The 57,127-nt window shown below is 73.4% G+C and carries 50 protein-coding genes and 2 pseudogenes (2 of these 52 only partly in view); 25 read left to right on the plus strand and 27 right to left on the minus strand.

Translation table 11 applies throughout. The annotated features are described in order from the left end of the window. The 4 genes from QSK00_RS04870 to QSK00_RS04885 form a co-directional block, all read left to right on the plus strand. Positions 1-1,028, plus strand: the 3' portion of a protein-coding gene (locus QSK00_RS04870) for an FAD-dependent monooxygenase (RefSeq protein ID WP_285588158.1). Its footprint begins 580 nt before the window's first position; the window shows 1,028 of its 1,608 coding nt (coding positions 581-1,608); its start codon lies off the left edge, out of view; it ends in the stop codon at positions 1,026-1,028. Continuing rightward, a complete protein-coding gene (locus QSK00_RS04875) occupies positions 1,025-2,596 on the plus strand; it encodes a (2,3-dihydroxybenzoyl)adenylate synthase (RefSeq protein WP_285588161.1) in 1,572 nt (523 codons plus the stop codon). Before QSK00_RS04870 ends, QSK00_RS04875 begins: the two co-directional genes overlap by 4 nt. After that, a complete protein-coding gene (locus QSK00_RS04880) occupies positions 2,593-3,351 on the plus strand; it encodes a maleate cis-trans isomerase family protein (RefSeq protein WP_285588164.1) in 759 nt (252 codons plus the stop codon). The genes QSK00_RS04875 and QSK00_RS04880 overlap by 4 nt, the downstream gene beginning before the upstream one ends. A gap of 111 nt (positions 3,352-3,462) precedes the next feature. Continuing rightward, positions 3,463-4,176 (plus strand): DUF4253 domain-containing protein, encoded by a 714-nt coding sequence (locus tag QSK00_RS04885; protein ID WP_285588166.1) that lies wholly within the window; start codon positions 3,463-3,465, stop codon positions 4,174-4,176. Between the two features lie 274 nt (positions 4,177-4,450). Here QSK00_RS04885 and QSK00_RS04890 read toward each other — a convergent pair whose 3' ends face one another. Then, positions 4,451-4,786 carry a hypothetical protein gene (locus QSK00_RS04890; protein WP_285588167.1) on the minus strand — a complete coding sequence of 112 codons (336 nt, stop codon included), beginning with the start codon at positions 4,784-4,786 and terminating at the stop codon, positions 4,451-4,453. Between the two features lie 15 nt (positions 4,787-4,801). Here QSK00_RS04890 and QSK00_RS04895 point away from each other — a divergent pair, with 15 nt between their 5' ends. Both QSK00_RS04895 and QSK00_RS04900 read left to right on the plus strand, forming a co-directional pair. Further along, entirely contained in the window at positions 4,802-5,086 is a 285-nt protein-coding gene (locus tag QSK00_RS04895; protein WP_285588169.1) for a hypothetical protein, read from the plus strand. A 78-nt stretch (positions 5,087-5,164) separates the two neighbouring features. Continuing rightward, positions 5,165-6,103, plus strand: a complete 939-nt coding sequence (locus QSK00_RS04900; protein WP_285588171.1) for an amidohydrolase family protein — start codon at positions 5,165-5,167, stop codon at positions 6,101-6,103. A gap of 1,364 nt (positions 6,104-7,467) precedes the next feature. Here the strand turns inward: QSK00_RS04900 and QSK00_RS04905 are convergent. The 8 genes and pseudogenes from QSK00_RS04905 to QSK00_RS04940 form a co-directional block, all read right to left on the minus strand. Beyond that, positions 7,468-7,839 (minus strand): annotated as a pseudogene (locus tag QSK00_RS04905) (FHA domain-containing protein); the annotation flags it as partial. A gap of 34 nt (positions 7,840-7,873) precedes the next feature. Continuing rightward, complete coding sequence (locus QSK00_RS04910; protein WP_285588172.1) at positions 7,874-14,524, minus strand: hypothetical protein; 6,651 nt, start codon at positions 14,522-14,524, stop codon at positions 7,874-7,876. A gap of 30 nt (positions 14,525-14,554) precedes the next feature. After that, complete coding sequence (locus QSK00_RS04915) at positions 14,555-14,917, minus strand: hypothetical protein (protein ID WP_285588174.1); 363 nt, start codon at positions 14,915-14,917, stop codon at positions 14,555-14,557. Between the two features lie 413 nt (positions 14,918-15,330). Further along, a complete protein-coding gene (locus QSK00_RS04920; protein ID WP_285588176.1) occupies positions 15,331-17,310 on the minus strand; it encodes a serine/threonine-protein kinase in 1,980 nt (659 codons plus the stop codon). Between the two features lie 174 nt (positions 17,311-17,484). Further along, a complete protein-coding gene (locus tag QSK00_RS04925) occupies positions 17,485-18,168 on the minus strand; it encodes a hypothetical protein (RefSeq protein ID WP_285588178.1) in 684 nt (227 codons plus the stop codon). Further along, entirely contained in the window at positions 18,165-20,786 is a 2,622-nt protein-coding gene (locus QSK00_RS04930; protein ID WP_285588179.1) for a helix-turn-helix transcriptional regulator, read from the minus strand. Before QSK00_RS04930 ends, QSK00_RS04925 begins: the two co-directional genes overlap by 4 nt. A gap of 155 nt (positions 20,787-20,941) precedes the next feature. Further along, a complete protein-coding gene (locus tag QSK00_RS04935; RefSeq protein ID WP_285588181.1) occupies positions 20,942-21,952 on the minus strand; it encodes an MDR family NADP-dependent oxidoreductase in 1,011 nt (336 codons plus the stop codon). Between the two features lies 1 nt (position 21,953). Continuing rightward, on the minus strand, positions 21,954-22,862 hold the full coding sequence (locus QSK00_RS04940) for an NADP-dependent oxidoreductase (protein ID WP_285588183.1): 909 nt from the start codon (positions 22,860-22,862) through the stop codon (positions 21,954-21,956). A 69-nt stretch (positions 22,863-22,931) separates the two neighbouring features. On the opposite strand from QSK00_RS04940, the gene QSK00_RS04945 reads away from it, so the two are divergent. Next, complete coding sequence (locus QSK00_RS04945) at positions 22,932-23,606, plus strand: TetR/AcrR family transcriptional regulator (RefSeq protein ID WP_285588185.1); 675 nt, start codon at positions 22,932-22,934, stop codon at positions 23,604-23,606. On the opposite strand, the gene QSK00_RS04950 is transcribed toward QSK00_RS04945, so the two are convergent. Then, positions 23,590-23,937 carry an antibiotic biosynthesis monooxygenase family protein gene (locus tag QSK00_RS04950; RefSeq protein ID WP_285588188.1) on the minus strand — a complete coding sequence of 116 codons (348 nt, stop codon included), beginning with the start codon at positions 23,935-23,937 and terminating at the stop codon, positions 23,590-23,592. The two genes, QSK00_RS04945 and QSK00_RS04950, sit on opposite strands and share 17 nt — an antisense overlap. 64 nt (positions 23,938-24,001) lie before the next feature. On the opposite strand from QSK00_RS04950, the gene QSK00_RS04955 reads away from it, so the two are divergent. The 5 genes from QSK00_RS04955 to QSK00_RS30390 are packed head-to-tail and all read left to right on the plus strand — an operon-like array spanning position 24,002 to position 27,493. Further along, the gene (locus tag QSK00_RS04955; RefSeq protein WP_285588189.1) at positions 24,002-24,736 is read left to right on the plus strand and encodes a TetR/AcrR family transcriptional regulator; all 735 of its coding nucleotides are present in this window, start codon (positions 24,002-24,004) and stop codon (positions 24,734-24,736) included. A 31-nt stretch (positions 24,737-24,767) separates the two neighbouring features. Continuing rightward, on the plus strand, positions 24,768-25,388 hold the full coding sequence (locus QSK00_RS04960) for a VOC family protein (protein ID WP_285588190.1): 621 nt from the start codon (positions 24,768-24,770) through the stop codon (positions 25,386-25,388). After that, positions 25,385-25,627, plus strand: coding sequence for a hypothetical protein (locus QSK00_RS04965; protein ID WP_285588191.1), 243 nt, complete (start codon positions 25,385-25,387; stop codon positions 25,625-25,627). Before QSK00_RS04960 ends, QSK00_RS04965 begins: the two co-directional genes overlap by 4 nt. After that, positions 25,624-26,874 carry an alpha/beta fold hydrolase gene (locus QSK00_RS04970; protein WP_285588193.1) on the plus strand — a complete coding sequence of 417 codons (1,251 nt, stop codon included), beginning with the start codon at positions 25,624-25,626 and terminating at the stop codon, positions 26,872-26,874. The genes QSK00_RS04965 and QSK00_RS04970 overlap by 4 nt, the downstream gene beginning before the upstream one ends. A gap of 16 nt (positions 26,875-26,890) precedes the next feature. After that, positions 26,891-27,493, plus strand: a complete 603-nt coding sequence (locus QSK00_RS30390) for a DUF779 domain-containing protein (protein ID WP_352231088.1) — start codon at positions 26,891-26,893, stop codon at positions 27,491-27,493. Here the strand turns inward: QSK00_RS30390 and QSK00_RS04975 are convergent. The 5 genes and pseudogenes from QSK00_RS04975 to QSK00_RS04995 all read right to left on the minus strand — a co-directional run. After that, a pseudogene (locus QSK00_RS04975) lies at positions 27,387-27,908 on the minus strand (DUF3558 domain-containing protein); the annotation flags it as partial. The gene QSK00_RS30390 and the pseudogene QSK00_RS04975 overlap by 107 nt on opposite strands. Next, complete coding sequence (locus tag QSK00_RS04980) at positions 27,892-28,350, minus strand: hypothetical protein (RefSeq protein ID WP_285588196.1); 459 nt, start codon at positions 28,348-28,350, stop codon at positions 27,892-27,894. The pseudogene QSK00_RS04975 and the gene QSK00_RS04980, both read right to left, overlap by 17 nt. 196 nt (positions 28,351-28,546) lie before the next feature. Beyond that, positions 28,547-28,810 (minus strand): hypothetical protein, encoded by a 264-nt coding sequence (locus QSK00_RS04985; protein WP_285588197.1) that lies wholly within the window; start codon positions 28,808-28,810, stop codon positions 28,547-28,549. A 51-nt stretch (positions 28,811-28,861) separates the two neighbouring features. Then, on the minus strand, positions 28,862-29,038 hold the full coding sequence (locus tag QSK00_RS04990; protein ID WP_285588201.1) for a hypothetical protein: 177 nt from the start codon (positions 29,036-29,038) through the stop codon (positions 28,862-28,864). Between the two features lie 18 nt (positions 29,039-29,056). Beyond that, the gene (locus tag QSK00_RS04995; RefSeq protein WP_285588203.1) at positions 29,057-29,476 is read right to left on the minus strand and encodes a hypothetical protein; all 420 of its coding nucleotides are present in this window, start codon (positions 29,474-29,476) and stop codon (positions 29,057-29,059) included. A gap of 247 nt (positions 29,477-29,723) precedes the next feature. On the opposite strand from QSK00_RS04995, the gene QSK00_RS05000 reads away from it, so the two are divergent. Then, complete coding sequence (locus QSK00_RS05000; RefSeq protein WP_285588205.1) at positions 29,724-30,020, plus strand: hypothetical protein; 297 nt, start codon at positions 29,724-29,726, stop codon at positions 30,018-30,020. Positions 30,021-30,024: 4 nt separating this feature from the next. On the opposite strand, the gene QSK00_RS05005 is transcribed toward QSK00_RS05000, so the two are convergent. Then, positions 30,025-30,471 (minus strand): Rieske 2Fe-2S domain-containing protein, encoded by a 447-nt coding sequence (locus tag QSK00_RS05005; RefSeq protein ID WP_285588207.1) that lies wholly within the window; start codon positions 30,469-30,471, stop codon positions 30,025-30,027. Between the two features lie 50 nt (positions 30,472-30,521). Next, a complete protein-coding gene (locus tag QSK00_RS05010; protein WP_285588209.1) occupies positions 30,522-31,913 on the minus strand; it encodes an alpha/beta hydrolase in 1,392 nt (463 codons plus the stop codon). Between the two features lie 135 nt (positions 31,914-32,048). On the opposite strand from QSK00_RS05010, the gene QSK00_RS05015 reads away from it, so the two are divergent. Next, complete coding sequence (locus QSK00_RS05015) at positions 32,049-32,717, plus strand: YveK family protein (RefSeq protein ID WP_285588211.1); 669 nt, start codon at positions 32,049-32,051, stop codon at positions 32,715-32,717. A gap of 9 nt (positions 32,718-32,726) precedes the next feature. Here QSK00_RS05015 and QSK00_RS05020 read toward each other — a convergent pair whose 3' ends face one another. Further along, positions 32,727-33,536, minus strand: a complete 810-nt coding sequence (locus QSK00_RS05020) for an SMP-30/gluconolactonase/LRE family protein (RefSeq protein ID WP_285588212.1) — start codon at positions 33,534-33,536, stop codon at positions 32,727-32,729. Positions 33,537-33,564: 28 nt separating this feature from the next. After that, a complete protein-coding gene (locus QSK00_RS05025; RefSeq protein WP_285588214.1) occupies positions 33,565-33,897 on the minus strand; it encodes an MmcQ/YjbR family DNA-binding protein in 333 nt (110 codons plus the stop codon). Between the two features lie 114 nt (positions 33,898-34,011). Here QSK00_RS05025 and QSK00_RS05030 point away from each other — a divergent pair, with 114 nt between their 5' ends. Beyond that, positions 34,012-34,392, plus strand: coding sequence for a hypothetical protein (locus QSK00_RS05030; protein WP_285588216.1), 381 nt, complete (start codon positions 34,012-34,014; stop codon positions 34,390-34,392). Between the two features lie 24 nt (positions 34,393-34,416). Here the strand turns inward: QSK00_RS05030 and QSK00_RS05035 are convergent, their stop codons facing one another. The 3 genes from QSK00_RS05035 to QSK00_RS05045 all read right to left on the minus strand — a co-directional run bounded on the left by QSK00_RS05035 (position 34,417) and on the right by QSK00_RS05045 (position 36,851). After that, complete coding sequence (locus tag QSK00_RS05035; protein ID WP_285588218.1) at positions 34,417-35,229, minus strand: ABC transporter permease; 813 nt, start codon at positions 35,227-35,229, stop codon at positions 34,417-34,419. Next, positions 35,226-36,182: an ATP-binding cassette domain-containing protein gene (locus QSK00_RS05040; RefSeq protein WP_285588219.1), complete on the minus strand. Its 957-nt coding sequence runs from the start codon at positions 36,180-36,182 to the stop codon at positions 35,226-35,228. Before QSK00_RS05040 ends, QSK00_RS05035 begins: the two co-directional genes overlap by 4 nt. Before the next feature lie 63 nt (positions 36,183-36,245). Further along, the gene (locus QSK00_RS05045) at positions 36,246-36,851 is read right to left on the minus strand and encodes a TetR/AcrR family transcriptional regulator (protein ID WP_285588221.1); all 606 of its coding nucleotides are present in this window, start codon (positions 36,849-36,851) and stop codon (positions 36,246-36,248) included. 106 nt (positions 36,852-36,957) lie between these two features. On the opposite strand from QSK00_RS05045, the gene QSK00_RS05050 reads away from it, so the two are divergent. The 4 genes from QSK00_RS05050 (at position 36,958) to QSK00_RS05065 (ending at position 41,717) form a co-directional block, all read left to right on the plus strand. Then, positions 36,958-37,371 carry a nuclear transport factor 2 family protein gene (locus QSK00_RS05050; RefSeq protein WP_285588223.1) on the plus strand — a complete coding sequence of 138 codons (414 nt, stop codon included), beginning with the start codon at positions 36,958-36,960 and terminating at the stop codon, positions 37,369-37,371. Between the two features lie 37 nt (positions 37,372-37,408). Then, complete coding sequence (locus QSK00_RS05055; RefSeq protein WP_285588225.1) at positions 37,409-39,088, plus strand: cation:proton antiporter; 1,680 nt, start codon at positions 37,409-37,411, stop codon at positions 39,086-39,088. 122 nt (positions 39,089-39,210) lie between these two features. Then, a complete protein-coding gene (locus QSK00_RS05060) occupies positions 39,211-41,106 on the plus strand; it encodes a DHA2 family efflux MFS transporter permease subunit (protein WP_285588227.1) in 1,896 nt (631 codons plus the stop codon). After that, positions 41,103-41,717: a TetR/AcrR family transcriptional regulator gene (locus QSK00_RS05065; protein ID WP_285588229.1), complete on the plus strand. Its 615-nt coding sequence runs from the start codon at positions 41,103-41,105 to the stop codon at positions 41,715-41,717. Before QSK00_RS05060 ends, QSK00_RS05065 begins: the two co-directional genes overlap by 4 nt. Positions 41,718-41,726: 9 nt before the next feature. On the opposite strand, the gene QSK00_RS05070 is transcribed toward QSK00_RS05065, so the two are convergent. Further along, positions 41,727-42,719 carry an AraC family transcriptional regulator gene (locus tag QSK00_RS05070; RefSeq protein WP_285588233.1) on the minus strand — a complete coding sequence of 331 codons (993 nt, stop codon included), beginning with the start codon at positions 42,717-42,719 and terminating at the stop codon, positions 41,727-41,729. 144 nt (positions 42,720-42,863) lie between these two features. Here QSK00_RS05070 and QSK00_RS05075 point away from each other — a divergent pair, with 144 nt between their 5' ends. After that, a complete protein-coding gene (locus QSK00_RS05075; protein ID WP_285588235.1) occupies positions 42,864-43,943 on the plus strand; it encodes an alcohol dehydrogenase catalytic domain-containing protein in 1,080 nt (359 codons plus the stop codon). Between the two features lie 4 nt (positions 43,944-43,947). Here QSK00_RS05075 and QSK00_RS05080 read toward each other — a convergent pair whose 3' ends face one another. Further along, positions 43,948-44,265: a hypothetical protein gene (locus QSK00_RS05080; RefSeq protein ID WP_285588237.1), complete on the minus strand. Its 318-nt coding sequence runs from the start codon at positions 44,263-44,265 to the stop codon at positions 43,948-43,950. A 312-nt stretch (positions 44,266-44,577) separates the two neighbouring features. Between QSK00_RS05080 and QSK00_RS05085 the strand changes: the two genes are divergently transcribed. From QSK00_RS05085 to QSK00_RS05100, 4 genes are all read left to right on the plus strand, one after another. Next, positions 44,578-45,225, plus strand: a complete 648-nt coding sequence (locus tag QSK00_RS05085; protein ID WP_285588240.1) for a hypothetical protein — start codon at positions 44,578-44,580, stop codon at positions 45,223-45,225. Then, complete coding sequence (locus QSK00_RS05090) at positions 45,222-47,309, plus strand: Rv1355c family protein (protein WP_285588242.1); 2,088 nt, start codon at positions 45,222-45,224, stop codon at positions 47,307-47,309. The genes QSK00_RS05085 and QSK00_RS05090 overlap by 4 nt, the downstream gene beginning before the upstream one ends. A 28-nt stretch (positions 47,310-47,337) precedes the next feature. Continuing rightward, positions 47,338-49,206, plus strand: coding sequence for a putative bifunctional diguanylate cyclase/phosphodiesterase (locus QSK00_RS05095; protein WP_285588244.1), 1,869 nt, complete (start codon positions 47,338-47,340; stop codon positions 49,204-49,206). 274 nt (positions 49,207-49,480) lie between these two features. Beyond that, positions 49,481-51,391, plus strand: coding sequence for a S9 family peptidase (locus tag QSK00_RS05100; protein WP_285588246.1), 1,911 nt, complete (start codon positions 49,481-49,483; stop codon positions 51,389-51,391). A gap of 29 nt (positions 51,392-51,420) precedes the next feature. Here QSK00_RS05100 and QSK00_RS05105 read toward each other — a convergent pair whose 3' ends face one another. From QSK00_RS05105 to QSK00_RS05115, 3 genes are all read right to left on the minus strand, one after another. Continuing rightward, positions 51,421-52,326, minus strand: coding sequence for a type IV toxin-antitoxin system AbiEi family antitoxin domain-containing protein (locus QSK00_RS05105; RefSeq protein ID WP_285588248.1), 906 nt, complete (start codon positions 52,324-52,326; stop codon positions 51,421-51,423). Positions 52,327-52,432: 106 nt separating this feature from the next. Then, positions 52,433-53,977 carry a helix-turn-helix transcriptional regulator gene (locus QSK00_RS05110; protein ID WP_285588250.1) on the minus strand — a complete coding sequence of 515 codons (1,545 nt, stop codon included), beginning with the start codon at positions 53,975-53,977 and terminating at the stop codon, positions 52,433-52,435. After that, positions 53,974-56,088, minus strand: a complete 2,115-nt coding sequence (locus QSK00_RS05115) for an Hsp70 family protein (RefSeq protein ID WP_285589495.1) — start codon at positions 56,086-56,088, stop codon at positions 53,974-53,976. Before QSK00_RS05115 ends, QSK00_RS05110 begins: the two co-directional genes overlap by 4 nt. Positions 56,089-56,418: 330 nt before the next feature. Between QSK00_RS05115 and QSK00_RS05120 the strand changes: the two genes are divergently transcribed. Further along, a protein-coding gene (locus tag QSK00_RS05120; protein ID WP_285588252.1) for an IniB N-terminal domain-containing protein crosses the window boundary here: on the plus strand, positions 56,419-57,127 show its 5' portion. It continues 233 nt past the right edge of the window; only the first 709 of its 942 coding nucleotides appear in the window; it begins with the start codon at positions 56,419-56,421; the stop codon falls past the right edge of the window.

Consider the following 57,127-nt stretch of genomic DNA (forward strand, 5'->3'; position numbering starts at 1 on the left):
GGAGCACGTTCCTGGTCGAGACGGACCCGGCGACGTTGGAGGCGGCCGGGTTCGACCGAGAGGTGCCGGCGGACTCCTCCGACGAGGAGGCGCTGGACTACCTGTCCGACGTCTTCGCCGACCACCTCGACGGGCATCGGCTGATCGGCAACCGCACCCGCTGGCTGCAGTTCCGGACGGTGCGGTGCTCGACCTGGCACCACGGGCGCACCGTGCTCCTCGGGGACGCGGCGCACACCGCGCACTATTCGGTGGGGTCGGGGACGAAGCTGGCGATGGAGGACGCGATCGCGCTGGTCACCGCTCTCGTCGAGGCCGACGATCTCGAGACCGCTCTGAGCGACTACGAGGCCGCCCGACGCCCCGCCGTGGAGCGGATCCAGGACATCGCCGAGCGCTCCCGCCGCTGGTGGGAGACGTTCCCGGAGCGCCTGGAGCTGCCGGTCGAGCAGCTGCTCGTCGCGTACATGAGCCGCGCCGGGAACGTGCCGCTCGACCGCTTCGCCACGGGCACACCCGACGTCGTGAACGCCGCCCTGCAGCAGTGGGCGGGGGAGTCGCCTCCGGAGGGTCAGCCGTGGCCCACCGCTGACACTGGACGTCAGGAGCGGGACACGGTCGGGTCGCTGGCCGAGTGGGTGCTGAGCCGGTCGCTGCGGCCGTCGACGCCCGGGCAGGACCCGGAGGTCGACGACCCGACGGTCGGCCCGCGGGGCTTCGACGCCCGGGTCATCGCCGATGATCCGAGTGCGCTCGACGCCACGGTGCTCGACCTCGGCTCCGACGCCCGCCCGTCGGGCTCGGAGGACGTCGTGGAGGACGCGGTCCGGCGCGGTGCGGCCATCATGGACACGGTCTGGCTCACGGGCGCCGACGACCGGCCGAGCGTGCTCACCCGCCTCGAGGTCGCGGAGCGGCTGCGACGGCGGACGCCTGCGCTCGTCGTCGTCGCCGGGCCGGAGGCGTTCCGCGAGGACTTCGCCGACGGCCTCGCGGCGGACCGGACGCACCTGGTGGCGCTGCGATGAGCCTCCTCGGCACGAAGACGATCGCCGACGAGTTCCATGCTGTCGCCCTGGAGCACCCCGACCGCGACGCCGTCGTCGCCGCGCAGGGTCGCCGGACCTACGCCGAGCTCGACGGCGAGACCGACCGCATCGCCGTCGGCCTCGCCGAGCTCGGGCTGCGGCCGGGCGACCCGGTGATCGTGCAGGTCACGAACCGGCTCGAGACCGTGATCGCCTGGTACGCGATGCTCAAGGCCGGGCTCGTGCCGGTGGCGACCCTCGCCGCCCACCGCGGCCACGAGATCGCTCACATCAGCCGCGCGGTCGGGGCGCGGGCGCACCTCGTCGAGGCCGGGACGCGCGGCATCGACCTGGTGGAGTTCGCTCACGAGCAGGGTCGGGACCACCCGTCGATGCACCACGTGCTGGTCCTCGACGAGCTCGTCGGTGCCAAGACTGCCACCGACATCGACCCCGACGAGGCCCGCAAGCGCGTCGAGGAGATCCAGCGCTCGATCGACCCGGCCGGGATCGCGGTCTTCCAGCTCTCCGGTGGCACCACCGGCGTCCCGAAGCTGATCCCGCGCCACCACGCCGAGTACTGGTACAACGCCCGCGCCTACGCCGACGTCCTCGGCTGGACCGCCGACGACCGCGTCGGCCACCTCATCCCCGTCATCCACAACGCCGGGGTGGTCTGCGGCGTGCACGCCCCGCACAGCGTCGGCGCCTGCCTGGTCCTCACCGACCACGACCTCGACACCGCCATGCCCCTCCTCGTCGCCGAGCGCACCACCTCGGTGCTCTTCGGTCACGTCCACTACCGCGCGCCTGCGCACCCGCTCTACGACTCGCTGGCCCAGACCCTGCGCGTCGTCGTGCTGTCCGGGGCCAAGGTCTCCGAGGAGCTCTTCCTGACGACGGGTCGCGGCGGGGCCTGGGTGGGTCAGCTCTTCGGTATGGCCGAGGGCATGTTCCTGGTGACACCGCTGGGCACCTCCGCGGAGCTGCGCCGCGACACGGTCGGCGTGCCGATCTCGCCGGCAGACGAGGTGCGCCTCTTCGAGCCGGGCACCGAGACGGAGGTGCCCGACGGCGAGGTGGGCGAGCTCTGCTGCCGGGGTCCGTACACGTTGCGCGCCTACTACGGCGTCGACCGGCCCGAGGCGTTCACCTCCGACGGCTTCTACCGCACCGGCGACCTGGCCGCGGTCCGGCTTCTCGACGGCCACCGCGCGATCTCGATCGAGGGCCGCATCAAGGACCTCATCAACCGCGGCGGCGAGAAGATCAACGCCGAGGAGGTCGAGCTGCTGCTCCTCGCGCACCCGCACGTGGTGGAGGCGGCGCTCGTCGCGATGCCCGACCCCCGCCTGGGCGAGCGCGGCTGCGCGTTCCTCACGACGGACGGGACCGACGTGACGCTGGAGGACCTCCGCGATCACCTGCACCGGCTCGACGTCGCGAAGTTCAAGTGGCCCGAACGCGTGGAGCTGGTCGCGGCGTTGCCGCGCACGAAGGTCGGGAAGCTCGACAAGAAGGCCATGACGGCCGACATCACCGCACGCCTGTCGGGAGAGAACGCGTGAGCCACCACCGGATCGGGATGATCGTCCCGAGCTCGAACGTCACGGTCGAGACCGAGATCCCGGCGCTCCTCGCCCGGCACCCCACCGAGACGTTCTCCTTCCACGGCAGCCGCATGCGCATGCACAAGGTGACGCCCGAGGAGCTCGTCGCTATGAACGCGCAGCGCGGCCGGTGCGTCGACGAGCTGGCCGACGCCGGCGTCGACGCCCTGCTGTACGCGTGCCTCGTCGCCGTCATGGCGCAGGGGCCGGGGGAGCACCGTCGGGTCGAGTCCGACGTCGCGGAACAGCTCGCGGAGCGCGGGCTGTCGGCGGGGCTGGTGTCGTCGGCGGGAGCGCTGGTCGACGCGCTGGCAGCGCAGTCGTGGGGCCGGGTCGCCCTGGTGATGCCGTACATGCGGCCGTTGGCGGAGCAGGTCGTCGCGTACCTCGAGGCCGAGGGGATCGAGATCGTCGACTGGGCCGCGCTCGAGGTCGGCGACAACACCGAGGTCGGCTGCATCCCGGGCTCACGGGTCGTCGACGCTGCTCGGGGGCTCGATCTGTCCCGCGCCGATGCGCTGGTCATCTCATGCTGCGTGCAGATGCCCTCGCTGCCGCTGGTGCCCGTCGTCGAGCAGGAGCTCGGCCTGCCCGTGCTCTCCGCCGCGACGGCGGGTGCGTTCTGCCTCCTGCGCTCGCTCGGGCTGCCGCCGGAACTTCCCGACGCCGGGTCGCTGCTGGCTGCTCGGTCCGAGGTCGCTCGAGCGGGGTGACCTCGCTCCGCGGACCGTGCCGCAGAACTGGTGCCGTCGGCATCGGTTCTGCGGCGTCGGATCGGCGCAGAAAGATGGAACCGATCGCGTGCGGCGTCAGTCAGTGCCCATGTGAAGACCGAACGCGAACCCGTCCCGAAGCTGCTGGAACTCCTCGAGGAGCCCGATCCCTCGCTGTACCGGCGGCTGCTCCGGGACGCAGGGACATCAGGCCGCTGTCCGGTCCTGCTGAACGACGGGACGCTCGACCGCTGCGATCAGGAGGCGATCGACGAGGACCCGGAGCTCGTCGACGCGAATCCGTACACCGTGCTCGCGGACTGGTGGAGGGGGCCGTGCCTGCCCGACTGCCCGTGTGACGAGCCCCTGCTCGCAACGCTGCCCGCGCCGGTCGGCTCCGGGCGGGATCTGTCCCGGCACCACGCGACGGTCGCCTCCGCGACGGGCTTCGCGCGAGCGGCGCAGGGCATTGCGCGCATGGGCGTGGTCGAGGCGGCGCGACCGGCCGACATCCCGCTGGCGCTGCGGTGGTCCGGCATGTGCAACTACCAGGACCGCGATCTGCCGCGGGCGACCGCCGTCCTCCGGAGCTGGGAGGACCGCTTCGGGGCCGTGGTGGCGTTCGTCGGGCCGGACACGCTGCTGCTCTCGGTCGCCCGGCCACCGCGCAGCCGCGAGGAGTGCACGTCGGTCGCCGCGGAGCACTTCGCGTTCTGTCCCGACCAGGTCGACCCGCAGGTCGAGCTCCGGACCACTCCGATCCCGCTCTCGGAGTACGCGGAGTCCATCCGCGGCGAGACCCTGTGGCGGTTCTGGTGGGACTGACATCGCGCGTCCTGCGAGTAGCCGCCGCCGTCTGTGCGGCCGTCGTTCTGATGCTCGGCGCGCCCGGCGTCGCGTTCGCGCAAGCGGCGGGCCCGTGGGGAGCGTGTGGACGAGGAACCGACGAGCAGAAGACGGTGCAGACCTTCCCGGCCCCCGGCGGCGAGTTGGCACTCCTGTGCGGGGGACCGCGCTTCAGCCCGACGCCGACATGGGGCTACCGACATCTCCCCTGGAGGCACAAGTCGGACTTCGAGGGGGCCGCGGGTGGGACTTATCAGAACTGGCGCGACGTCGCCGATCTCGCCATGCGCACCATCGCCGCGGATCCGGACGCGACGTAGCCTGCGCGCGGGGACCAGACCTGCCGATCGCGGGTGCTGTTCCTGAAGGATCTACGGACGAACCAGGTGGTTCGGCAGGTCATCTTCACCATGTACTCCCAGAACGGAGTGAACAGGATCAACACGGTCTTCCCGAGCAATCGCCAGTGCGGGCCGTTGTGAGCCGAAGCGGCGATCTCCTCGACGAGCTGGTGACCGCTCTCCGGCAAGAGGGCCTCGACGCCCGGTCGGCCGAGGGAGCGGACCGGTTCGTCGTCGGCACGACGCATCGCGGGGACCTCGCCGTGCCGGCCTCGGTGCGCATCCCGGTGGTCGACGGGCAGGAGTATCTGCGGGAACTGAAGGAAGGGTGGGACGGGGACGACCCCGAGGAGTACGCCTTCGGCATGCTGGTGATGCTCCTCGTCGAAGCGTTGAGCACGGTCCACGACGGCGAGAACAACCTGGTGACCGAAGTCGAGCTGCGGCGCGGTCTGGAGGGGCGGCTCGGGCTGCACGAGACCCGGCTCGAGAGTGGTGCGCCGTTCCTCCCGCCCGGGGGCCCCTACGGCTGGAGCGCGGAGCGCTAGGTCGCCGAGGCGGGTGTGTGGTGCGCAAGATCCCTGTGCACCACACACGGCACTCGATGACCTAGCGGGAGGACCACGATGAGCACCGGACGGATCGACGTCCACCAGCACCTCATCCCGGCGCGCTACCGGAGCGCGCTGGAGGAGCGGGGGCTGACGGCGGGCGGGTGGCCGACTCCGGACTGGGACCCGGACGCGGCGCTCGCGATGATGGACCGCCGCGGGATCGCGACGGGCATCTTGTCGATCAGCGCGCCGGGCGTGCACTTCGGGGACGATGCCCAGGCGCGGGAGCTGGCGCGGGCGGTCAACGAGGAGCACGCCGAGCTGGTCCGCAGCAACCACGACCGATTCGGGCAGTTCGCCGTGCTCACGCTGCCCGACGTCGAGGGTGCTGTCGCGGAGGCCGTCCACGCCCTGGACGTGCTGGGCGCCGACGGGGTGGTGCTGCTGTCCAACGCCGGCGGGGTCTACCTGGGCGACGCCTCGCTGGACCCGTTGTGGCAGGCGCTCGATGAGCGGTCCGCCGTCGTGTTCGTGCACCCGACCGCCCCGCCCGGCCTCCCGATGCTGCCGGGACTGCCGAGCCCGCTGCTCGACTTCCCGTTCGACACCACACGCGCGGCCCTGCAGATGGCGACCCGACAGGTCCTCGCCCGGCACCCGCGGGTGCGCGTGATCCTGTCGCACGCGGGCGGGTTCGTGCCGTTCGTCGCCAGCCGGCTGGCGGGGGCCGCGCGGTTCACCGAGGGGGTCACGGAGGAGGACATCGTCGAGGAGCTGCGGAGCTTCTACGTCGACACCGCGCTCTCGGCGACGCCCACCGCGCTGCCGTCGATCACCGCGTTCTTCCCGCCCGGCCACGTCCTCTATGGCAGCGACTTCCCGTTCGCGCCCGAGTCCTGGGGGACCACGTTCGACCACGTGCTCGACGAGGCGGTCGCGGCTGGCGACCCGGTGCTGGCCGGGGTCGACCGGTCCTCGGCGGAGGTGGTGTTCCCGCGGCTGGCTGCCTGATCCGCGACGTCGGGTCCGGTCGCCCGGGCCTCGCGTCGGCGCCGCCACCGGTGCGCGAGGGACCGGGCCCTCGGGTACCAGACGGGGAAGAAGACCAGCGCGAGAACGATCGCGATGAGCACCGTCAGGAAGGGTTGCGGGATCTCCTCGCGGGCGAACGCGCCGACCCGGCTGTTCCACGTGAGCGCGGACAGCCCGAGCATCGCCCAGAGGCAGACCATGGACAGCGCGCCGAAGACCGCGAGTCCGAGCTGCTTGGCGCCCGGGCGCCGGCGAGCCTTCACGTCGGACCACAGCTCGTGGGTGAAGTAGTCCTTGGCCTCCTCCTTGAGCCGCGGCGTGCGCAGGGCGTCGGCGAGCGCCTGGTAGCCGTCGAGCGGCACGAGGGGGATGAGGTTGTAGAGCGTGTTGAAGTACAGGCCGAAGGCCAGCGTGTAGGCGACGCCGCCGACGCGGGGGTCGGGGGAGAAGGCCGCGACCAGGCCGGCGGCGCCCGCGATCCCCGTCGTCGCCAGCGGCCCGCAGACCGCCACGACGATGCGCGAGTAGGAGGTGCCGAACCACATGTCGGAGGTGTCGACGAAGGCGAACGGCATCCCCATCATCAGGAGGAAGCCGCCGCGGTTGACCCGGCGTCCGTAGGACTTCACGGCGAAGGCGTGCGCGAGTTCGTGCAGCGTCGTCGCCAGGACGTATCCCGCGACGACGACGGCGCCGCCGATCCAGCCCGCGCCCCCGACGTCGAACAGAGCGCGGTGCTCGCCGGCCTTCCAGAACCCCCAGAGCCCGCCGAGGGTCAGGGCCCAGACCACGAACACGGCGAACGGGGTGAACATCCGCCACGCGAACGCGTGGTAGGCGCGCTCGAGCAGGGGGTCCAGGCCGCGGATCGAGACCTCGACGCGGATCAGGTTCTTGATCACCGCCTGCGTGAAGCGCCGCCAGGGCGTGAGCTCGGGCGCGGTGTCGGAGAGGCCGCGGACGAGCCCGGCGTCGGCGAACGTCCGGACGGAGCCCTCGATGCGCGGCAGGGCGAGTTCGCCGTAGTGGTCGAGGTAGGCGAAGAGCAGGTCGCGGATGCTGGTCTCGCCGTCGAGCCGGTCCCAGACGAAGACGTCCTTCTCGTCGAGCGAGAGGTAGGCGTTGGTCCGGGTGTTGCGCAGGATCCACACCTGTTCGCCCTGGTGGTCGGGCATCCGCTTGAGCGCCCACCCCGAGCGGCGGCGGGGTGTGGCGTTCAGCGGCTCGGTGGCCGTCGTCGCCTCGTCGTCGGCCGCCTGCTTCGTCCCGAGCATCGTGTGCTCGGTGCCGCGCAGCTGGGTCCGGGCGCCGATGTGCGTGGCGCGGGGCTGGGCGAACGTCAGCGGGACGTCGCCGACGTGGACCACGGCCTCGTCCGAGAGCACCGCGGAGTCCGATCGGAGCTCCATCTCCGCACGCCCGCGGTGGGTCACGGCCGAGCCGTTGAACGAGCCGAGGTCCTCGTACCGGAAGCCGTTCGCCTCGCGCACGATCCTCGCGTGGTGGCGGGAGACGCTGCCGTCGTCGAGAACGATGTCGTTGTAGGGTTCGCGGCCGATCGTGGTGACCGGCTTTGTCAGCGACGCGGTGGTGTCGCCCCAGCGCAGTTCCGGGGCGTCGAACTGCGCGACCTTCGCGCCCTTGCGGGCGGTCCCGCAGCGCAGGCAGTACGGGAAGTCGCGTCGGGTCCGGATGTGGCACGCCTGGCACAGCATCAGGTCCGCCTCCTCGTCTGCGTGGGTGCGCCGGTCACCAGTTCCACGGCAGGACCTTCCCGGCGTCGTGGATGATCGAGGTGCCGATGTCGTCGACGGCCTTCACGGCGTCGCTCAGCCCGTCTCCGACGGCGCCGACGACGTCGCTGACTCCCTCGGAGGCGTAGCCGGCGACCTTGGCGACGTCCCCGGTGACGATGCCGGCGTCCTTCAGCGCGCTGCTGGCGACGTCGCCGACCGCGTTGCCCACCGTCGACCCCAGGACGTCGCCGACCGATGAACTGAGGGCGTGGTCCGTCCAGTTCGACGCGTCGTGCGTCGCGGACTGGATGGTGTCGCCGAGCTTCACCTCGTTCTTCCCGAGGAGGTCGGCGACCCCGCTGACGAACTCGACCCCGTGCGCCGCGTAGTCGACACCGCCGAGCCCGGTCACGGCCTCGACGGCAACGTTCTGCGGGTTGATCGACCCGCTCGCATGGGCGTTGACCCCGACCCCGAGGGAGGCGTCCCCGTCGAAGCGGAAGCCGATGTTGTCGGTCGACAGGTCCACCCCGCCGTGGGCGCTCGCCGCGAGGCCCACGTCGGCCCCGGCACCGACCGACGCCGTGGCCACACCGAGGTCGGCCTTGCCGTCCACAGTCACGTGGGCGCCCGCGACGAAGGAGAAACCGCCGTCGAGGTCGACGCCGGTGAGGCCGGCCTTCCCGACGACCTGCCCTGCGATCTCCTCGCCGAACCGGGCGGAGGCGTTGCCGATCAGGGTCATGTCGTACCCCGTGACCGAGCCGTGCGCCGCGACGTCCGCCCCGAGCCAGGCCCGGCCCGCAGCCATCGCGGAGACCGAGTCACCGGACACGGTGGCCGTGGCCAGGCCGCCCACCCCGCCGGCGACCTCCCCGGACACGGTCCCGGCCGCGGTGATCCCGTCGACCGTGGTGGAGCCGTGGACCGAGCCGGACAGACCGAAGGAGTCCTGGAACGACGTCGAGTAGGTGTGCGTGCCGACGGCGTTGCCCAGGAGGTGGGCACCGTCGCCGGCCCAGTCGGTCAGGTTGCTGCCGGTCATCAACTGGTCCAGCGCGTCGCCGGCCTCGTCGAGGGTGTCGCCCGGGTGGGACAGGGCGTCGCCGGCCGATCCGGCGACGTCCTGTGCGGTGTCGGCGGCGTGCGACAGGGTGTCGGCGCCCTTCTGCAGGAAGTCGTTCCCGGTGTTCTCGAGGCTGCCGAGGGCGTCGGTGCCCTTCTGCAGCAGGCCGGTCCCGGTGCTCTCGAGGTTGCCGAGGGCGTCCGTGCCCTTCCCGAGCAGGTCACCCCCGGCGTTCTCGAGGGCGCCCTGCGGGTCGCTGCCCAGGGCCGTCGTCAGGGTGCCCTGCGGATCACCGAGGGCGTTCGTGAGCGCGGTCTTGCCGTCGGTGAGGGTGTTGGTGACGGCGTTCTTGCCGTCGGTGAGGGTGTTGGTGACGGCGTTCTTGCCGTCGGTGAGGGTGTTGGTGACGGCGTTCTTGCCGTCGGTGAGGGTGTTGGTGACGGCGTTCTTGCCGTCGTTCAGGGCGTTCGTCACGGCGGTCTTCGCCTCGTTCACCGGGTGCGGGGCGGACCGCGCGGCGTCGATCGCGTGAACCGGTCCGACGGTGGCGGCGGCCGGAGCGACCGCTGCTGCCGCCCCGGTCGTCGCAGCCTCGCCGGTGGGGGAGGGGCTGCTCGCTGATGCGGCGTGGGTCGGCTGCGTCACGTCCAGGTTCTCGACGTGGGAGGTCGTCGGGACCGCGGACGGTGCGGCTGTACCGGGGGACGCCCCCTGGTCGACCGGAGAGGCCGAGAGGCCCGCCGACGCATGCGCTGCTGCGTCGGAGGTGGAGTTCGACGTCGGCATCGCGATGAGGCCGGTGAAGGCCGTGCCGCTCGTCGTCGTGGTGGGCAGCGTGACGGGCACCGGGAGGGACGTCGCCGTCGGAGCGCCGAGCGACGACAGCGCGGGCACGGACCCACCGGCGGTGTCGGATGACGATGCGGCGGTCGCCGCGGCCTGGGCCGCCGCGGCCGCGGTGTGCACGCCCGACGTGTCAGTGGTGGGGACCGCGACCAGCACGCCGTCGGGGCCCATCACGACCGCCGGGTCGGTTCCGGTGTCCGCCGCAGTCGACGCGGCCGTCCCCGTGTAGCTCCGGAGGTGCATGACCGTCGGCCCGGTCCACGCCACGGTCTGCGGGGCGGTCGTCCTCCCGGTGCTGTGGTCGTAGATCGTCCGCTGTGCGGTGTTGCTGTAGCCGTCGTGGTGAACGGTGACCACGTTGCCGTTCTGGTAGTCGGCGACGATGTCCTGGTCCCCCTGGTGGTTCGTCGTCACCGTGAGCGTGATGGTCGGGTCCTTCGGATCGGGCATGACGATCGTCGAGTTGCCCGCGGAGTCCTGCGAGGAGATCAGCTGCCCGTCGGGTCCCTGGACCTCGCTGTTCCAGCTGCCGTCGGCGTTGGTGTGCAGCGAGACGGTTTTCCCGGCGGTCGTCGCGTCGTTCTCCGTGGTGGAGTGGCTTCCGTTGACATACATCGTGGTGTTGAGGGTGCGGTCGCCCCCGATCTGCGTCTGCACGGTGGCCACGACGTCGCCCGCGTTGATGGGCGTGTAGGTGGTGGTCTGGACGACCTGGTCGCTCCCCGCGGCCGTGTCGATCTTCGTGACCACGCCGCCGGGGGTCACGGTCGTCCTCGAGGTCGCGCCGTCGGGAGCGGCGTCGTACGAGTTCGAGGATCCGTCGGGGTGTATGTCGGTCTGGACGACGTGGCCCTGGGTGTAGGCGTCGTTCTCGGTCCAGTTGACGATGCCGAGTCCGTCCACGGCGCCGTTGAGGGTCCGGCCGTCGCTGGTGGTCCTGACCATGGTGGCCGTCCAGGCCAGCGGGCTGTCGGAGGCGTTCGGGTTCGGCGTGGTGACGGTCTTGGTCCAGCTGTTGTCCGGGGCGGTGTCGAACCGGGTCGTCGACCCGTCCTGAGCGGTCGTCGTGACGACGGTGTGGCCCTGGGTGGAGGCGTCGTTCTCGGTCCACTGCACGTCGCCGGTGCCCGACGCGACGCCGTTCAGCGCCCGGCCGTCGCTGGTCGTCTGGACGAGGGTGGCCGTGAACTCCAGCGGGCTGTCGGAGGCGTTCGGGTTCGGCGTGGTGACGGTCTTGGTCCAGCTGTTGTCCGGGGCGGTGTCGAGCCGGGTCGTCGACCCGTCCTGAGCGGTCGTCGTGACGACGGTGTGGCCCTGGGTGGAGGCGTCGTTCTCGGTCCACTGCACGTCGCCGGTGCCCGACACGACGCCGTTCAGCGTCCGGCCGTCGCTGGTGGTCCGCACCAGGGTGGCCGTGAACTCCAGCGGGCTGTCGCCGGCGTGCGGATTGGGGGTGACGACGGTCGTCGTCGTGCTGCCGTCGTGGGCGGTGGCGACCTGGGTCGACGACCCGTCGTCGTGGTTCGTCGTGACCAGGGAGCTCCCGTCGGGGTTCTTCACCGTGGTCACTGCGTGCGTGGTGTTCGCGTCGGTGACGTGGACCGTCTGCGTCGTCGCACCGGTGCCGTCCACCGTGGTGGCGTCGACGGTCGCCCCGTCCGCGGAGGTGACAGCCGTGGTGCTGCTGTTGTCCGCCCGAGTGGCGACCTGCGTGGACGAGCCGTCGGGGTGCGCGGTGGTGACGACGACCTGACCGCCGGGGTCCCGTTCCGTCGTCACGGAATGATCGGTCCCGGGGTCCTGGACGTGGATCGTCCGGGTGCTGTCGCTGAAGGTGACGTCGATCGACGACCGGTCGGGCGACTGCACCGTCGTGGACGAGGTGCCGTCGGGCGCGGTGTCGGTCCGCGTGACGGAACCGTCGGCCGCCTGCTTCGTCACGACGACGTGTTGGGTGGTGGCGTCGGTGGCGGTCGAGGCGACCGTCCCGTCGGGTGACGTGACGGTGGAGACGGCCGCGCCACCGACCGCCGTGGATGCTTCGGTCGTCGTCCCGTCGGGGGCGAGGGAAACCGACTGGGAGGAGCCGTCCGGATTCGTATGGGTCTCGGTCCGGGTGCCGTCGGCCCCCAGGGTCTTGTCGACGACGTGCCCGTCGGCCGAGGTCGTCGTGCTCTCGCCGTGCCCGTCGGCGTAGACGACGCTGTGGAAGGCACTGCCGTCGGAGCCCTGGACGTCCTGCACGACCGAGCCGTCCGCGTGGCGCTCGGCGCTGACGTAGCTGCCGTCGGGCGCCTGGTCGGTGTACTCGACGGCTCCGGAGTCGTTCAGCGACTTCTGGATGGTGTGCCCGGTGGTGGCGTCCTGGAGCGTCGCGTTCCAGGTGCCGTCGGCGTACACGTGCTGGTTGGCCGTCGAGCCGTTCGCCAGGTCGGCCACGACCGAGCGGGTGCCGTCCGCGGCCTGCTGGATGGTCGACGTGCTGCCGTCCGCGAGCGTGATCACCCGGTTCAGGGAGCCGTCCGCGGCGACGGTGGTGTCGACCGTCCGGCCCGTCGACGCGTTCTTCGCGACGGTGTCGACGCTCCCGTCGGCGTGGTAGGTGACCTGCGCGGTCGACCCGTTCGCCGCGGTGGTCGTCTCGACACGGGAGCCGTCGGCTGCGGACGACACGACGGTGTGCGGTGCGACGGCGGGTCCTGCCGCGGCGCCGTCGGTGGCGGCGGCGATTCCGGTCCCGGGGTCGGTGGCAGCAGCGTGACCGCCGGCGTCACCCGTCGTCGGGACCGCGGAGTGCTGAGCGCCCTGATCGAGGCGGAGCGCGCCGACGAGGTACTGCGCGACGTCGTCGGCCCACGGGGCGTTCGGGAGGCCGTTCGGGCCGGCCTTCACCGCGGTCGCCACGAACTGGGCCACCCCGTTGATCATGTTGTGGTACTCGCCGCCGCCTTGCGCGGGCCGTCCGTTCATGGCGTCGACGACGGCGCTGCGGAGGTCCTGGGCCCACTGCCCGTCGTGGGCCGCCTGGTCGGGAGCGACCACGTGGTCCGCGGCCGAGGGCGGGGACGACGGGTCGGTCAGGTGGTCGGTGGCCTGGTGGGCGAACGGCTGCTGGGTGTCGGCGCCCGGGGTCGTGTGCGCGCCCGGCGCGACGGTCTGGTGGGCGACGGGCGTGCCCGCGGCGTCGAAGGTGAAGGTCTCGGCGTGCCCGTCCGGGAACCCGAAGACCCGCGTGTGGGAGCCGTCGGCGTTCGCGATGTCGTCGACGCTGAGCCGCACGGTGGCCGAGTCGCCCTGGGGGTCGCTCGTGACCGCCACGGCCCCGCCGTCCGCCGTCGCGGAGATCGTCGTCGAGACCTGGTTGCCGCCCACGTCGAGGTGCTGCACCGTGAACAGGGACTGACCCGGGGTGCCCTGCATCGTCGAGTTCCAGGTGACCTCGGTGGTCGAGCCGGCGGCATCGGTGTCGGCCTCGTGCAGGGTGGTGCCGTCCCACGTCCGGACGACGCTCGAGCCGTCGGTGCCCGCGATCGTCGTGTGTCCGGAGGCGGTGCCCGTGGCGGTCGTGACGACCTCGGAGCCGTCGGTGTCGGTGTAGCTGTCCACCTTCTGCCCGGCCGGGTTCTGGGCCTGGTGGACCTCGACCTGGGTGCCGTCCGCGCGGGTCACGGCGAGGGTGCGGCTGCCGTCGGTGTTGGTCGCGAGGACCTGGCTCGCGACGGTGCCGCCGTGGTACGAGGCGGTCGTCGACGTCGGTGCGGTGAGACCCTGGGGAGTCGTCGTGAGGGCCGGCGCGGCGAGGCTCTGGGTCCCGTGGGCCGCGGGGTCGGAGATCGCGCCGTGGCTCGTCGTGATGGCCGGTGCCTCGGCCGGGGTGCTGCTCGACGAGTTGGTGGGCTGAGCGCCGGTGTGCGCGGTCTCGGTCGCCGAGGCGTGGCTTCCGGCGGACGCGATGGTGGGCGCGGCACCGGCGGCGCTCGTCGTCGCAAGGTGGGTCCCGGCGGACGACGCGGTGGCCGTAGCAGCGGTATCGCCCGTCGTTGCAGCATGGCCGGGTGACGACGAGGCCGTGGGCTCGGCCCCTGCCGCAGCGGTCCCGTTCGCCGCAGGATGTGCCGCGGCGCCGGTCGTACCCGTCGTCGTGGTGGACGTCGCCGGTGCGGGGTCGGTGCTGGACGTGTGGGTCGGCTGGCCGTGGGTCGACGGTGGGCTGTGGGTCGGGGCGGCGGCCGGCACGGTCGTCGGGGTGCCGGAGTTCGTCGTGGGCCCGTCCGAGGAGTGCGTGACGGGCGCGGCGTGGCCGGTGGTCGACGAGTGGTCGGTGGTCGAGGCGTGGTTGCCGGCGGGAGCGTGGCCGGTGCTGGAGGACTGGCTGCTGTTCGACGAGTGCGTCGAACTCGAGGAGTGGCTGGTGCTCGACGCGCTGTCGGAGTGGCTCGGCGAGCTCTCGGTGTGGCTCGACGAGGTCGTGTGCGAGGAGCCGCCGGAGCTGTCCGCGTGCGGGCTGGCGTGGTCACCGCCGGTGGAGCCGTGGTCCATCCCGAACAGCAGCGACGAGCGGGACAACCGCTCCTCGAGCCGACGCGCCCTCCGCGGGCCGCTCCGGTCCACCTTGAGGGCGCCGAGGAACGCGAGGTCGTCGTCGGAGAGCCCGTAGACGGTCCGCGCCTCGTCGGGGGTGTCCCGGACCGAGCGCGCGAACTCGGCGTCGGTGGCCATGCGGGTGATCAGTGACTCGGTCGTCTCGGTCATGGAGGTCTGCTTTCTCGAGGTGCGGCCGGGTCAGGGGCAGGCGTAGGTGAAGGTGCCGGCGGTCTCGGACGCCGGGCCGGGATCGAGCACGCGGAGCGTCGCGACGGCGGCGAAGCGGCCGTGGCCGCTGAACGACCAGTGCAGGTGCACCTGGGTGTCGGTCGCGCCGGAGGCGACCGACTGCGTCAGCACGTCCGTGGGCTGGCCGTCGTTGCGGTTCCACTGGTAGGTGACGGTGCCCGGACGACCGTTGGTGGCGATGGTCCCGACGACGTCGACGGTGGTGTCGCACGCGCCCGCCGGCGAGGTCGCCGTGACCTGCGCGGCGTGGGCCTGGATCGGATCGGCGTCCCGGGTGAGGAGCCAGGCGATCACGCCGGCGACGAGCGCCACGGTGATCAGCCCGCCGATCCAGGGGCGCCGCCGACTCCGGGCCCTCGCGGCAGGTCGGGCCGACCACTCGGGCGAGGCAGTCGGGGTCCGTGGCACCCCCGGCCCGAACCGGACGACCCCCTGGTCGCCCGGCCCGGTCTCGACCGCATCCGGCCGGCGCCGCCCGAACCGGGTCCCGCCGCCGTCGACCGCCGGCTCGGCTCGGCGGCCCACCTGCGTCTCGTGGCCAGTCCCAGCCTCGCGACGACCCAGCCGGGTGTCGTCGGTCTCGGTAGCCGGGGTGCTGACCGCTCGGCGCCCGAGCCGGGTCGCCGACGCCGCTCGCGACGGAGTCGCAGCTCCGTCGTCGGGCGGCGCGCCACGCCGCCCGACGCGCGTGACGCGGGGGTCCTGGTCGGCCTCGTCGTCGCCGCTCACCGGACGATCCCGCCGTACCCGGACCCGGAGCCCGACCCCGAGCCGGTTCCACAGCCGGGGCAGCCGCCGTAGTCGACCGGGTCGTCGGAGCCGCTGCCGGAGCTGGATCCGCTGCCGGACCCGGAGCTGGTCCCGGCGCCACTTCCGGAGCCGGAACCGGAGGTCGTTCCGCTGCCGCTGCCGGAACCGGACGTGGTGCCGGTGCCGCTGCCGGAGCCGGACGTGGTGCCGGTGCCGCTGCCGGAGCCGGACGTGGTGCCGGTGCCGCTGCCGGAGCCGGACGTGGTGCCGGTGCCGCTGCCGGAGCCGGACGTGGTGCCGGTGCCACTACCCGAGCCGGACGTGGTGCCGGTGCCGCTGCCGGAGCCGGACGTGGTGCCGGTGCCGCTGCCCGAACCGGACGAGGTCCCCGTGCCGGTTCCCGCACCCGTCGTCGTGCCGGGTGCGCCGCCTCCGCCGACGGGTGCTCCGCCACCGGTGACGGGCGCACCGGTTCCGGCACCTGTCGTCGTGCCGGGTGCTCCGCCACCGGCGCCGGGCGCACCGCCGGCGACGGGTACTCCGCCACCGGTGACGGGCGCACCGGTTCCGGCACCTGTCGTCGTGCCGGGTGCGCCGCCGCCCGCGACGGGTGCCCCTCCACCGACGACGGGTGCGCCGCCAGCAGCGACGCCGCGGCCGACCGGCGCTCCCGCGCCGCCACCCACACCGCGAGCCTGGTCACCGTCGGTCGTCGCGGTGTCGTCGGCCGGGGCCACCTCGCTCGTCAGCTCCGGGACTCCCGGTGGCGAGAAGATTCCGGCCAGGATGGCGGGCGTGGAGCCGGCCCCACCTCCGATGGCCGGACTGCTCGCGGGCTCGGCTCCACCGGCCGGCCGCGCGAGTCCGCCGGTCCCCGGGAGCACCGGACCCGGACCGGTCACACCGGCCGCGGCGACCGAGGTGACCTCGCCCGACGACGCGAGGGTGGCGACCGTGGCACCCCCGACCAGCAGCGCCGCGACACCGGCGCCGAGCAGGATCCGGAGGCGGTTCCCGGCGAGCGCTCCCAGGGCGGCCGACCCGAGCGTCGTCGTCGCGACCGCCGAGGCACCGACTGCCCCGGCAGCGAGCGGGAACAGCAGGGCGAGCAGGGCAGCGCGCTCGGCGAGGCGACGACGTCCGCGCTCCTCCCAGTCCGCGCCGTACCCCGCAACGGCGGCCGACCCCAGCTCGGCCAGGAAGCTCGTGGCGTCGACCGGTCGGGCGGCCGGGTCCTTCGCGAGCCCCCGGGTGACCAGCTCGCGCACCGGGGCCGGGACGTCGTCCAGCGGGATCGGGGCGTTCTCGTGCTGCCGACGCAGCCGGTCGACGCCGGGCCCCGGGTAGGGCGGTCGTCCGGTGAGGCACTCGACGAAGGTCGCGGTCGTCGCGTAGATGTCGGTCGCGGCCGACGCCGGCGCGCCCGACCACTGCTCGGGCGCCATGTAGGCGGCCGTCCCGGAGCCGGCGACCCCGCGGCCCGCCACGGCGGCGAGGCCGAAGTCGGTGAGGTGGCTTCTGCCGTCGGCGTCGACCATCACGTTCTCGGGCTTGTAGTCGCGGTGGACGATGCCCCGGGTGTGCGCCGCGCCGAGTCCGCGCAGCGAGCCCTGCAGGACGCACAGCGCCGACTCCGGGGCCGTCGGGCCGCGGTCGTCGAGCATGTGCCGCAGCGTCACCCCGTCGATCAGGTCCATGACGATGGCCGCGCCGGCGGCGCTCTGCACGTACTCCCACAGCCGGACGACGTCGGGGGCGTCGAGGGAGGCGAGGACCTCGGCCTCGTGCCGGAAGTCAGCGAGGAACCCGGGATCGCGGCGCAGCTCGTCGGCCAGGTACTTCACCGCCACCGCGGTGCCGGTCGCGTCGTGCTCGGCGAGGACCACCCGCCCGCTCGCCCCGCGGCCCAGTTCGCGGATGTCCGTGTAGCCCGGCGCCGACCACGATTCCTGCATCGAATGCCCACTCCCATCGGCGATCGTGTTGATCGACCGAGATCGTGGAACTCGGCGACGGCGCCGGTCTGCAGTAAGGAGTTACGGCATCCGCTCGGGACTCCGTTCCGTACGCAGCAACCGCAAACCGACGACGATGCCGAGGCAAAGAATCGTCAGGAAAGGTAAATCAGGTCACGACCAGATGGAGAAGTCGTAGTCGGAGTAGCGGTCCGGGGTGCTCCCGGCGTCCTCCCAGCCGTAGCGGTAGGTCCCGACGTGCCAGAGCCGGATCGTCGTGTCGGCCATGATCGGGAAGCCCGCGCGGCGGGCCCGTTCGCAGAACGCGAAGTCCTCGCCGAGGTACCAGTGGCCGTCGCCGTCGGGGACGACGAGCGGGAGGAAGTAGGGCACCGTCGGGGCCTCGAAGCGCTGGTTGCAGACCGGGAGCCCGTCGGCGATCCGCTCGTAGACCGCGCGCCGGGTCAGCAGGAAACCCGTCGGCGCGTACCGGACCTCCAGGAGCCCGCCGTGACCACCGAAGCGGACCTTCGTGGTGCCCTCGAGCAGGTGGCACGCCAGTGCCCGCGCGTTCTTCTTCGGGTAGATCCCGCCGACGACGGGGAGCTCCCACGCGCGGAGGCGCTCCACGTCGTCCGGGTCGAAGACGATGTCGGCGTCGATCCAGAGGAGCTCGTCGAAGCCGTCGGCCAGGGCGTCGGTCGCCATCTGGCTCCGCGCCTGGTCGATCGCGGCGTAGCCCCGGACGCGTCGGACCTCGTAGCCCCGCGCCTCGAGCGCGCGCAGTCCCTGTTCGCAGTCGGGTTCGACGTGGTGCCCGACGGGGACGAGGACGACGCACCGCCCGGGTGGTGTCACCGCGGCTCCTCCGGGGGCACGACCACGGCCACGAACTCGCTCCGGCCGCTCAGCCCGAGCCGGGCGCAGGCGCGGTAGATGTGACTCTCCACCGTCCGCAGCGAGACACCCATCCGTTCGGCGATGTCGCGGTTGGACAGTCCGGCCGCCGCCAGCGTCGCGACCTCCCGCTCGCGTGCGCTCACCGACACCGGCGCGGACGCGGCGGTGAGCGCCGGGGTGCGGGGTCGTTCGCATCGCTCGGCCAGGGCCGTCGCCCGGCGGGATGCTGCCGCGGCCTCGGGGAGGTCGCCCGCCGCGGAGTGCAGGACCGAGGCCTGGGCGGCGGCGTCGGCCGCGACGAGCAGCAGGTCGAGGTCCTCGAGCGCCGCTGAGGTGGCCAGGAGCGCGCGCGGATCCCGGGCGCTCCAGGCGGCGGCGTGGTCGGCCGCGGTGCGGGCGCGGGGGCTGTCGACCGTCCGGGCCAGCGCGGCGAGCGGGGCGGCCTGGGTGCGGTCGCCGAAGCAGACCGCGGTGTGCCGGATGAGGATTTCCGTCGCGTACTGCTGGGAGGCGGCCGCCTCGGTCGCCGCCCGGCCGAGGATGACCAGGGCCGTGGCGGTGGCGCCGCTCGCCGCGTCGACCCAGGCCGCCGCCCAGCCGAGCTGGGGGAGGAGCAGCGGATAACCCGGGTGCTCGTTCTCCCGCGCCTGCTCGAGGGCCGCGGCCGCCGTCGTCGCGTCGCCGGCCATCGCGGCGGCCGCGGCGATCATGAGGTCGATCCACGCGCCGAAGCCGCCGCCGTGCCCGGGGAACGACGGACGGACGCTCGTCAGGAGGTCCACCGCGCTCCGGGGGCGGGCGGTGTCGAGGGCGATGCGGCCGTCGACGAAGACGGCGAAGACCGCACCCGCGTCGCCCTCACCGGCGCGGAACCGGACCGCGATCTCGCGGGCCGCGTCGATCCGCCCTTCCAGGCAGAGCCCGACCAGCGCCATGAACGCGATGTTGGGTCCCATCACCACGACGTCGGGTGCGTCGGCCGACGCAGCGATCGCGGCGGCCGCGGTCGCCTCGACCGACGGCCCGGTCCCGCGGAACGCCCGCACCCCCACCCGGGCCCACCCCGCCAGGGCGTGCGCCGTCGGGGAGGACGTCGGGTCGGCGTCGACCCGGCCGGCGAGCGCCTCGGCCGCGGGCAGTTCGGCGTTCACCATGTGCAGGACCGCCCGGAGGCCCAGGAGATCGGTCGACCCCGCACCGTCCTCGGTCGCGAGATGGTCGTCGAGCAGCGCTATCGCCTCGGCCGGCCGGACGACGTTGTAGTACAGGTTCAGCGTCCGGCCGAGCACGGCCCGGTTGCGCTCGGCGCGGGTGCGGGCCGCGGCGGTCGCGCGGGCGAGCTCGACCTCCGCCTCGTCCGCGCGGTGCATCCACATGACGAGGTGCCCCAGCCCGATCTGGGCGTCGAAGCCGCCGCCGGAGTCCCGGGCGGCGCGGTACAGCCGCTCGGCGAGGTCGACGTCGCCGAGCCCGACCGCCTGGGCCGCGGCGGCGCCCAGCAGGGCGGGGTCGACCGTCCGGTCGCTGTCGAGCCCGAGGACCGCCTGCCGGAGCCGGTCCCCGGTGCGGCGGTCGCCGGTGGCGGCGAGGGCGTCGACGAGCCGACCACGCATGCGGCGCAGCCGGGGCACGCTCATCCGGGCTCGGACCAGCTCGCCGTAGAGCGGGTGCGCGACCCGTACCTCGGTGCGCGCACCGTCGGTGCGGACCCCGATCAGGCCCCGCTCGGCGACCTCCTCCACGGTGTCCGCCGCGGTGAGCCCCTCGAGCATGCCGAGGCCCAGCGGCTCACCGAGGGCCAGGAGTTCGAGGACCTGCCGCTGCTCGTCGGTGAGCTCGCCGATCCGGCGGGAGAGCAGCTCGTCGAGGGCCGTCGACAGGACCGGGCGCCCCTGCCACCGCCACTGGTCGGCCATGAGGACGAGGCGCCCGGCCGCACGTTCGCCCTCGACGAGGTGGCGGAGCCAGAGCGCGTTCCCACCGGTGATGTCCACGAGCCGACGGCGGGCCGCGGCGTCGAGCCGACCACCGAGGAGCTGTTCGGCGAGTCTCGTCGTCTCGTCGTCGGAGAGCGCACCGAGCTCGACCCGCGCCGCGAGGTCGTCCTTCCACAGCAGGGTGATCGCGTCGGGGCAGGGTGTGTCGGTGCGCACCGTCAGGAGGAATCCGGCGCCGCCCCGGACGACGGCCTGGTGGACCACCGCCGCGGAGACCGCGTCGAGGCAGTGGGCGTCGTCGATCAGGACGACGCGGTGGTCGAGGACCGCGTCGACGGCGCCCTGCACCGTCCCGACGTGCGGCGCGGCGGTCCTGTCCGCCGTCACCATCGGGGCCAGGGCGGCCAACGGGACCTCCGCCGCCGCTCGGGACGCCATCGCGACGCCGAGCTCCCCGTTCCCGACGAGCCCCTGGACGGCCTCGCGGGCGAGGCGCGTCTTGCCGACCCCGGCCGGGCCCACCACGACGACGGCGCGGTGCTCGCGCAATGCCTCGGTGATCACCGTCAGCTCGGCCGAGCGGCCGACGAGCTCGATGTCGGCGCCGACGTGCCGCGACACCTGGTCGCCGATGTCCACGCGTTGCCCCCCGGGAACTCCCGACACCGTTCTGATCAGCACAGAAGGTAGGGGCGCGACGGTCCGGCGTCCGAGTCGTTTGTCGATGTTCTTGCCGACAATTGACGTCGGTATTCCCGCCGCTTTCCGAGACGATGGGCAATGGTGACGGCGGGTCAGTTCACGCGCACCGACACGTGACCCCGATATCGCCCGGCGAGCAGGTCGACCAGGGCCTGCGGGGCGGCGTCGAGCCCGCCGTCGACGACGGTGTGCGTGAAGACCAGGCCCTCGCCGAGCCACCGGGCGAAGAGGTCCGGCCACTCCCCGAGGACGTGCGGGGCGTGGGCGAGGGCGAAGCCCTGCAGGCGGATCCCGTGCAGCAGCACGCGCTGGGTGTCCAGCCGCGGCCACGGCGTACCGGCCTGCTGGGCCGCGAGAGCTCCGCCGATCGCGATCCGGGCGTGCGGAGCCGACGCGGCGACGGCCGCCTCGAGCTGGGTGCCGCCGACCAGGTCCAGCGCGGCGGTCACCCCCTCGGGAGCCGCGTCGCGCAGGGCGGAGGCGAACCCGGCGTCGTGATAGTCCACGGCGACGTCGAAGCCGAGCTCGCTTACGAGCCACCGGCACTTCTCCGCCGACCCGGCCGTACCGACGACCCGCGCGGCCCCCAGCCGCCGGGCGATCTGCCCGGCGAGCGAGCCGACGCCGCCGGCCGCGCCGGTCACGACGACGACGTCGCCGTCACCGACCGCGGCGACGTCGCGCACGCCGTGGAGCGCGGTCGCGCCGTTGCCGGTGGCCAGGTGGTACTCGGGTGAGGGCAGCAGGGCCGGGTCGAGGACCTTCACGGACGAGGCGTCGACCTCGGCGTACCCGGCCCACGGCCCGTGGAAGGCGACCAGCGCGCCGACCGGCACCGACCCGGCGTCGGGAAGAACCACCGTGCCGAGCACGGGGCCGTTCACCGGCTCGTCGAGGGCGAGCGGCGGGAACGGCAGGTCGGCGTCGGCGTCCATGCGCTCGCGCAGGACGGCGGCGAGCCCGAGATGCTCGACGCGCACGAGCAGCCGTCCGGGCGCCGGGGGAGCGACCGGGACGTCGACGACGCGGAAGGCGTCCGGTCGTACGGCACCGTCCGGTCGCGCGACGAGGTGGATCGCGCGGGTCCGATCGGGGAGCGCCACGTCAGACCACCAGGGCGAGGCGGCCCCGGACGCGTCCGGTCTCGCTCCAGCGGTGGGCGTCGGCGATCGCGTCGAGCGGGAAGGTGCGCTCGACCGGGAGCCAGAAGCGGCCGGCGTCGATCAGCTCGCCGATCGTCGACATGGCGTGGAAGGCGTTGCCGTCGGCGAACCCGTTGCTGAAGTGCACGCCGTGCGTGGTGGCGCCGTCCATGTCGGCCACGGTGAGGACCCGGTCGGCGCCGCCCGTCAGCTCGATGAGCTCACCGAGGACCCCGCTGCCGGCAATGTCGACCGCCACGTCGGCGCCGTCGGGGGAGACGGCTCGCACCCGGTCGACGAGGCCGTCGCCGTAGACGACCGGCTCGGCGCCGAGCAGGCGCAGGTAGTGCTGGTTGGCCGCGCTCGCCGTGCCGATCACGCGGGCCCCGCGGGCGTTCGCCAGCTGCACCGCCACGCTGCCGATCCCGCCGGAGGCGCCGCTGAGCAGCACCGTCGTGCCGGCGCCGACCTCGAGCTGGTCGAGTACCCGCGTGGCCGTCTCGAGCGCGACCGGCAGACCCGCGGCGTCGACGAACCCGAGCGAGCGGGGGATCGGGGCGCGGTAGGTGATGAGCGCGTACTCGGCGGCGCCGGCGTGGTCGTCGGAGATGCCGAACACGCGGTCGCCGACCGCGACGTCGGTGACGCCCTCGCCGAGCTCGTCGACGACGCCGGCGACCTCGGCGCCCGTCGTCGAGGGCAGTGGTGCGCCGAAGTTCAGCGTGCCGGCGCGCAGCTTCGGGTCGGAGGCGCTCACCCCGACGGCGCGGACCGCGATGCGCACCTGGCCGGGCCCCGGGTGCGGGTCGGGCAGGTCGACGATCTCGAGGACCTCGGGCCCTCCGTACTGCTCGAACCGTGCTGCTCTCATGGCCGCCCCTTCCCTCGATCAGGAACTTACCACTGGTAAGTCGAGGTAGGCGCACGATAACCTGCGGTCGTGACCAAGGACGTCCTGTGGCTGCGCGACCAGCCGGCGGCCAGTGCACGGCGGGCCGAGCCGTTGAGCGTGGAGCGGATCGTCACCGCAGCGGTCGCCGAGCTCGACGAGCACGGGGCCGAGCGGCTGACGATGCGCCGGCTCGCGCAGCGCCTGGACGTCACCTCGACGGCGCTCTACTGGCACGTCCGCACCAAGGAGGACGTGCTCGACCTCGCCGTCGACCACGTCCTGGGCGAGGTGCCCGTCCCCTCCGGCGGGGAGCCGCGGGCCGCGGCGCGCGCCCTGCTCGTCGACTGGCGGTCGGCGATGCTGCGCCACCCATGGTCGTCGGCGCTGCTCGGGCGCCCGCTCCTCGGGCCGAACGTGCTCGCGCGGATCGAGTTCCTGCAGGCGACGCTGGTGCGCGCAGGTCTGTCGGGCGTCGACCTGCAGGTCGCGACGAAGCTGCTCTCCAACGTCGTCATCGGGACGGCGATGAACGACTCGTCCTGGCGACGCCTCGACGACCCCGCCGTGATGGTGCAGGTGCGCCAGTTCATCGCTGGTCGGGCCGACCTCTACCCCACCCTCGGTTCGTCCGGCTTCCTCGACGAGGGGTCCTCCGACGACGAGCTCTTCGAGCGCGGCCTGGACCGGGTGCTCGACGCCGTGGGGCTCAGCTCCCCGGCGTGAACGACACGGTCGGGCGGTAGAGGCCGGGGTACTGGTCGGGGCGCGGCGCGGTCGGGTCGGTGCCGAAGCGGGTCGCCGCCTCGCGCATCGCCGGGTTCGTGGAGGCGTCCCGCCAGGCCTGCTCGCTGTCCCAGCGCGCGATGTTGACCAGCTGGAACCGGGCCTCGTCGTTCACCGCCTCGTGGAGCTGGGCGCCCCGGAAGCCCGGCGCCGCGGCCATGATCGCCGCCAGCTGCTGCCAGCCGGCCTTGAAGGTCTCCACGTCGTCGCGGTCGATCTCGAAGATGTTGATGAACGTGACGCCCGCGTCCTGACCCGTGTTCTGTGCCATTGACCAATGGTAAGTCGCGCGGCGGCCGATCCGCCAGCGTGCGTGCTCCGTAAGGTCGCGGGTCATGAGCCTGCCCGAGCCCTCCCCGGACGAGACCCCGGTGCGGCGGCCTCGTCGGGAACTCGTGGAGGCGCAGATCTACGAGCAGGCGACCCGGCTGTTCGCCGAGCGCGGCTTCGCGGGCACGAGCCTGCAGGACATCGCGGACGCCATGGGGATGACCCGGCCGTCGCTGTACTACTACGTCAAGAACAAGGACCAGCTGCTCGCGCGGCTCGTCACCGAGATCACCGAGGCGCCGGCCGCGGCGACCGAGGAGATCGCCGACCGCGACCTCGACGCGGTGACCAAGCTGCGCGAGCTGGTCCGGCTGATCGCGGGCCAGCAGGCCCGGCACGCGGCGCGGTTCCAGCTCGTGATCCGGTCGGAGTCGGAGCTGCCCGACGACCTCGCCGGCGCCCACCAGGCGGCGAAGCGACGCGTGCTGGACGGGTTCGTCCGCGTCGTGGACGAGGGGATCCGCAGCGGTGAGTTCCGGCCGCGCCCGGTGCGGACGACGGCGCTCGCGCTGATCGGCATGTGCAACTGGGTCGCGTGGTGGTTCCGGCCGGGGGGTGTGCAGTCGCCCGAGGAGGTCGGGGAGCAGATGGCGGAGATGGCCGTCGCGATGGTGGCCCAGGCTCCCGACCGGCTCCCCGAGACCCCGCGTCCCGACGATCCCGCCGCGGCGCTGAGCCTGCTCCGGCAGGACCTGGACTACCTCGAACGCATCATCACGACGTCGCCGTCGAAAGATTGACGCGAGCGTAGACGACTCCTAGTCTGGGGTCATGGCACTGGAGCACAAGGTCCGCGGTGTCGACCACGCGGCGTTCCCGACGTTCGATCCCGCTGGGACCGTCCGCTTCTACCGCGACGTCCTCGGCTTCCCGGTGGTGCACTCGATCTGCGCCGCGGGCTGGGGTCCGGAGAACCACCCCGACTTCATCCACTTCTTCTTCGACATCGGCAACGACGACCGGATCGCGTTCTTCTACTACTTCGGCCTGGAGCCCCAGCACGCGCACGAGCGCGGCGACGTGTACGCCGGGTTCGGGCCGGAGGTGCCGGAGTTCTTCGTGCGGTCGCGTCACCTCGCGATCCACGTCGACGACGAGGCCGACCTGCTGGAGTACCGGCGCCGGCTCGACGACTCGACGTGGCCGGTCGAGATGCAGATCCAGCACGAGACGATCGAGTCGATCTACACGCACGACCCCAACGGCTACATGGTCGAGTTCACCCGCGCGATGCGTCCGGTGACGCCGCAGGAGGACCTCGACGCGAACCTGACGATCGATGCCTTGATCGACGTGGTCACCGCGCCGGACCCGTCGTTCGGCAAGCTCCTCGCCCGCAAGGCCGAGCTGATCGTCGAGCGCGCCGCGGACTGGGAGGCGGCGCAGGTATGACCGCGCTCTACGTCCTCGACGTCCCGGAGAACACGACGGTCGCGAAGGTGGCGGCCGAGGCCGGCGCGACCGTCGGCAAGATCGGCCCGTACTTCGAGATCACCGCCGACGGGCCGATCGTGATCGACCGCCGGGCCACCGGCTGCCGACACGCGGTCTGGTACAGCTGCGTCGCGGGCGTGGCCGGCGGGCAGATCGTGCAGCACGACAAGAACGCCCTGCAGGTCGACCCGGCATGAGCGCGCCCACGCGCCTCGGCGCGGGTCGCTACATCGCGGCCGACGAGCGCCCCGGGGCCACGACCACGAGCGTCCACGAGTTGACGACGGCGGACGGCGCCTCCGTCCGCGGCGTGCTCGCCACCGTCCCGGGCGCGCGGACCGTGGTCTGCCTGATGCACCCCCGGCAGGACGTGACCCACCACCCGCTCGTGCCGCCCTTGCTGCACGCGGGCGCGGCGGTGTGGACCCAGCACACGCGGTCGGTGAACAACGACCTGACGCTGGTGCACGAGCAGGCGCTGCTCGACGTCGCGGCCGGTCTGGCGTTCCTGCGCGACCGTGGTTTCGAGTCGGTCGTGACCCTCGGGCACTCGGGCGGCGGCACGCTGTTCGCGTTCTACGCGGAGCAGGCCGGCCTGGCTGGTCCCGATCGGATCGCGACGACGCCGGGTGGACGCCCGACGAAGCTCGGTGAGGCTCTGCTGCCCCCGGTCGACGCCGCCGTCTTCCTGGCGCCGCATCCCGGTCAGGGGCGGTTGCTGCTCGGCTGCATCGACCCGTCGGTCGCCGACGAGACCGACCCATTCGCCGCGGTGTCGGACCTGGACCCGTTCGACCCGCGCAACGGCTTCGCCGAGCCGCCGACCAGCTCGTCGTACGCGCCCGAGTTCCTCGAGCGGTACCGGGCGGCGCAACGCGACCGGGTCGCCCGCATCGACGCGCGGGCCCACGCGGCGCTCGCCCGGGCGGCCGAGGCGCGCGCCGTGCACAAGCGCACGGGTGCACCCGCCGACCGTCGTCGCGCGCTGGCACCGGAGATCATCACGGTGTTCCGCACCGACGCCGATCCGCGGTGCGTCGACCTGTCGCTCGACCCCAGCGACCGGCCGTACGGGTCGCTGTTCGGGTCACGGCCGGACCTCATCAACTACGGGCAGATCGGGTTCTGCCGCCTGACGACGCCAGAGGCGTGGCTGTCGACCTGGTCGGGGCTGTCGTCGAACGCCGACTTCGTCCGCTGCGCGCCGGGCGTCCGGGTGCCGACGCTGTTCGTCGAGCTCAGCGGCGACCAGGCCGCCTTCCCGGCCGACTCGCAGCGCATGGTGTCCGCGCTCGGGGCGTCCGACCTCACGCACGCCAGCGTGCGCGGCACCCACTTCGGCGGCGCGATCGCTGCGGGGGAGCCGACGGGGAACGAGCTCGCGGGTCGTCAGATCGTCGACTGGCTGTCGGCCCGGCACGAGCTGGCGCCGCCAGGGGAGTGAGCTGCATGCTCACGGGATGAGCCGGCCCCTGTGTCAGATCCACGCGACGCCCGCGGCCGTCGAGGCGCTCGAGCGCCTGCGCCGTGAGCACGGCGGGATCGTGCTGCACATCGCGGGCGGGGCCGAGGAGGCCGGCACACCGCAGGCCTTCGCCGTCGGCGAGCTGCGGGTCGGCTCACGGGACGTGCTGCTCGGCTCGGTGCAGGGCGTCGAGATCTACGAGCAGGCCAGCCAGCCGCACGCGCACTTCCGCGCCGGCTGGGGTTCTGCTCGACGTCGTGCCCGGCCGCGCGCCCGGGTTCTCCGTCCCGCCGGGGGACGGGATGCGGTTCTCGCTCCGCGACTCCCGGCCTGCCTGACGGCGGGCTGTTCGGGTCGGGTGGTGGCGCGAGGCGGCCCAAGATCTCGTTCTGCGGAGCGAAGTGGTCGCTCAGCGAACGCTTCGCCCCGCCCGATGGGATCTTGGCCCGAGAAGGTCAGGACTGCGGCGGCAGCTTCCGGATCACCTGCGCCGCAGCGGTCTCGGCGCGCTCGCACGGGTCGGGGTCGCCGGGCTTCAAGGTCCCGAGGCCGGTCCAGTCCGCCCGCAGAGCCTGCTTCGGGCCCAGTCCCACCGTGACGATGCAGTTGTTGTCCTCGGGCTTGGTCATCTCCCGCACGGCGGGGTAGCTGGCCACGACGACCGGTTGGAAGATAGTGAGGGCACGGGCACGATAAGTATCTGCCAGCAGGTCCCGGTTCTGATCCACGGACAAGGCGAGAATGTCTCCTCGCTTCGAGTTCCATCGACATTCGCTGTCGCCCAAGTAGGTTCGTCGATTGCCTTCCTCGACGATTGCGAGCTGGCCGAGTTCGCTAAGGGTGAGTTGGCGGCACGGATCGTCGAATATGCTGCTCACGTCCAGCGGACGCTCGACCACTGGTGCTCCAAAGCGTTCAGGTAAGGATGGGGGCGGTGCCGGCCCGGTTGGTGCGCTACATCCAGCCAAACCCAGAAGCACGGCCAGGAAGAGCGCGCTAGAGCAGACGCCCACGGTTCTCCTGTTCGGCCGCTTGATAGCTAGCCAGTTCTGCTTCCAGCGCGCCGATGAGCTGTCCGAGTCGCGCGATGCCTCCGTTGACCGCCTCGACCAGAGATCCGGAACCTCCAGCCGCGATGGCCCCAAGAACGCTTGCGGCGTCCCGGCTGACCTCGTCCTGTGTTCCGGGATCGATCTGCCTCAAGCGCAGAGCATCCATCCGCACCTGCTGCAGTTCGTCGCGAGCGGCGTACAGCTCGCGGAGCACCCCGGGTGCGGCTTCGAGGTCGACCGTGAACGCGTCGGCAGCCGGGGTGACCGGCATGGCCTCGCGAGGGACGACCTGCCCGGTGGTGAGGACGGTCGGGTCGGATGCCTGCAGCGGGCGCGCGGGCAGCCACGGGGGCGGACCCTGGGGAGGCTGGGTGTACAGCCCCGGCGGCACCGGCTCGGTCACGACAGCTCACGGTAGTGGCCCGAATCCGTCGTCAGGAGCTGTTCGGGAGAATTCGCCCGACGTCCAGTCGCCGCGCGCCGAACCCTGGGAAGAATTACTAGGTACGGGACGGAGATCCGTTCGCACACTCTGTGCGCACCACGGGTCCGATCCGGTGATGCCGAGGTCGTGCGGGGACGCCTCGAACGACTCGACGTCATGGGGGCGTACGAAGCATGGCTGCCTGGAACCCGGTCCGTACCCGGACCGCGATGGGCTTGAGCGCCCTGGTGCTCGCCGCGGCGACGACGGCGGGCCTCCCGCTGGTCGCGATGGGCGAGACGTGCACCGCAACCGACGGGCGGGCGGTCTGCACCGCGGGCGACGGCACACAGGCCGACGCCTCCGGCACCGGCGCCACCGGGCCGTCGGCGGGGTCGAGCCGGACGACGTCCGGCAGCGCCGCCTCCGGGTCGGCCACCGACTCCGGGACGACCCGCGGGGCGGGATCCTCGGGCGCGGGGGCCGCGACCTACACGCCGGCCACCGGGACCACCCCGACCCAGGCATCCGCGTCCGCGGCGGCCGCCGCGAGCAGCGGAGGCGGCCCGGCGACGGCGCCGCTGCCCGCGGCGACCGCGGCGACCTCGACGGCCCCCGGCACGGCCACCGGACGTGGCACCACGAGCAACACCAGCGCCACAGCCACGGCGAACCCCGACCCCTCCTACGTCTCCCCGGGCGCGGGCGCAGGCGCGGGCGCGAGCTCAAGCAATGATTCGGAGCAATTCGGCGGGGCGGGCGCCGGCGCCGCCGGCACGCAGAACGACGGCAGCCCGAGCACCGCGAGCGCCAGCGGTGGCGGGTTCGACGACGACCCCGAGCCCCCCGCGACCGCGTCGACCACGTCGTCGGGCGGGCCGGCCGCGGCGAGCGCGTCCGGGCGCAGCAGCGCGACCTCGACGACCGGCAGCCCGACCGGGGCGGCCGCGAGTTCGGGGGCGAAGGACTCGACGGCTACTGCGGACGCGCCGGGGGACGGGGCGCAGGCGTCGTCGACCGCCGTGGACGCCTCGAAGGCCATCTCTACCGCTTCGGGTTCCTCGTCGAAGGCCTCCTCGGCGGCGTCGACCAACTCGACCGCCACGTCCGAGGCGAAGGGTGCGAATTCGACGGCGGGGTCGGCGGCGTCGGACGACAGCACGGCGAAGGCGACGGCGGCCGGGGACAACTCGACGGCGCGGGCGTCGGCGACCGATCACGACAAGTCGGTGGCCTACGCAGGGAAGAACGCGACGGCCACCGCTTCAAGCGCCCAGAACGGGAAGCCGGCTTCGGTCACCTGCGGTGGCGGTCCCGCCTACGCAGCGAACCGGAACGGCCACACGTTCTGTGTGAGCGGGAAGTACTACTCGTTCACCTACGCGCCGAACAAGATCGACCTGACGCTCGACCTTCCGACCGCCCCGCCGAAGAAGACCTCGTCGTCGTCCTCCGCGGCGCAGAAGGCCTCGAACAGCACCGGGTCGTCGAGCACGGGGTCCTCCAACAAGGGGTCCTCGAGCACGGGGTCCTCGAGCAAGGACGCGTCGTCGGGCAGCAAGAGTTCGTCGTCGGGCACGAGCTCGTCGTCGGGCAAGAACTCGGGCAGTGGCTCGACGAAGCTGGTGACGCTGACCAAGAAGAACTGACCGCCTACGTCACGACGACGGACTGCCCCTGGATCTGCACCGCGATCGCCGGCAGGGGCCGGTCCGCCGGTCCCTGCTCCACGGCCCCTGTCGCGGCGTCGAACACCGACCCGTGACAGGGGCAGGCCAGCGTCGCCCCGGCGGGGGAGACGCTGCAGCCCTGGTGGGTGCAGATCGCGCTGTGTGCGATCACCGTGGCGGCGTTCGGCCGGACCAGGGCGACCGGCGCGCCGTTCGGGCTGTTCACGACCACGGTGCCGCCGACGGGCACCTGGTCCAGCGTGGCCAGCGGTCCGGGCGCCGGCACCGAGGGCGTGGTCTGGGGACCACCGCACGCGGAGACGACCCCGAGGCCCACGAGTGCCGCCCCGCCGGCGAGGCAGCCCTGCAGCAGCGGGCGACGCCCGAGCCCCGGGGCGGGGGGCTCGCCGGGTCCGTCCGTTCGGCTCATGCGCGCACCGTAGGACGACCGGGGTACGACGGCAGTGGGACCGACGGCCGTCACACGGCCGCTCCGGCCGTGGCGGGCAGACCCAGCCGCCCGGCCAGCCACGGCAGCGCCGTCACGAAGGCCGCGTGCGCGAACTGCCAGGTGTGCTTCCCCGGGCTGACGTGCACGGTGCAGCTGATGCCCCGGGCGGACGCCTCGGCGCACAGGGTCCGCGCCTCGCTCGCCTGCTGGCCCTGCATGCTCGCGGGCGCCGGGTCCTTGCGGCCGCCCAGGCCGGCGCGTGGATCGGCGGTGGTGGTCGAGGGTGTGGTCCCGGCCCGGCGGGGTGTCGTGGTCGCCGGGTTGTCGGCGAACCAGCCGGCCGAGTCCGGGTACGGCGCGTGGTGCGCGAGCACCGTGGCCGGGTCGAAGGCGGCCTCGGCGGCGGCGTTCCCGCCGTAGAGCTCGGCCAGCGTCTGGGCCGGGTCGCCCGCGTTCGGCGCGAGGTCGCCCTGGATGTCCTCGAAGGTGCCGAAGGCCTGCGGCGCGGTGACGCCGAGGTCGACCGCGCACGTCCCGCCCGTCGACCACCCGACCACACCCCACCGGCCGGGCGCGGCGCCCGCGCCGAAGTGGGTGACCACGTAGGGCCGTAGTTCGTCGACGAGGTGGGTCGCCGCGTCGCCGCGCGGTCCGTTCACGCACTCGGTGTCGTTGCGGAACGAGCCGGTCGAGTCCGCGAAGACGAGAATGGGCGCCAGGCCGCCGTGGGCGCGGGCGTAGGTGTCGGCGGCGTCGACCGCCTTGCCGGTGCGGATCCAGTCGGTCGGGCTGGTGAACTCGCCGCCGATCATCATCAGCGCCGGCAGCGCCGGCGTGCCCGGGGCGAACCACGCCGGCGGCAGGTAGACGTACTCGGTCCGGTGCGTGAAGTGGCTGATGTCGTCGGGACTGGTGATGGGCACGACGACGCCGGCGGTGCGGCTGGTGCCGCGCATCCCGGAGAGTGCCGTGGGATCGACCTGGTCGGGCAGCGGGCCGGCGCTGAGCTGGCTCCACGCCTCCGCGACGGTCGGGAAGTAGCCGACCCACTCGTTGGCCTGCAGCCCCACGCAGAGCACGGCGAGGACGGCGGTGACCACCGCGAGGGCGCGCCGGGACCATCCGTGCCGGACCCCGCTGACGACCAGCAGCACGAGGGCGGCCGCGCCGACGCCGGTCCACACCCACAGCCCGGGCGGCGGCGGGTCGGTCGCGAGGTCCTGGTCCCGCAGCGACCACCACGCCCACCCCACGGCGGCAGCCGCCGCGACGAGGGCGAGCACCACCACGACGGCCACGCGCGCCGGTCGCGCGCGGCGGAGCAACCAGGCGGCGAGGACCAGCAGCAGCACGGCCGCGACGAGCTGGGCGGTGAGCGGGAGCCAGCCCTCGAGGAGCGACACGCCGGCGTGACGGGACATGGCCGTCACCGTCGTGTGCGCGGCTGAGAGGAGCCTGGTGCGGGCCCCGGACCTGTGACCTTCTTCAGCGGATCCACAGCTCGTGACGCCCCTCGACTCACGGAACGAACACGAACGGCGCGGAGACTCGTGCGCATGGGCAACGAAGGGCGGATCCGGCGCAGTGTGCGCGGGGCGCGGTGGGTCGTGGTGGTCGGGATCGTGGTGGGCGCCGCGGTGGGTCTGCTCGCCGACCTGCATCTCGACCACACGCCGGTGAGCTCGACCTCGCAGCTGCTGGTCTCCGACGGTGCGCTCGGTCAGTCGTCGGCGGACGCCGCGTCGACCGAGGACCAGTACGTCTCGGCGCGCATGGCCACCTACGCGCAGCTGGCCACGGACGACACGGTGCTCGCCCCGGTCGCCGCGCAGCTCGGTACGACGGTCCCGGCGCTGCAGCAGGTCGTCCGCGCGACCCCGGTCGACGGCACGACGGTGCTCTCGCTCGCGGTCCGTGCCGCGACCCCGGCCGAGGCGACCGCCGACGACGCGGCGGTCACGGGCGCCGTCGCCGCCGCGATCACCTCGGCCGAGACGTTCGGTTCGAACCCCTCTCTGGTGGCGGTGACCGTGGCGTCGCCGCCCAGCACCCCGGACCCGATCTCCGTGCCGCCGCTCGGTCTCGTCACGGTGGCGGGCGCGCTCGCCGGAGGACTGATGGTGCTGCTCGGCGCGGTGCTGTGGGGGAGTGGTCTGATCCAGCGCCTCGGCCGGCGGGTCGACGACGCCGTGTTCGCGGATCCGGCGCAGACCATCCGGTCCTGAGGCCCGTCGTCACACCCGCGGCACGTCGTCCAGGTCCACGACGAAGACGCGCGACGACCGCCGGGCGACGACCTCCGCGGCCTTCTCGATGCCCTCCCACTCGTTGCAGAGCAGGAACAGTTTCCCGCCGCCCACGGCGCAGGCGAAGCAGGGCATCGGGGTCTCGATGCGGTGCGTGACCGTCCCGCCGTCGAGTACCCGGACCACGGCCCCGGCGGGCGCCGACGGGTCGCCGCTGTGGGCGAAGGTGTCGGCGGTCTGGGACCAGATCCCACCTTCCGCGTCGATGGCGATGCCGTCCGGGCCGAGTCCCTCCGCCCACACCCGTCGGCCGCCGAGCGACCCGTCGTCGTGCAGGTCGAAGGCCGTCAGACACCCGCCGACGGACTCGGCGATCACCAACGTCGAGCCGTCGGGCGTCACGACCATCCCGTTGGGGAAGCGGATGTCATCGGCGACGCGACGGGACGTGCCGTCGGGGGAGACGAGGTCGATCCAGCCGGGCTCGGTGAAGGAGAAGCCGCCGTCGATCCCGTCGACGAGGACGTGCCCGCGCGGGTCGACCACCACCTCGTTGGCGCCGGCGTCGCGCAGGACCGTCGCGCCCACACGGACCGCGTCGCCGGTGGTGACGAGCTGCCCGTCGGGGAGCCAGTCGAACGCCCACCCCATCTGCGCCGGCCCGGAGGCGACCACCTCGGCCGTCCCGTCGAGCCCGACCGCGATCACCTCACCGACGCCCCAGTGGGCGAACCACAGCCGACCGTCGTGCCAGCGCGCGCCCTCCACCATGGCCAGGCCGTCGAGCAGCGTCTCCATGGCGGAAAACTAACACGATGGTCCTGTTTCAGGACTGGATGCGGTAGGAATCCTGCAACAGCTCGGCGAGCTCGTCCCAGTCGCTGTGGTCGTCGATCAGCAGGCCGATGACGTTGGAGCCCCACGAGACCGTGAAGTAGGGCGGACCCATGTGGTGGAACGCCGCGACCTCGTCGGGCTCCCCGCGGAAGGTGACGCGGAACAGGCCGTCCTCGCCGCCGAAGACGTGCGCGACCGTCGCGGCGCGCACCTTCCACCGGGTGCCGACCCACGCGGGCTCCTGTCGCACGTCCGGCCAGGCGGCCAGGACGCGGTCGATCCGCTCGACGAACTCCCCGGGAACGTCCGGCCGCTCACCCACGCCGACACCCTGGCACGACCCCCCGACAACCAACGCCGTTGCGCCGGTCGCCACCTCGGGCGGCCTGCTCTCGGCGGAGTTCCACATCCTCGCCCGACGGATAGCGTCCAACCCATGACCGTCGCCACCGCCGTCGCGGACCTCAATGCCGGCGAACGCCTCAAGACCTGTGGCGAGCGATTGGCGGTGGCGGTGATCGACCGCCTCGCCGGGATCGCGGCCGACAAGGTGGACGACCTCTCCGACCAGGTCGAGAAGATGGCCTCGGGCGGTGGCCTGAAGCTCGGGGCGATCTTCGGGGCGGGCAATGCGCTGATGGCGGGGAAGAACCCGGTGGTCGGCGCGATGAAGGGCGCGTGGGGCGCGCTCGGCACCGGCCCGAAGATCGCGATCATCGTCGGGCTCGTCCTGCTCGGCGTCCTGAGCCCGGTGGCCCTCCTGCTGCTGCTCGTCGGTCTGCTGGTCGCCGCGATCGTCAGCGCCGTGAAGAACTAGCCGTGAAGAACTAGCGGTCAGGAACTAGCGGCTCGCGGCCCGGCGGTACTGCGCGCTCGCGAGCGGGGCGAACACCGCGACGACCGCCACCGCCCAGATCAGGGTGTACAGCTGCGGGTGCTGCAGCGACCACGCCTGCGAGACCGTCGCGGTCGGGTTCGGGTCGGGGTTGCCGAACAGCTCCCGCGCCGCCTGCGTCACCGCCGAGACCGGGTTCCACTCCGCGAACACCCGCAGCGGCCCGGGCAGCGTGTCGAGCGGGACGAAGGTGTTCGCGACGAACGTCAGCGGGAAGATCACGATGAACGAGGCGTTGTTGATGACCTCGGGGCTCGGGATGAGCAGGCCCAGCCAGGCCATGATCCACGAGACGGCGTAGGCGAAGATCAGCAGCAGGACGAAGCCCCACAGTGCTTCGAGCGGTCCGGTGTGGATCCGCCAGCCCACGAGCAGACCCGTGATCGACATGACGATCAGCACCAGCACGTTGTTCACGACGTCGGAGAGCGTCCGCCCCGTCAGCACCGCCGACGGCGCCATCGGCAGGGACCGGAACCGGTCGATGATGCCTTTCTTGACGTCGTCCGCCAGGCCCGCTCCGGTGTTGGTGGCCCCGAAGACGACGGTCTGGGCGAAGATCCCCGCGATGAGGAACTCGCGGTAGGCCGCCCCACCCCCGGTCGGATCGATCGCGCCGCCGAAGACGTAGGCGAACAGCAGCACGAACATGATCGGCGAGAGCGTGGTGAAGACCAGCAGGTCGGGCACCCGCTTGATCTTGATGAGGTTGCGCTTGGCGACGACGGCCGCGTCGTTCACCACGTCGAGCGTGCTCACGCGCCGTCCTCCCCGGAGGTGGTCGAGCCGGTCAGGGTGAGGAAGACGTCGTCGAGCGTGGGGCGGCGGACCCCGGCGTCGTCGACGTCGAGACCCTCGGCCTCGAGCAGGTCCAGCGCCTGCCGCAACGCCTTCACCCCGCCGGCCACGGGCATCGTCAGGGACCGCCGGTGCTCGTCGGTGACCGCCGGCGCGACCCCGAGCGGGGTGACGAGCCGCCGTGCCTCGTCGAGCCGCCCGGCGTCGGAGACGGTCAGTTCGAGGCGCTCGCCCCCGATCTGGGCCTTGAGCTGGTCGGCCGTCCCGCGGGCGATGGCCCGGCCGTGGTCGATGACGACGATGTCGTCGGCCAGCACGTCGGCCTCCTCCAGGTACTGGGTGGTGAGCAGGAGCGTGGTGCCGCCCGCGACGAGCTGCTGGATCACGCCCCACATCTCGGTGCGACTGCGCGGGTCGAGCCCGGTGGTCGGCTCGTCGAGGAACAGCACCGGGGGAGCGGCCACCAGCGCCCCCGCGAGGTCGAGACGCCGGCGCATGCCGCCGGAGTAGGTCCGGGCCGGACGGTCCCCGGCGTCGGAGAGGCTGAACTGGGCGAGCAGCTCCCGCGCCCGCTCCCGGCTGCGGCGCCGCCCGAGGTGGTAGAGCCGCCCGATCATGTCGAGGTTCTCGAACCCCGTGAGGTACTCGTCGACCGCCGCGTACTGCCCCGACAGCCCGAGCCGCCGCCGGACCTCGCGCGGCCGGACGAGCACGTCGACCCCGTCGATCGTCGCCCGCCCCGCGTCGGGCTGCAGCAGCGTGGTGAGGATGCGGACGATGGTCGTCTTCCCCGCGCCGTTGGGTCCGAGCAGCCCGAGCACGGTTCCACGCGGAACCTGCAGATCGACACCGTCGAGTGCGGTGAGATCGCCGTAGCGCTTGACCAGCCCGGCGACCTCGATCGCCACGTCCATGCCACTCCCTGATGTCCGGATCGTCCCGAGCGTATCGACGGGGTCCGACACCGTCGCTCGCATTCAGGCCCGGGCCGTCGCGCGCACCGCCGCCTCGACCGCCACGGCGAGGGTGTCCAGATCGGCGTCGTCGTACCGCTCCCGCACGACGAGGACGCGGAACAGGAGCGGCGCGATCAGCAGATCCACGGCGAGGTCGACGTCGACGGCGTCGGGGAGCTCGCCGCGCGCGACCGCGGCCCGCACCACCGTCTCCCCGGCCACCCTGCGGGGGACGGCCACGTCCGTCCGCAGCACCTCCGCCAGCGCCGGCGTGTGCGCGAGCTCGGCGAAGAGCGTCGGGCCGATCGCGGCGACCATCGGGGCGGCGACCTGGTCGCGCAGCGTGCCGAGCAGCTCGCGCAGGTCGCTCGCGAGGGCGCCCGTGGACGGGACCGGGGGCAGCGTGTCCGCGACCGACTGTCGGACGAGGTCGACGAGCATCGCCTCCTTGGACGGCCAGCGCCGATAGAGGGCCGCCTTGCCGACCCCGGCCCGCCGCGCCACCGCGTCCATCGACAGCCGGGCGTAGCCCGCGTCCGCCAGCTCCGCGAACGCCGCCCCGACGATCGCGTCGGTGACGCTCGGTCGCAGCGCCGCTCCGCCGGTCACCGTCCGGGTCTCCGCCATGGCTCCACCATACCGGAACGATACGGTTGCGTTCCACTGAGAGGTGCCTTACCGTCGATCTCGAACGGAACGAGGCCGTCTCGTTTCGGATTGTGAGGAGGATGCCGTGACCACGGCGACGAGCACCCGCGCCCGGCTTCTGACCGAGAGCCTCGACGCCTTCCACCGCGCCGACGTCGACACCTTCATGGCGATGTACGCCGACGACGCCGTGCACGAGTTCCCCTTCGCCCCGGAGGGGATGCCGAGGAAGGTCGAGGGGCGGGCAGCCATCGAGACCTGGATGCGCCAGGTGCCGGACATCCTCACGCTCGACGGCGGGATGCACGACCTGCGGATCCACGAGGGAGCGGACACCCTCACGGCCGAGTGGTCGTCGACGGGCCACTTCGCCGACGGCAGCCCGGCGGCGGTCTCCTACGTCGCCGTGGTGACCTTCGACGGCGACCTCGTCGTGCGGTACCGCGACTACATCAACCCCCTGGACCTGCAGCCGGCGACGTTCCCGCCCCGGGGCTGAGCCCTCCGGCGCGTCCGGCGCCTGCGAGGCTGCCCGCGTGACGGAACTGCTCGTCGTGCTGGTGACCGGGTTCGTCGTGATCGCCGCGGCGGCCGTCGTCGGTCCGCGGCTGGGGGTGGCCGCCCCGCTCGTGCTCGTGGTGGTCGGGGTGGGCGCGAGCTTCCTGCCGCTGTTCGCGGGCGTGGAGATCGAGCCGGAGTGGATCCTCGAGGGCGTCCTGCCGCCACTGCTCTACTCGTCCGCGGTGTCGATGCCGGCGATGAACTTCCGCCGGGAGTTCGGGGCCATCAGCGGACTGTCGGTGGTGCTCGTCGTCGCCAGCTCGCTGGTCCTGGGCCTCTTCTTCTCCCTGGTGATCCCCGGCCTCGGATTCGCGTGGGGCGCCGCGCTCGGCGCGATCGTCAGCCCCACCGACGCGGTCGCCACCTCGATCATCCGCCGGACGCCGACCTCCCGGCGGGTCGTCGCGATGCTCGAGGGCGAGAGCCTGCTCAACGACGCCACGGCGCTGGTCATCCTGCGGACGGCGATCGTCGCGACGGCCGCGGCCTTCTCCTTCTGGGGCGCGCTGGGGACGTTCGCGTACTCCGTCGCCGTCGCGGTGGTGATCGGCGTCCTCGTCGGGCGCCTCGCCCTCGCGGTCCGTCGCCGGGTGGCCGACCCGACCGTCACCACGGTCATCTCGTTCGCCGTCCCCTTCCTCGCGTCGGTCCCTGCCGAGCTCCTCGAGGCCTCGGGCCTGGTCGCCGCCGTGCTCGCGGGCCTCGTCACCGGCATCCGCGCCCCCCGCGACCTGTCGGTGCAGAACCGTCTGTCGGACACCCAGAACTGGCGCACCGTCGAGCTGGTCCTCGAGGGCGCGGTCTTCCTGACGATGGGTCTGCAGGTGCGGTCGATCGTCGAGTCCGTCGAGCGGGACCACGCGGGTGTCGGGACGGCGGTCCTCGTCGCCGTGGTGGCGCTCGTCCTGACGGTGCTCGTGCGCGCGGCCTACGTCGCCCCGCTGCTGAAGGTCCTCGCGCTCCGGTCCCGGCGCAGCGGGCAGCTGCGCGACCGCATGCAGGAGATGCGGGGCCGGATCGACACCCCCGAGGGCCGGCAGGAGGCCTTCGCCGAGGTCAATCGGCGCCGACGGAGCCCGTCACGGCGCCAGCTCGACCGGTTCGCCACCCGCGTGACCCAGGTCGTCGCCGACATCGACTACTTCCTGCGCCAGCCGCTGGGCTGGCGGGAGGGCACGACCGTGGTGTGGGCCGGGATGCGGGGCGCGGTGACCGTCGCCGCGGCGCAGACCCTGCCCGAGGGCACCCCGCAGCGCTCGGTGCTCGTGCTCGTCGCCTTCACGGTCGCCACGCTGTCGTTGCTGGTCCAGGGCGGGACGATCGGCCCGCTGCTGGGCCTCCTCGCGCCCCCGCCCGACCCGGACGCCGCGGAGGACGCCGCCGAGCAGCGCGAGGCCGACCGCACCCGGCTGCTCGCCCTCGTGCGTACGGCGGCCGAGGGCATCCCCGAACCCGTGCCGGCCGAGGGCGAACCCCGCGCCGACACCGTGCAGGCGCAGGTCCGGTGGCGGGTCGCGGTCCTCGAGGCGCAGCGCGCCGCCCTGCTCGACGCGCGCGACGACGGGACCTTCGACGCGGACGCCCTCGAGGAGGCCCTGGCCAACCTCGACGCCTCGCAGATCGCGATCGAACTCCGGGCGCGGCCCGCCGACTGAAACCGCTGCACGGTGTGCAGGACAGCACAGCACGCAAACTTGCACGCCGTGCACACATGCGTAGTGTGAAGGACGGCGCCGCGGGCAGGCCGTGGCGACTTCTCTCGCAAAGGCCGCACCCCATGACCACCGCCGCAGCGCCGCGCACCAGCCGGCGCGCCGTGCTCGTCCCGCTCTCGGGCCTGCTGATGGCCCTCTTCGTCGCGATCCTGAGCTCGACGATCGTGTCCAACGCCCTGCCGCGGATCCTCGGCGAGCTGGGCGGCACCCAGGCCCAGTACACGTGGGTGGTCACCGCATCACTGCTGGCCATGACCGCCTCCACCCCGATCTGGGGCAAGCTCGCGGACCTCTTCTCCAAGAAGCTGCTGGTCCAGCTCGCCATCGGCGTGTTCATCGTCGGCTCGATGCTCGCGGGCCTGTCGACGTCGACGCCGATGCTGATCGGCTTCCGCGTGCTGCAGGGCCTCGGGATGGGCGGTCTGACCGCCCTCGCGCAGGTCGTGATCGCCGCGATCATCCCGCCCCGCGAGCGCGGCCGGTACTCCGGCTACCTCGGCGCGATCATGGCGGTGGCCACCGTCGGCGGCCCGCTGATCGGCGGCGTCATCGTCGACACCATCGGCTGGCGCTGGTGCTTCTACGTCACCGTGCCGATCGCCGTGATCGCCCTCGTCGTCCTGCAGCGGACCCTCTCGGTGCCCACCGAGAAGCGTGAGGTGCACATCGACTACCTCGGCGCGCTCCTCGTCGCGGGCGGCGTCTCGGCACTGCTGATCTGGACCTCGCTGGGCGGCAAGAACTTCGCCTGGATCTCCTGGGCCTCGCTGGCGTGGCTCGCCGCCGGGATCGTGGCGCTGGTGCTCGCCGTCGCCGTCGAGAACCGCGCGCAGGAGCCGGTCGTCCCGCTCCAGCTCTTCCGCAACCGCACCGTCGCCCTCGCCACCGTCGCCGCGCTGTTCGTCGGCGTCGCGATGTTCGGCTCGTCGGTGTTCCTGTCGCAGTTCTTCCAGCTCGCCCGCGGCGCCTCGGCCACCGAGGCCGGGCTGCTGACGCTGCCGATGATCGCCGGCCTGTTCCTCGCCTCGACGATCGTCGGACAGCTCATCTCGCGCACCGGGAAGTGGAAGGCCTACCTCGTCGGCGGCGGTATCTCGCTGGTCGTCGGGCTGCTGATGCAGGGCCTGGTCATGGGCGCGGACACGCCGTACTGGGAGCTCGCCGTCGCGATGGTGCTGGTCGGCGTCGGGGTCGGGGCCACCCAGCAGAACCTCGTGCTCGCCGTCCAGAACCAGGTCGCCCTGCGCGACATGGGCGCGGCCAGCTCGACGGTCGCGTTCTTCCGGTCGCTCGGCGGTGCCGCCGGGGTCGCCGCGCTGGGCGCGCTGCTCTCCAGCCAGGTCTCCGCGGCGATCACCTCCGGCCTCACCGCGGTCGGCATCCCGGCCTCGGCGACCTCGTCGTCGAGCGGCCAGATCCCGAACGTCGCGACGCTGCCCGAGCCGATCCGGTCCGTCGTCGAGAACGCCTACGGCGACTCGGTCGCGCTGATGTTCCTGGTCGCGGCGCCGCTCGCCCTGGTCGCCCTGATCGCGATCCTGTTCCTCCGCGAGGTCCCGCTGCGGGAGACGATCGACATCGAGGCCACCGCGACCGCCGGGCCGACCTCCGCCGGGCCGACCTCCGCCGAGCCGACCGCCGCCGAACCGACCTCCCTCGTGACCGGGACCGTCCGCGACGGCGACCGCCCGGCCGCCGGCGCGGTGCTCACCCTGATCGACCGGACCGGCCGTCAGCTCGCCCGCGCCACCGCCGACGACGAGGGCCGCTACCGGCTCCCGGTCGACGCCGAGGTCGTGCCGCACCTGCTCATCGCGCAGCACCGCGGCACCCCGCACGTCGAGATGCTCGGCGGCACCGTCGGGAACCAGCGCCGCGACCTGCGCCTCGGCACCGGGACGACCGGACGGCACGCGCTCGACGCGAGCACGGAGGTCACGCCGGCGGTGACACGATGACCACCGTGGAGCTCGGTCGTCGGGAGCGGAAGAAGCTGGCCACGCGGGCAGCGCTGAGCGAGGCCGCCGTCGCGCTCTCGCTCGAGCACGGCGTCGAGCACGTGACGATCGAGCAGATCGCCGACGCCGCCGACGTCTCGCTGCGGACCTTCTTCAACTACTTCTCCAGCAAGGAGGAGGCCGTCGTCGCCGGGGACAGCGCCCGCGGTGACGTCCTCGTCGAGCTGGTCCGCGCGCGCCCCGCCGACGAGAGCGTGATGACGGCGCTGCGCACGGCGATGCTCGAGCACGTCGAGGACCTCGCCGGGGACGACCAGCTCGACGCGCTGCGGATGATGCGCCGCACGCCCTCGCTGCTGCCCCACCAGCTCGCGGCCTACGCCGACCGCGAACGCGCGCTCGCCGTCGTGATCGCGGAGCGGCTCGGAGACGACGTTCCCGACGACGGGTCGGTGGGGCTGCGTGCCGCGCTCGCGGCGGCCGTCGTCATGGCCGGCGTCCGGGTGGTCCTGCTGCGCTGGACCGACGGCGGGACCCGGGACCGGGACGTCCTGCGCGCCGACCTCGCGGAGATGTTCGACCAGCTCGCGGCGGGGCTGGACGACCGGTAGCGGATCGTCCTAGCGCCCCGGGCGGCGCAGGCGCTGCGGGGGCACCCCGAACCACCGGCGGCAGGCCCGGGAGAGCGTGCTCTGCTCGGTGTAGCCCAACATCGTCGCGATCCGGGGGAGCGGGCGCTCGGAGTAGCGGACGTACTGCTCGGCGAGGTCACGTCGCACCTCGTCGAGCACGACCTCGAAGGTGGTGGCCTCGTCGCGCAGCCGCCGCTGCAGCGTGCGGGGGTGCAGGCCGAGGTGCCGGGCGACGGTGCCGATCGTCGCCTGCCCGGTCGGCAGGAGCCGCTCGACCAGCCTGCGGACGTGGGTGTGCAGGTCGGCGCCGAGGGGGACGGCTGTCGTCTCCAGGTAGCGCTCGGCGAGCCGGCGGACCTCCGGGTCGTCGCCGTGCCGGGGACGGCCGAGCTGCGCCTGGTCGATGTCGAACCCGCAGACCTCGGCGTCGAACGAGACGGGGCAGTCGAAGAACGCGTGGTAGACGCCGGGCGCCGCGACGGCCGGGTGGGGGAGCAGCGCGCGGCGCGGGCGGAAGTCCTCGCCGAGCAGGATGCGGAAGAGGTCGAGGGACACCCCGAGGGAGAGTTCGAGGACCTGGACCCGCTCGGGCACCCGCGGCGCGACGATCGTGAACGTGTAGCGGGCCCGGCCGTCGTCGAGCGGCTGCAGGTCGACCTCGAAGGCGGTCGAGTAGAACTGCGTGTACCGGGTCAGCCCGACCATCGCGTCGGCGGCGGTCGGAGCGTGCCGCGCGATCATCGCGACCGCGCCGAGGATCTCGATGCCCTGGTAGCGGGCCAGGCGCAGCCCGAAGTCGGGGCAGCGGAGTTCCCGCGCCGCGTTCTCGACGAGGTGCGCGAGCGACCGGTAGGGGAGGTAGGCCTCCCGGTCGGCGGCCAGATCCGGGCGCAGACCGGCCTCGAGCATCAGCGGGGCCGGGTCGGCGCCGAGCTCGGCGACGAGGGCGTCGAAGCCCTGCAGGGAGGTCGAGCGGATCAACGCGTCCATTGTCGTGAAGAGTCAAAGACCTGTCGCCCAGGGTCAAGCCTGCGCGCGTCGGACCTGGTTCGCTCGGAAGGCCACGACGTCCTCGGGGAGGAGAGACGAGATGCCGAGGAGCGTCGGCCCCGTCGAGCTGACGACGTGGGCCCGCTGCGGGTCCACCCCCGCGGGGCGCTGATGCGCAGCGTCCTCGTGCAGGACGGCCGGGTCGGGGTCGTGGAGGTCGCCGACCCGGAGCCCGGTCCGGGGGAGGTCGTCGTCGACGTCCTCGCGTGCGGGGTGTGCGGGTCGGACCTGCACTGCGCCCGGCACGGCGCCGCCGTCAACGCGGCCACCCGCCACGCGCTCGGCGTCGAGCTGCTGGATATCGCGCGTCCGGTCAGCCTCGGGCACGAGTTCGTCGGGGCGATCTCGGAGTACGGCGCGAACACCCAGCAGACGCTGCCGGCGGGCACGCGCGTGGTGTCGATGGCCGCGCTCATGCGGGCGACCCGGGCGTGCGTCGGGTTCAGCGGACCCGAGGTCCCCGGCGGCTGCTCGGACCGCATGCTGCTCTCCGAGCCGCTGCTCATGCCGGTGCCCGACCACGTCGACACCGCCGTCGCGGCGCTCACCGCGCCGCTGGTCGCCGCGTCGCGGACCGTGGACGGGGCGGGACTCGGCCCGGACGACGTCGTGGCCGTCATCGGCTGCGGACCCGTCGGCCTCGCGGTCCTTGCCGTCCTGAGGAGCCGTGGCCGGCGTCGGATCGTCGCCGTCGACCTCTCGCCCGCGCGACGCGAGCTCGCCGGGCGGATGGGGGCCGACGTCGTCGTCGACCCGGCCCGGACGCTCGGGCCGCTCCCACTGCGACCGCCCGTCGCCTTCGCGTGCGGTGGCGCGCCGGGCAGTCAGCGGGCGGTGGCCGACGGGTCGGACACCCCGCGGACCGTCCTCGCGGGCCCGTGCCTGGACACCGACTCGCTCGGGGCGGAGGAGATCGACGTGCGGTTCGCGCCGATGTGCTCGCCGGACCGGTTCTTCGACGTCTTCGACGAGCTGTGCGCCGGGAGGCTCGACGTCGCCCCGATGATCTCGGACCACGTCTCGCTCGACGAGGTGCCCGGGGCCCTGACGCGCCTCGCGACCGACCCGTGCGACGCGAAGGTCCTCGTCGACCCGTCGCGGGCGGCACCCGCCGGAGTGGCCGAACCGGTCGACGTCGCGCGGGCGACGGTCTGACGGGTCAGGGCGCGGAGGTCGCCGTCCGCAGGCCCCCCGCGTCGAGGACGAGGTGGTCCTGCCCGTGTTCCCGGACGAGCAGCGCCTCCTCGATCTGCGCGAGGAGGGACTGCAGGCGGGCGGCCTCGTGGTCGTCGTCGGCCGGGGCGCCGAGGTGCTCGGTGAGGCTCGCGGCGTCGACGTGCAGCTGGACCGGCGGCTCGATCGGCTCGCCGTCGAGGGCGGCGAGGGCGAGCCCCGGGGTGCCGGCCGCGGCGTCGGTGAGGTCGGCGCGGAAGCCGAGCGCCGAGCGGAAGCGGTCGTAGCGTTCCTGTGGGTCCATGGGTACCTCCGGGTCTGCGAGCCACCGATGGTCCGCACGGACCCGGGGGTACGCCACGGAGGGCGGGTGTGACGTGGCGCCGGGCCTCCGTGACGTCGCCGACGGTGTGGCGTTCCCGTCACCGGACGCCCCCGTGACGCTCTCCTGCCACGGTTCGTAGCCGATGTTGCGGTCCGTGGTGAACGGGGCCAAACCAAGGTCACCTGATCGAGTGGACCGGCGGGCGACCTCACGCAAAGACACCACGAACGGCGGTGCAGGGGCGAGATCCGAAGTCGGACGATCTTTTGCGTACCACGTTCGGGAGGTCGGATGTCTGCGGGGATCGTGTGCGACGAGCGGGTCGAGTCGGCGGTTCCGTCGTCGAGGCCGGACCTGCACGTCGTCGTCGCCACACCGGGTGAGGACCCCTGGGCCTGGCGTTGCTACCGGGAGGGGCTCCGGGAGGCGTACGAGTACTACGGCGTCGGCGCGGCCCAGAATCTCGACGAGTCGCGGACGGCGCTGTTCATCACCGTCTTCACCGCGGCAGGGCACGCCGTCGGCGGTGCGCGGTTCCTCGGCCCGCACCGCGAGGCCGCCCAGATCGACACGCTCGCCCTCTGGCGCGACGAACCGGCGGCGTGGGCGGCCCTGACTCCCTACGCCCTCGACGGCGTCGTCGACCTCGAGGGTGCGTGGGTTCGCCGGGGCGTCCCCGAGCGCGCGGCGGTGGTCGCGGCGGTGCGACGGATGCCCCTCGACGGAGCGGCCATGCTCGGCGTCCGCTGGTGTGTGGCGGCCGCCGCGGAGCACAGCCTTCCGCTGTGGCTCGCGAGCGGGTGCGAGATCCTGGACGTGCCCTCCGTGCCCTATCCCGACGAGCGCTACGCCACCCGGCTCGTGGTCTGGGACGGCGATCGGGGCCTGGTCCCCGCGCCCCGGACCGCGGCCGACGACGCGACGGAGGTCCGGCCGTGAGCGACATCAGAGCAGTGGTCCTCGGCGACGACGAGGCGGGCGAGTTCCTGGCGGACCCCACGGTGGTGGTCCAGGACCGCCGCGAATCCCAGCTGGCCGACCTGGGGGACCTGCGCCGCGACCTGCCGCAGGACCGGTCGACGCGCTGGGTCTACTACCCCTGGCGTCGCACCCTCGTCGGCCTGCTCGGCCCGGAGTCGTTCCGCCGGCTCCGGCTCGACCGCAACCGCAACAAGATCACGGGGGACGAGCAGCGCCGGTTCGACGGACTCACCGTCGCGGTCGCAGGACTCTCCGTCGGCCACTCCATCGCGCACACGCTGGTGCAGGAAGGGCTCTGCGGCCGCATCCGGCTGGCCGACTTCGACGTGATCGAGGTGTCCAACCTCAACCGGATCCCGGCGACGGTCCTCGACATCGGACTCAACAAGGCGGTGGTGGCGGCCCGTCGGCTCGCCGAACTCGACCCGTACCTCGAGGTCGAGGCCCACGAGGACGGGGTCCAGCCCGCGGACGTCGACGCCTTCCTCGACGGGGTCGACGTCCTCATCGAGGAGGCGGACTCCCTCGACGTCAAGGTCCTCCTCCGTGAGCAGGCCCGCGCCCGCGGTATCCCCGTCCTGATGGCGACCAGCGACCGCGGGCTGGTGGACGTCGAGCGGTTCGACCTCGAGCCCGACCGACCGTTGTTCCACGGCCTGGCCGGTGACCTCGACTCGGCCTCGTTGCGCGGTCTCACCACCCGGGACAAGGCGCCGCACGTGGCTCGCATCATCGGCGCCGCCGATCTGTCCGCGCGCTTCGCCGCGTCGATGGTCGAGGTGGACACCTCCCTGTCGACCTGGCCGCAACTCGCGAGCGACGTCGTGCTCGGTGCGGCCACCGTGGCCGCGGCGGTGCGCCGGTTCGGCCTGGGACAGCCGCTCCCGTCCGGCCGGTGCCGCATCGACCTCGACGACCACCTCGCCGAGCTGTCCCTCCCCGAGGAGCCGACCGGGCCGTCGGTGCCCGCTCCACGGACCTCGTCGGAGGCGCCGGCCGACGACGACCGAGCGGCGATCCTCGAGGCGATCGGTCGCGCCCCGTCAGGCGGCAACGTCCAGCCCTGGCGGACCGAGACGACCGCGGACGAGGTGCGCCTCTTCCTCGACCGGACCCGGACGACGACGATGGACGTCGAGTTCCGCGGCAGCCTCGTGGCTCTCGGCGCGGCCCTGTTCAACGCCCGGGTGGTTGCCGCGCAGCGGGCACGTCTCGGTACGGCGGAGATCGCGATCTCCGAAGCGGCGGGCCCGGACGACCTCGTCGCTCGACTGCGGCTCGGGACCGGGACCGACGAACGGCTGCAGCGTCTCGACGTGCTCGCCCGCGGCACCAACCGGGGGCGCGGGGACGCACGGCCGCTCACCACCTACCAGCGGTACGCCCTGACCGAGTCCGCTCTCGCCGAGGGCGGCCGATGTCACCTCGTCGAGCGAGGACCGTTGCTCGACCACCTCGGAGAGCTGCTCGCCCGCGCCGACCGGGTCCGCTACCTGACCGAGACGCTCCACCGGGAGATGTTCGCGGAGCTCGTGATGTCGGGCGGGCCCCGCGCGGAGGGGATCGACGTCGCGTCCCTCGCGCTGGACGAGGCGGACCTCGCCAAGCTGACCACCGCCGGACGGCCCGAGGTGATGGCGCTGCTCGCGGACTGGGACGCCGGCGCCGCGCTCGGCGACGACACCCGGGAACGGGTCGCCTCGAGTTCCGGGCTCGCGGTGGTGGCGGTCGAGGGGCGAGGAGCGGCAGACTTCGTCCGCGGGGGGCAGGCGGTCGAGTCGGTGTGGGTCACCGCGGAGTCGCTGGGGCTCGCGGTCCACCCGGTGTCGCCGGTGTTCCTCTACGGCATCGACGACGCGGGGCGTGCAGAGCTCTCCCCGCGGTACGCGGACGAGCTGGCGGTCCTGCAGGGGGGCTTTCGTGACGTGGTCGGACTGGTGGACGGGGAGTCGATCGCCCTCGTGCTGCGGCTCAGCCACACCGGGGCAGCACCCGTGCGCAGTCTGCGACGACCGATCACTGAGTGGCACCGCACTGCCTGAATGGCCCAGCATCCGTTACGCTCTGTGCGTGAGCGATCCCGAGTGCGATCAACCGGGAAACCTCGATGAGCTCGTGACCTCGGTGGCCACCTCGCTCATGGGGGTGGACTCGGCTGGTCTGCGGCCTGCCGCGGAGCAGGTGCTGCGCTCGCTCGTGCAGTATTTCCAGGTCGATCTCAGCTTCCTGCGCTTCCACACCGCCCGTCGGACGACCACTCTGATGGCCGAGTGGCCGCCCCGGGAGAACATCCCCGACCCCGATCCACTCGGGGTCGTCGAGTTCGCCACCGCCGACCCGGTGTTCGCCGCCAACGAGCACCTCAGCGACATCATGATCGTGCGGCCGGTGGGCAGCGACGACTACCAGAAGCGGGTGCAACAGGCCGCCGGCGTGCAGTCCACGTCCTTGGCGATGGTGCCCCTACGCCAGGACGGCCGGACGACGGGCGGCCTCGGCTTCATCAAGTACGGCGACCGCGGCTGGGACGACGACGAGCTCCGGGCGCTGAAGACCATCGCGCTGCTGTTCGCGCAGATGCAGGGCCGGATGGCCGCCGAGGAGCGGCTGCGCCACATCGCCCACCACGACGAGCTCACCGGTCTGCCGAACCGGCGCGCGCTCATGGAGCACCTCACCGGCGTGCTGGAGGACGCCGAACCGGGCACCCGGGCGCTGCTGTTCATCGACGTCGACCGGCTCAAGGCGATGAACGACTTCCTCGGCCACGAGGCCGGGGACCGGTTCATCGTGGAGATCGCCGAGCGCCTCCGCGCGGCCGTCGACCCCGCCGACGTCGTCGCCCGATTGGGTGGAGATGAACTCGTGGTCTCCGTCGCCGGGACGTGCTCGGAGGCGCGCGCCGTGGCCCTCGCCGAACGCATCCAGCGGGCGATCGCCGAACCCATCCAGCTCGGCGGGCAGTCCCTCGGGCGCACCGTCAGCGTGGGCATCGCGGTGATGGAGCCGGCGTCGGTCTCGCTCGCGCAGTGGCTGCGGTCGGCCGACCACGCGGTGCTCGTGGCCAAGAAGCGCGGCGGCAACAACGTCGTGGTGTTCACCGCGGAGATGGAGAAGCGCGAGCAGGTGCGCGTCGCGGTGGAGATGAACCTGCTGACCGCGATCCGCGACGGCTCCCTGACGGTGGCGTACCAGCCGATCGTCGACCTCCGCACCCGCATCCCCGTCGGCGTCGAGACCCTCGTGCGGTGGAACCACCCGACGCTCGGCCCCGTCGCCCCGGAGCTGTTCGTGGGCGTCGCCGAGGCCACCAACCTCGCGGGGGAGCTGGGCGACTGGGTGCTCGGCGAGGCGTGCAAGCAGTTCGCGACGTGGCGCGCGGAGCTGCCCGCCGGGACGATGGACGGGTTCGCCATCTCGGTGAACATCTCACCGGTCCAGCTGATCGCCATCGACTTCGTCGCCACGGTGGCGAACACCCTCGAGCGCTACGGGCTGTCGGGCCGGGACCTGATCCTCGAGGTCACCGAGCACGCCGTGGTCAGCGACGACGCGGCGGCCCGGAAGACGCTGCACGGCCTGCGGTCGCTCGGCGTCTGCATCGCCATCGACGACTTCGGCACCGGGTACAGCTCGCTCGCCCAGCTCAAGGCGTTCCCGGTGAACACGCTCAAGATCGACCGCGGGTTCGTGCTGGACCTCGGCCACAGCACCGACGACCACGCGATCGTCCGCTCCATCATCAAGCTCGCGGAGTCCTTCGGCCTGGACCTCATCGCGGAGGGCGTGGAGAGCGAGGAGGCCGCGGCCACGCTCGTCGAGCTGGGCTGCCGCGTCGCGCAGGGCTACCTGTTCTCGCGACCGCTCCCGGCCGAGCGGGTCGCGTCCGCCCTCCGGACCCGGACCAGCGGGACGTACTCGCGCGGCGCGGCGTCCTAGTCGGAGGCCGGACTCAGCGCTCGGTGTCGGCGTCGTCCTCGACGGGATCCATCCGCTCCGGGTCGGGCAGCTCGGTGCCGTCCCAGAGGTCGCCGATCAGGTCGCGCAGGTTCCCCAGGAGCAGACTCATGGTGGTCCCCCGATCCACGGTGCTCGTCACGCGGCCGCCCGTTTCGTTTCACGCGTACCCCAGGCCTGTGCACGGTAACCGCTCGACGGTGCGGTCACGGAACCGGACCGATCACGAAAGGGTCTGCGGACTAGCGTGCACGCCGTGACCCCGGTGACCTCGGACCTCGTCGTGACCGCCGCCGTCCGCCTCGACGGGGTGATCCCCGACGGCGACGCCGTGGTGTGGGGGGAGGGTCGGGCCTCGGACGGGGGCCGCGTGCAGCTCGTGCGCCGCACTCCGGAAGGGGTCACGAACGACCTGCTGCCCGCGGGCTCCAACGTCCGCACCGCCGTGCACGAGTACGGCGGCGGCGCGTGGTGGGTGCACGACGGCGTCGTGTTCACCGTCGACTGGGCCGACCAGCGGCTGCGGCGGGTCGTCGACGGCGAGGTCACCCTGCTGACCCCGGAGCCCGCCGTCCCTCGCGGCGACCGCTACGCCGACGGCCACGTCGCCCCCGACGGCACCTGGCTCGTCTGCGTCCGCGAGCACCACCCCTCCGCCGGCGCGCCGGCGACCGAGGTGGTCAACGAGGTCGTGCGGCTGTCGGCGGTGGCGGAGTCCGAACCGGAGGTCCTCGTCAGCGGCCCGGACTTCGTGGCCGCGCCCCGGCTCTCGCGCGACGGGCGGCAGCTGGCCTGGCTGTCGTGGGACCACCCCTCGATGCCGTGGGACGACGTCGTGCTCACGGTGCGCGCGCTCGACTCCGGCGAGGAGACCGTCGTCGCCGGCGGCCCGGGCGAGTCGGTGTCCGAGCCCGCCTGGCACGACGACGGGTCGCTGACCTTCATCTCCGACCGCACCGGCTGGTGGAACCTCTACCGCTACGCCGACGGCGTCGTGCGCCCCCTCGTCGAGCTCGAGGCCGAGATCGGGGAGCCCGGCTGGCAGCTCGGCGGCTCCCGCTACGCGGTTCTCGACGGAGCAACCGAGCACGCCGATAGGGGGTCGCTGGTCTTCGCGCGGTCGTCGGACGGGTTCGACGCGCTCGTGGTGCGGTCTCCGGACGGGGAGCTCACCGAACTCGACACCGGGTTCAGCGCGATCCGCTCCGTGCGGGCCGACGGCGACGGGGTCGTGTGCATCGCCGGCAGCCCGACGGCCGAGCCCGGGGTGCACCGGGTGTCGCTCGCCGGGGAGGTGACCACTCTGCGGCCGCCCCGCGACCTCGGCCTCGACCCGGCGACGATCTCGGTGCCCGAGCCGATGACGTTCCGCTCCGTCGGCCCCGACGGTGCCGCGCGCGACGCGCACGCGCTGTACTACCCGCCGTCGGGAAGCGTCTCCGGCGCGCCGCCGCTGCTGGTCGTGATCCACGGCGGCCCGACCGGCTCCGCGACCCCGGTGCTGGCGGTCGGCCTGCAGTACTGGACGAGCCATGGGTTCGGCGTCGTCGACGTCAACTACGGCGGTTCGACGGGGTACGGCCGCGCCTACCGCGAGCAGCTCAAGGGGGCCTGGGGCATCGTCGACGTGGCCGACTGCCTGGCGGCCGCCCGCGCCCTCGCCGCGTCCGGGCGGGTCGACGCCGACCGGTTGGCCATCCGGGGCGGGTCGGCGGGCGGGTTCACGGTGCTGGCGTCGCTCGCGCGGCCCGACACCCCGTTCGCGGCCGGCGCCGACCACTTCGGCGTCGCGGACCTCGAGGCGCTCGCCCGCGACACGCACAAGTTCGAGTCGCGCTACCTCGACGGGCTGGTGGGCCCCTATCCCGAGGCCCGCGACGTGTACGTCGAGCGCTCGCCGCTCACGCACGTCGACCAGTTCTCGACGCCGCTCATCGTCCTGCAGGGCGACGAGGACGCGATCGTGCCGCCGAACCAGTCGGAGATGATCGTCTCGGCCCTGCGCGACAAGGGCGTGCCGGTGGCGTACCTGCTCTTCGCCGGGGAACAGCACGGCTTCCGGGCGGCCGAGAACATCAAGCGGGCCCTCGACTCCGAGCTCGCCTTCTACGCGCGCCTGTTCGACCTGTCGGTCGACGTCCCGCCGGTGGAGATCGAGAACCTGTAGCGGATCCGACGGCCGGCCGGCCGGATCCGCTACATCTGCACGCTGAGGGCCCGGCACCGGACGTCGATGATCCGGCGCAGCTCGTCGAGGAACTTCTCGGGACGTCGCACGAGGTCCACCCAGGTCACCTCGACGACCACCCAACCGTCCGCGACCAGGGCCCGCTTCCGGGCGCGGTCGCCGACGAAGCGGGTCGGGTCGACGTGGAAGGCCCAGCCGTCGACCTCGAGGGCCAGTTTCAGGGCGAGGAACCCGAGGTCGACCACGGTCTCCCGCCCGTCGGGCAGGGTCACCTCGAGGTTCGGTGTCCAGCCCGTGATGCCGCCCCGTCGCAGCAGCGCGACCGTGCGGCGTTCGGCCGTCGAGGCGGCGCGGTCCGCCGCCTCGTCCAGCATCCGCTGCGCCGTGCCCGAGCCGCGTCGTCCGACGTGCCGCTCCTGCATCGCCGTCAGATCCTCGAGGCTGACCCGCCCCTGCTGCAGGGCCCGGTCGAGGAACGCCTGTCCCTGCGGGCCCAGCGCCACCGCGGTGTCGAGGACGGCGAGCGCGCGGGCCACGACCCACAGGCCCCGGTGCTCGGTCCGGTCCCCGCGCAGGTCGCGGCGGACCATGGCGATGCCGTCCGGTGCGCGCCGCGAGGAGTGCGGTGGGACGACGACCCCGACGGGGTGCGGGGAGTCGAGGTCGAGGCCGAGCCACCACGCGGCGGCCGGCCCGGCCAGGGCGCCGGTGGGGCGGGCCCACTCCGCAGCGACCCGGACCTTGGCCGCGGGGGTCCAGCGCCAGGCGATCGCGAAGTAGACCCCGGGTGCGCGCCGGAGCCACTCGCCGGACGCCACCTTGCGGGCGATCTGGTCGTCGCTGAGACCGACAGCTCGCGCCTGGGCCCGGCTGATCACGCCGTCGTGCGCGGCGAGGAATCGCTGGAGCTTCACACAGGCTCAGACGCAGCTGGGCCCCGTTCGGATCCGGGATCTTCGAGATGTAGCGAATCCGAGGACCGAGCGTCCGAATCCGCTACATCTCGCGTCAGCCCGAGCCTCAGCCTGCGAGAGACGCCCGCAGGTCGGCGAACAGGTCCGTGCGCGACTCCGACCCGAGGCGCTGGCGCATGCCGCGGACGTGGTGCTCGACGGTCTTGGCCGTGATGAAGAGGCGGTCGCCGATCTCGCGGTAGGTCAGGCCCTCGAGGACGAGCTCGGCCACCTCGCGCTCCCGGTCGGACAGGACGCAGGGCCGCGGCGAGGGGGTCACGACGACGGGTGCGTCCGGCTCGGCGGCCTCGGCCGTCGGCGGGAGCACGGTCGGCCCGGCGAGCAGACCGCGGGCGAGGTTCAGCATGGCGGCGAGGACCCGCTTGTCGCTGGTCCGGACGGCGGCCTCCTTCGCGAGGCGCGCACCGTCGTAGGCCATGCCGGCGTCGGACAGCGAGCCCGCGACGGCGGTGACGTCGTCGGCGTCGACGTCCCCGGCGAGGACGCGCAGCCACGTGCGGGCGGCCCGGGAGAGGACCAGGGCCAGGGACCCGGCGTGGGCGGCCACGTCCGCGGCGCCCTCGGCGAGGTGGGCGGCGTGGCGCTGGGCGGCGGGCGGGTCGTCGGCGGCGACGGCCGCGAGGAAGGCGCACCAGTGCCACGGCGCGGCCCAGAGCACGGGTTCGCCGAGGGCGGTCAGCAGCTCGTCGCCGGCCTGCAGGTGCGGGGCGAGCCAGGCCAGCTGGCCGAGGCGGCCCGCCACGACGGCCAGCTCGCCGACCGGGAGCAGCGACCACAGGTCGACCGCGTGCCGCAGCACGGCCTCCCGTGCGCGGGACCAGACGGCGAGCAGCCCGCGGGTGTCTCCGGCGCGCCGGACGAGGCCCGCCTCGAGCGCGACCGCGACCAGCTCGTCCCGGGCGTGGACCGGCTCCGGTCGGGCGTTGGCGGCGTCGAGACCGGCCCGGGCGGTGAGCAGGTCGCCGCCCGCCATGTCCGCCCACGCCCGCAGCAGCAGGTGCCGACGACGGTAGGGCGCCCCGCCGAGGTCGGCGGCGAGCGCGCGGTCGACGAGGGTGCGGGCGAGGTCGGGCTCGCCGCGGTGCAGGGCGACCAGGGCGCCCAGGGCGGCGGGGGAGTCGTCGTGCAGGACCGGGGTCGCGCGGCACTCGAGCATCGCGGCGGCGCGCGTCAGGTCGGACAGCGCCGAGGCCGACCCGGCGGGTCGCACGCTCGCCCGGATCGCCTTCCCGACGAGGCCGTCGGCGCCCGCGCGCAGGGTCGGCGGGAGGGGGCGGCCCGGGTCGGTGGGGGAGGCGGGGAGTTCGCGGCCGGTGCCGACCAGGGCCACCGCCGCGGCCGGGGAGGCACATGCCGGGGCGACCGCGGCGACCCACGCGTGCAGTTCGCCGGCGTCGCCGAGCATCCCGCGGTGGGCGTGGACGCCGGCGAGGACGTGGGCGGCCCGGACGAGCTCGGGCAGCGGCGCGTCGGTGGCCAGCACCTCGTCGGCGCATCGGGCCGCCTCGACCAGCTCTCCGGTGAGGGCGGCCTGCTCGGCCAGGGCGACGAGGTCGGCGGTCATCGGGCGCTCGATCTCGGGGGCGCTCACGCAGGTGTACCGGTCGGGGTGGTGGTCGTGGAGCCGGCGGGAGGCGTCGTGGTGCCACCGGTGCCACCCGTACCTCCGGTCGACCCACCCGTGCCGGCGGTCCCTCCGGTCCCGCCCGTGCCCCCGGTCCCGCCGCCGGTCGACGGTGGCGGAGTGTTGTCCCGGGGCGTGGAAGGAGCTGGGGCCGGAGCGGGTGCAGGGGCAGGCGCCGGGGCCTTCGCCGGTGCGGCGGCGGGCGGCGGCACGACGGCGGGCGCGGCCGCCGGGGGCACGACCGGCGCGGCCGGCTTCACAGCCGCCGGGGTGGCCGCGCGGCTCCTGGTCGCGGCCACCGGCACGGCCGCGCGGCCGGAGTTGTCGGTGGTGCCGCCGGTCCCGAGGGTGTCCGGCGGCAGGGTGCCGGCAGCGTTGGCCGGCGGCGCGGCCGCGGCCGGGGTGGCGGCGTTCGGCGCGGCGGACGCGGCGACGCTCGCCTCGCCGCTGGTGTTCTTCACCATCGGCACCGCGACCGCGACGACGCCGCCCGCGACGAGGACGGCGGCGGCGCCGGCCCCGATGGCGAGGCGGCGTCGGCGGGTGTCGGGCTTGCCGGGCGGGAGCAGCGGGCCGGGGGCGGTGCCGGCGGCCCGTACGGGCGGCAGGGCGCTCGTCGGCATCGGCATCGGCATCGGCATCGGCATCGGGGTGCGGCTCGGCAGACCCGTGCCCAGGGTGTCGGTGACGGCGTCGTCGTCGGCCCGCAGGCGCACGGGGCGCGTGATCGGGTCCTCGGCGTGCACGCGCAGGGCGGCGGCGGGCCCGACGAACTCGGTGCGCGGCTCGGCCTCGGCGTGCGCGAGCAGGGCGGCCGCCGGGCCGACCCACTCGGTGCGGGGCTCCACCGCGGGACGCTCGAAGGGGCCCGAGATCGGGGCACGACCCGGCGTCGGGAACGGACCGGAGACCGCCGGGAAGGCGCCCGACGGCGGCCGGATCACGCCGGACGCGGCCGCTGCCGCCCAGGTGGCGCCGCGGGCGACGACGGTGGTCGGGTCGGGATCGATCGAGACCGGGCGGCCCAACTCGGCGGAGAGCAGGCGCGCGACCAGCGGGATGCGGGAGGAGCCGCCGACGAGCAGGACGCCGTCGAGGTCGGCCGGGCGGACGCGGGCGGAGTCGAGGACCTCGCCGAGGACGTCGATCGTCTGGCGCAGGGCCGGCGCGATCATCTCCTCGAACTCGCCGCGGGTCACGCGCACGCGGGTGGTGACGTTCGGCAGGCGGACGTCGACGACCGCCTCGGTGTCGACCGACAGCGCCTCCTTCGCCGCCACGCAGGCCCGTCGGAGGCCGGCGACCGCGCGGACCGTGGCGGGGTCGGCCGGGTCGAGCGAGGCGACGGCGCCGCCGAGCTCGGAGCAGACGTGCCAGAACAGGGCCTCGTCGAAGTCGATGCCGCCGAGGGCCTCGATGCCCTGGCCGCGGCCGAGGACGGTCAGGCCGACCGGGGCGGCGGGCGAGGCGGGGACGCCGCGCACGACGGCGGCGTCGAAGGTGCCGCCGCCCAGGTCGTAGACGGCGACGGTGCGCCCGACCGGCAGGCGGCCGGCGGCGGCGTGCGCGGAGGCGGCGGCCTCGGGCTCGGTGAGCAGGACGACGTCGTGCAGGCCGACCTCGGCGAGGGCCTCGGTGAACACCCGCCGCCGGTAGGCGCCCCAGCCCGCGGGGTGGGCGACGGCGAGCCGGCGGGGCGCGCAGCCCTGCTGCCCGGCGACCCGGTCGGCGGTCCAGCGGACCATCTCGGCGGCCACGCCGTCGGCGGAGAAGCCCTCGCCGGCGACGACGATCGGGGTGTCGTCCCCGAGGCGGCGCTTGAACTCGCGCACCACGCGCTGCGGGGCCCACGGGGCGCGGGCCTCGGCCTCGCCGCCGACCAGCAGGGACCCGTCGTCGTCGACGAGGAGCACGGAGGGGACCTGGACGGCGCCGCGGTCGAGGCCGACGACGCGCACGTCCGGCGCGGGAGCGAGGTGGACGGCGGCGGCGGTGAAGGTGGTGCCCAGGTCGATACCGAGGTCGTAGGCCACGCGCGTGCCGGGCCCTGCCGTCCCCGCGTGCCGCGGGTCCACCATCGTCACACCCAGCTCCATCCGCCCCGGCCGCCCGGACGGGGCGGCTCCGTGTCGCTGACTCGTGGCCACTATCGACCCGTTCCGAGCCGCCGTTACACGTTCGTAGCTCGATCGTGTGTCGCTGGGCCGAACGGATGCCGGTGCTCCGTCACTCGCCGTGACCCCGGGGCGGCGACCGGGGCACCCGTGCGGAATCCCCTAGGGGGTCGCCCCGGGAACCCGGCGGGAGCCCCGATGGCCGGCGGGCCCCCGAGGACCACTGTTCTCACCACGCCGCCCGGTCCGACCAGGCCACGGGCGCTCCACACACTTCCTCTGGGGGCAGAGACCATGTCCGAGCACAAGACCCTCCTCGAGTTCCTGATGGACCTCCTCAACAACCACGACGCGCTGGCGGACTTCCGCGACGACCCGCACGCCGCGCTGCAGGCCGCCGGCCTCGGCAACGTCTGCGTCGACGACATCAAGGAGCTCCTCCCCGTCGTCCTGGAGAAGGTCGACGCCGAGAAGTGCGCGCAGTACGAGGACGACTGCGACGACGACAAGTGCTGGGACGCCGAGCCCAAGCACCACGACGACCACGAGCACCACCACAAGCACATCGACTGCGACGACGAGGGCCGCCCGGCTCCGCACTGCTCGGAGATCGACAAGGTCGTCACGCACCTCAACTACGTGACGAACAACTACTCGTACGACTCGCACGACACGATCTACAACACCACCAACGTCACCAAGATCTGGGCCGGCGACGGCTCGGACGTGCACGTCAACAACGAGACCAACAACATCGGCTCGCACGGCGTGCAGGTCCAGGGCGACTCGAACGCCCCGATCGTCTCCGGCGACCACAGCTTCGTGGGCGACGGCAACCAGGTCTCCGGCGACGGCTCGACGACCGCCTTCGGTGCCGGCAACGCCACCTCGCTCGACCACGTCGGCACCGGCCAGGGCGGCGTCATCTCCACCGGCTCCGGCACGGTGAACAACTCGAACGCGTTCGGCCACGGCAACCAGGTCGCCGGCGCCAACGGCGTCA

The organism is Actinomycetospora sp. NBRC 106378, assembly GCF_030269685.1.
GTDB lineage: Bacteria > Actinomycetota > Actinomycetes > Mycobacteriales > Pseudonocardiaceae > Actinomycetospora.

Coding starts and splice junctions, on each gene's coding strand:
- QSK00_RS04875 (WP_285588161.1), top strand. CDS start 1,025: ATGAGCCTCCTCGGCACGAAGACGATCGCCGACGAGTTCCATGCTGTC.
- QSK00_RS04890 (WP_285588167.1), bottom strand. CDS start 4,786: ATGCGTCGTGCCGACGACGAACCGGTCCGCTCCCTCGGCCGACCGGGC.
- QSK00_RS04900 (WP_285588171.1), top strand. CDS start 5,165: ATGAGCACCGGACGGATCGACGTCCACCAGCACCTCATCCCGGCGCGC.
- QSK00_RS04910 (WP_285588172.1), bottom strand. CDS start 14,524: ATGACCGAGACGACCGAGTCACTGATCACCCGCATGGCCACCGACGCC.
- QSK00_RS04920 (WP_285588176.1), bottom strand. CDS start 17,310: ATGCAGGAATCGTGGTCGGCGCCGGGCTACACGGACATCCGCGAACTG.
- QSK00_RS04940 (WP_285588183.1), bottom strand. CDS start 22,862: ATGAGAGCAGCACGGTTCGAGCAGTACGGAGGGCCCGAGGTCCTCGAG.
- QSK00_RS04950 (WP_285588188.1), bottom strand. CDS start 23,937: ATGGCACAGAACACGGGTCAGGACGCGGGCGTCACGTTCATCAACATC.
- QSK00_RS04955 (WP_285588189.1), top strand. CDS start 24,002: ATGAGCCTGCCCGAGCCCTCCCCGGACGAGACCCCGGTGCGGCGGCCT.
- QSK00_RS04960 (WP_285588190.1), top strand. CDS start 24,768: ATGGCACTGGAGCACAAGGTCCGCGGTGTCGACCACGCGGCGTTCCCG.
- QSK00_RS04965 (WP_285588191.1), top strand. CDS start 25,385: ATGACCGCGCTCTACGTCCTCGACGTCCCGGAGAACACGACGGTCGCG.
- QSK00_RS04970 (WP_285588193.1), top strand. CDS start 25,624: ATGAGCGCGCCCACGCGCCTCGGCGCGGGTCGCTACATCGCGGCCGAC.
- QSK00_RS30390 (WP_352231088.1), top strand. CDS start 26,891: ATGAGCCGGCCCCTGTGTCAGATCCACGCGACGCCCGCGGCCGTCGAG.
- QSK00_RS05005 (WP_285588207.1), bottom strand. CDS start 30,471: ATGAGCCGAACGGACGGACCCGGCGAGCCCCCCGCCCCGGGGCTCGGG.
- QSK00_RS05010 (WP_285588209.1), bottom strand. CDS start 31,913: ATGTCCCGTCACGCCGGCGTGTCGCTCCTCGAGGGCTGGCTCCCGCTC.
- QSK00_RS05015 (WP_285588211.1), top strand. CDS start 32,049: ATGGGCAACGAAGGGCGGATCCGGCGCAGTGTGCGCGGGGCGCGGTGG.
- QSK00_RS05020 (WP_285588212.1), bottom strand. CDS start 33,536: ATGGAGACGCTGCTCGACGGCCTGGCCATGGTGGAGGGCGCGCGCTGG.
- QSK00_RS05030 (WP_285588216.1), top strand. CDS start 34,012: ATGACCGTCGCCACCGCCGTCGCGGACCTCAATGCCGGCGAACGCCTC.
- QSK00_RS05040 (WP_285588219.1), bottom strand. CDS start 36,182: ATGGACGTGGCGATCGAGGTCGCCGGGCTGGTCAAGCGCTACGGCGAT.
- QSK00_RS05045 (WP_285588221.1), bottom strand. CDS start 36,851: ATGGCGGAGACCCGGACGGTGACCGGCGGAGCGGCGCTGCGACCGAGC.
- QSK00_RS05060 (WP_285588227.1), top strand. CDS start 39,211: ATGACCACCGCCGCAGCGCCGCGCACCAGCCGGCGCGCCGTGCTCGTC.
- QSK00_RS05065 (WP_285588229.1), top strand. CDS start 41,103: ATGACCACCGTGGAGCTCGGTCGTCGGGAGCGGAAGAAGCTGGCCACG.
- QSK00_RS05080 (WP_285588237.1), bottom strand. CDS start 44,265: ATGGACCCACAGGAACGCTACGACCGCTTCCGCTCGGCGCTCGGCTTC.
- QSK00_RS05085 (WP_285588240.1), top strand. CDS start 44,578: ATGTCTGCGGGGATCGTGTGCGACGAGCGGGTCGAGTCGGCGGTTCCG.
- QSK00_RS05115 (WP_285589495.1), bottom strand. CDS start 56,088: ATGGTGGACCCGCGGCACGCGGGGACGGCAGGGCCCGGCACGCGCGTG.